This window comes from Zoogloea sp. (assembly GCF_041914405.1).
Lineage (GTDB): Bacteria > Pseudomonadota > Gammaproteobacteria > Burkholderiales > Rhodocyclaceae > Zoogloea.
Window position 1 is genome coordinate 1 of sequence record NZ_JAYSDK010000005.1, and the last position, 57,186, is coordinate 57,186.

General features: G+C 67.3%; 44 protein-coding genes (1 of these 44 only partly in view). 16 read left to right on the top strand and 28 right to left on the bottom strand.

The features are described 5' to 3' along the window. Positions 1-82: 82 nt before the first annotated feature. The 3 genes from ACE3RX_RS04305 to ACE3RX_RS04315 are packed head-to-tail and all read left to right on the top strand — an operon-like array spanning position 83 to position 1,051. On the top strand, positions 83-604 hold the full coding sequence (locus tag ACE3RX_RS04305) for a FixH family protein (protein ID WP_374480675.1): 522 nt from the start codon (positions 83-85) through the stop codon (positions 602-604). Between the two features lie 13 nt (positions 605-617). Beyond that, positions 618-758: a DUF3149 domain-containing protein gene (locus ACE3RX_RS04310; protein WP_374480677.1), complete on the top strand. Its 141-nt coding sequence runs from the start codon at positions 618-620 to the stop codon at positions 756-758. Positions 759-808: 50 nt separating this feature from the next. Continuing rightward, a complete protein-coding gene (locus ACE3RX_RS04315; protein WP_374480679.1) occupies positions 809-1,051 on the top strand; it encodes a hypothetical protein in 243 nt (80 codons plus the stop codon). 110 nt (positions 1,052-1,161) lie between these two features. Here ACE3RX_RS04315 and ACE3RX_RS04320 read toward each other — a convergent pair whose 3' ends face one another. After that, positions 1,162-1,605, bottom strand: coding sequence for a universal stress protein (locus ACE3RX_RS04320; RefSeq protein WP_374480681.1), 444 nt, complete (start codon positions 1,603-1,605; stop codon positions 1,162-1,164). Between the two features lie 278 nt (positions 1,606-1,883). Here ACE3RX_RS04320 and ACE3RX_RS04325 point away from each other — a divergent pair, with 278 nt between their 5' ends. Further along, entirely contained in the window at positions 1,884-3,521 is a 1,638-nt protein-coding gene (locus ACE3RX_RS04325) for a PHA/PHB synthase family protein (protein WP_374480970.1), read from the top strand. Here ACE3RX_RS04325 and ACE3RX_RS04330 read toward each other — a convergent pair. Then, positions 3,503-4,030: a DNA-deoxyinosine glycosylase gene (locus ACE3RX_RS04330; protein ID WP_374480683.1), complete on the bottom strand. Its 528-nt coding sequence runs from the start codon at positions 4,028-4,030 to the stop codon at positions 3,503-3,505. The genes ACE3RX_RS04325 and ACE3RX_RS04330 overlap by 19 nt on opposite strands. 105 nt (positions 4,031-4,135) lie before the next feature. On the opposite strand from ACE3RX_RS04330, the gene ACE3RX_RS04335 reads away from it, so the two are divergent. Beyond that, positions 4,136-5,293 carry an HD domain-containing phosphohydrolase gene (locus ACE3RX_RS04335; protein WP_374480685.1) on the top strand — a complete coding sequence of 386 codons (1,158 nt, stop codon included), beginning with the start codon at positions 4,136-4,138 and terminating at the stop codon, positions 5,291-5,293. A gap of 6 nt (positions 5,294-5,299) precedes the next feature. On the opposite strand, the gene ACE3RX_RS04340 is transcribed toward ACE3RX_RS04335, so the two are convergent. Next, on the bottom strand, positions 5,300-6,511 hold the full coding sequence (locus ACE3RX_RS04340; RefSeq protein ID WP_374480687.1) for an MFS transporter: 1,212 nt from the start codon (positions 6,509-6,511) through the stop codon (positions 5,300-5,302). Positions 6,512-6,519: 8 nt separating this feature from the next. Continuing rightward, positions 6,520-8,217 carry an ABC1 kinase family protein gene (locus ACE3RX_RS04345; RefSeq protein WP_374480689.1) on the bottom strand — a complete coding sequence of 566 codons (1,698 nt, stop codon included), beginning with the start codon at positions 8,215-8,217 and terminating at the stop codon, positions 6,520-6,522. A gap of 455 nt (positions 8,218-8,672) precedes the next feature. Between ACE3RX_RS04345 and ACE3RX_RS04350 the strand changes: the two genes are divergently transcribed. After that, positions 8,673-10,049 (top strand): bacteriohemerythrin, encoded by a 1,377-nt coding sequence (locus ACE3RX_RS04350; protein WP_374480691.1) that lies wholly within the window; start codon positions 8,673-8,675, stop codon positions 10,047-10,049. Positions 10,050-10,129: 80 nt separating this feature from the next. Here ACE3RX_RS04350 and ACE3RX_RS04355 read toward each other — a convergent pair whose 3' ends face one another. The 10 genes from ACE3RX_RS04355 to ACE3RX_RS04400 form a co-directional block, all read right to left on the bottom strand. After that, complete coding sequence (locus ACE3RX_RS04355) at positions 10,130-11,566, bottom strand: hypothetical protein (protein ID WP_374480693.1); 1,437 nt, start codon at positions 11,564-11,566, stop codon at positions 10,130-10,132. A 270-nt stretch (positions 11,567-11,836) separates the two neighbouring features. Beyond that, the gene (lepB, locus tag ACE3RX_RS04360) at positions 11,837-12,502 is read right to left on the bottom strand and encodes a signal peptidase I (protein WP_374480695.1); all 666 of its coding nucleotides are present in this window, start codon (positions 12,500-12,502) and stop codon (positions 11,837-11,839) included. Between the two features lie 56 nt (positions 12,503-12,558). Then, entirely contained in the window at positions 12,559-13,710 is a 1,152-nt protein-coding gene (locus tag ACE3RX_RS04365) for an acyl-CoA dehydrogenase family protein (protein WP_374480697.1), read from the bottom strand. Positions 13,711-13,736: 26 nt separating this feature from the next. After that, positions 13,737-14,606, bottom strand: a complete 870-nt coding sequence (locus ACE3RX_RS04370; protein WP_374480699.1) for an ABC transporter permease — start codon at positions 14,604-14,606, stop codon at positions 13,737-13,739. After that, the gene (locus tag ACE3RX_RS04375; protein ID WP_374480701.1) at positions 14,603-15,457 is read right to left on the bottom strand and encodes an ABC transporter ATP-binding protein; all 855 of its coding nucleotides are present in this window, start codon (positions 15,455-15,457) and stop codon (positions 14,603-14,605) included. The genes ACE3RX_RS04370 and ACE3RX_RS04375 overlap by 4 nt, the downstream gene beginning before the upstream one ends. Positions 15,458-15,465: 8 nt before the next feature. Next, positions 15,466-16,476 (bottom strand): ABC transporter substrate-binding protein, encoded by a 1,011-nt coding sequence (locus ACE3RX_RS04380; protein ID WP_374480703.1) that lies wholly within the window; start codon positions 16,474-16,476, stop codon positions 15,466-15,468. A gap of 24 nt (positions 16,477-16,500) precedes the next feature. Then, positions 16,501-17,394 (bottom strand): TauD/TfdA dioxygenase family protein, encoded by an 894-nt coding sequence (locus ACE3RX_RS04385; protein WP_374480705.1) that lies wholly within the window; start codon positions 17,392-17,394, stop codon positions 16,501-16,503. 189 nt (positions 17,395-17,583) lie between these two features. Further along, positions 17,584-17,946, bottom strand: coding sequence for a hypothetical protein (locus ACE3RX_RS04390; RefSeq protein WP_374480707.1), 363 nt, complete (start codon positions 17,944-17,946; stop codon positions 17,584-17,586). Between the two features lie 16 nt (positions 17,947-17,962). Beyond that, positions 17,963-19,234: an efflux RND transporter periplasmic adaptor subunit gene (locus tag ACE3RX_RS04395; protein ID WP_374480709.1), complete on the bottom strand. Its 1,272-nt coding sequence runs from the start codon at positions 19,232-19,234 to the stop codon at positions 17,963-17,965. 18 nt (positions 19,235-19,252) lie between these two features. Next, a complete protein-coding gene (locus ACE3RX_RS04400) occupies positions 19,253-22,426 on the bottom strand; it encodes an efflux RND transporter permease subunit (protein ID WP_374480711.1) in 3,174 nt (1,057 codons plus the stop codon). A 412-nt stretch (positions 22,427-22,838) separates the two neighbouring features. On the opposite strand from ACE3RX_RS04400, the gene ACE3RX_RS04405 reads away from it, so the two are divergent. The 8 genes from ACE3RX_RS04405 (at position 22,839) to ACE3RX_RS04440 (ending at position 36,419) form a co-directional block, all read left to right on the top strand. Beyond that, the gene (locus ACE3RX_RS04405; protein WP_374480713.1) at positions 22,839-25,184 is read left to right on the top strand and encodes an arylsulfatase; all 2,346 of its coding nucleotides are present in this window, start codon (positions 22,839-22,841) and stop codon (positions 25,182-25,184) included. 59 nt (positions 25,185-25,243) lie between these two features. Beyond that, positions 25,244-27,430, top strand: coding sequence for a multiheme c-type cytochrome (locus ACE3RX_RS04410; RefSeq protein WP_374480715.1), 2,187 nt, complete (start codon positions 25,244-25,246; stop codon positions 27,428-27,430). Positions 27,431-27,706: 276 nt separating this feature from the next. Then, on the top strand, positions 27,707-28,681 hold the full coding sequence (locus tag ACE3RX_RS04415) for an SMP-30/gluconolactonase/LRE family protein (RefSeq protein ID WP_374480717.1): 975 nt from the start codon (positions 27,707-27,709) through the stop codon (positions 28,679-28,681). 31 nt (positions 28,682-28,712) lie between these two features. Then, on the top strand, positions 28,713-29,603 hold the full coding sequence (locus tag ACE3RX_RS04420; RefSeq protein ID WP_374480719.1) for a dienelactone hydrolase family protein: 891 nt from the start codon (positions 28,713-28,715) through the stop codon (positions 29,601-29,603). 118 nt (positions 29,604-29,721) lie between these two features. Further along, a complete protein-coding gene (locus ACE3RX_RS04425) occupies positions 29,722-30,201 on the top strand; it encodes a cytochrome c (protein ID WP_374480721.1) in 480 nt (159 codons plus the stop codon). 458 nt (positions 30,202-30,659) lie between these two features. Further along, positions 30,660-34,010, top strand: a complete 3,351-nt coding sequence (locus ACE3RX_RS04430; RefSeq protein WP_374480723.1) for a PAS domain S-box protein — start codon at positions 30,660-30,662, stop codon at positions 34,008-34,010. A 77-nt stretch (positions 34,011-34,087) separates the two neighbouring features. Beyond that, the gene (locus ACE3RX_RS04435; RefSeq protein WP_374480725.1) at positions 34,088-35,299 is read left to right on the top strand and encodes an aminotransferase class I/II-fold pyridoxal phosphate-dependent enzyme; all 1,212 of its coding nucleotides are present in this window, start codon (positions 34,088-34,090) and stop codon (positions 35,297-35,299) included. Positions 35,300-35,420: 121 nt separating this feature from the next. Further along, positions 35,421-36,419, top strand: coding sequence for a glycosyltransferase family 2 protein (locus tag ACE3RX_RS04440; RefSeq protein WP_374480727.1), 999 nt, complete (start codon positions 35,421-35,423; stop codon positions 36,417-36,419). A gap of 4 nt (positions 36,420-36,423) precedes the next feature. On the opposite strand, the gene ACE3RX_RS04445 is transcribed toward ACE3RX_RS04440, so the two are convergent. From ACE3RX_RS04445 to ACE3RX_RS04475, 7 genes are all read right to left on the bottom strand, one after another. Next, on the bottom strand, positions 36,424-37,428 hold the full coding sequence (locus ACE3RX_RS04445; RefSeq protein WP_374480729.1) for an AI-2E family transporter: 1,005 nt from the start codon (positions 37,426-37,428) through the stop codon (positions 36,424-36,426). Positions 37,429-37,652: 224 nt separating this feature from the next. Next, positions 37,653-39,614 (bottom strand): carboxy terminal-processing peptidase, encoded by a 1,962-nt coding sequence (locus tag ACE3RX_RS04450; protein ID WP_374480731.1) that lies wholly within the window; start codon positions 39,612-39,614, stop codon positions 37,653-37,655. 88 nt (positions 39,615-39,702) lie between these two features. Continuing rightward, on the bottom strand, positions 39,703-40,179 hold the full coding sequence (locus ACE3RX_RS04455; protein ID WP_374480733.1) for a rhodanese-like domain-containing protein: 477 nt from the start codon (positions 40,177-40,179) through the stop codon (positions 39,703-39,705). A 249-nt stretch (positions 40,180-40,428) separates the two neighbouring features. Further along, complete coding sequence (locus tag ACE3RX_RS04460) at positions 40,429-41,403, bottom strand: hypothetical protein (RefSeq protein WP_374480736.1); 975 nt, start codon at positions 41,401-41,403, stop codon at positions 40,429-40,431. A gap of 11 nt (positions 41,404-41,414) precedes the next feature. After that, a complete protein-coding gene (locus tag ACE3RX_RS04465; RefSeq protein ID WP_374480738.1) occupies positions 41,415-42,218 on the bottom strand; it encodes a hypothetical protein in 804 nt (267 codons plus the stop codon). A gap of 62 nt (positions 42,219-42,280) precedes the next feature. Continuing rightward, a complete protein-coding gene (locus ACE3RX_RS04470; RefSeq protein ID WP_374480740.1) occupies positions 42,281-42,526 on the bottom strand; it encodes a hypothetical protein in 246 nt (81 codons plus the stop codon). Positions 42,527-42,550: 24 nt separating this feature from the next. Beyond that, positions 42,551-42,976, bottom strand: coding sequence for a DUF6152 family protein (locus tag ACE3RX_RS04475; RefSeq protein ID WP_374480742.1), 426 nt, complete (start codon positions 42,974-42,976; stop codon positions 42,551-42,553). A 377-nt stretch (positions 42,977-43,353) separates the two neighbouring features. Here ACE3RX_RS04475 and ACE3RX_RS04480 point away from each other — a divergent pair, with 377 nt between their 5' ends. Further along, entirely contained in the window at positions 43,354-43,839 is a 486-nt protein-coding gene (locus ACE3RX_RS04480; protein WP_374480744.1) for a nuclear transport factor 2 family protein, read from the top strand. A gap of 102 nt (positions 43,840-43,941) precedes the next feature. Next, positions 43,942-44,685 (top strand): hypothetical protein, encoded by a 744-nt coding sequence (locus ACE3RX_RS04485; RefSeq protein WP_374480746.1) that lies wholly within the window; start codon positions 43,942-43,944, stop codon positions 44,683-44,685. A gap of 58 nt (positions 44,686-44,743) precedes the next feature. Here the strand turns inward: ACE3RX_RS04485 and ACE3RX_RS04490 are convergent, their stop codons facing one another. The 7 genes from ACE3RX_RS04490 to ACE3RX_RS04520 all read right to left on the bottom strand — a co-directional run. Continuing rightward, complete coding sequence (locus ACE3RX_RS04490) at positions 44,744-46,852, bottom strand: carboxy terminal-processing peptidase (protein WP_374480748.1); 2,109 nt, start codon at positions 46,850-46,852, stop codon at positions 44,744-44,746. A gap of 7 nt (positions 46,853-46,859) precedes the next feature. After that, entirely contained in the window at positions 46,860-47,576 is a 717-nt protein-coding gene (locus ACE3RX_RS04495; RefSeq protein WP_374480750.1) for a cytochrome b/b6 domain-containing protein, read from the bottom strand. Between the two features lie 76 nt (positions 47,577-47,652). Continuing rightward, on the bottom strand, positions 47,653-49,047 hold the full coding sequence (locus ACE3RX_RS04500) for an efflux transporter outer membrane subunit (protein ID WP_374480752.1): 1,395 nt from the start codon (positions 49,045-49,047) through the stop codon (positions 47,653-47,655). Between the two features lie 30 nt (positions 49,048-49,077). Beyond that, a complete protein-coding gene (locus tag ACE3RX_RS04505) occupies positions 49,078-52,176 on the bottom strand; it encodes a multidrug efflux RND transporter permease subunit (protein ID WP_374480754.1) in 3,099 nt (1,032 codons plus the stop codon). A 241-nt stretch (positions 52,177-52,417) separates the two neighbouring features. Then, positions 52,418-55,483, bottom strand: a complete 3,066-nt coding sequence (locus ACE3RX_RS04510; protein ID WP_374480756.1) for an MdtB/MuxB family multidrug efflux RND transporter permease subunit — start codon at positions 55,481-55,483, stop codon at positions 52,418-52,420. Then, positions 55,480-56,790 (bottom strand): MdtA/MuxA family multidrug efflux RND transporter periplasmic adaptor subunit, encoded by a 1,311-nt coding sequence (locus tag ACE3RX_RS04515; protein ID WP_374480758.1) that lies wholly within the window; start codon positions 56,788-56,790, stop codon positions 55,480-55,482. Before ACE3RX_RS04515 ends, ACE3RX_RS04510 begins: the two co-directional genes overlap by 4 nt. Before the next feature lie 299 nt (positions 56,791-57,089). Then, positions 57,090-57,186 carry the 3' portion of a hypothetical protein gene (locus ACE3RX_RS04520; RefSeq protein ID WP_374480760.1) on the bottom strand. Its footprint extends 458 nt past the window's final position, so the window shows 97 of its 555 coding nt (coding positions 459-555); its start codon lies beyond the right edge, outside the window; it ends in the stop codon at positions 57,090-57,092.

The following is a 57,186-nucleotide window of genomic DNA, read 5'->3' on the forward strand; positions in this document are numbered from 1 at the left end:
GGACGATGAAACCGTGGCGGTACGGGAGAAGTCGGTGTTCCTGATACCGCAGTAGAGAAACGCACAGATGAATCAAAGAACGATGGCTCCGAACCAGCTTTCCTCCACGCCCTGGTACAAGGAGCGCTGGACCTGGTTGCTGATGCTGATGCCGGTGACGGCCATCATTGGTGGCAGCATCACCATGTGGCTGGCCGTGACGTCCTTCGACGGCATGGTTGCCGACGATTATTACAAGCAGGGGCTGGCGATCAACCAGACCCTTGCCCGCGCGACAGCTGCTGCCAGCCAGGGGTTGAAAGCCGAGGTCCGTTTCACGGCAGATGGCCTGTCTGTGACGCTGCAGGCGAAGTCGGGCGTGGAATTGCCGGCCCGTTTGCTGGTTACTCTGGCCCACCCGACCCGTGGTGGCCTGGATCAGCAGATCGTCCTGGAGCGCAGCGCCGGCGGCTACCAAGGGCGCATCCAGAGCGAGCTGGTGAGTGCCCACTGGAAGGTGTTAATAGAAGATGAGTCCCGCAGCTGGAGGCTGTCAGGGGCCGCATTCCTCCCCACAGAGACGGAGATCCGGATCGATTCAGCGGATCTGAAACCTGTTGATTGACATGGAGGAAGTCATGGCCTGGAAGGAATTGTTCGGTAGCGACATCGGCCTGCTGAGCTTGTTCACGATTGGGTTCGTCATTGTGATGGCTGGGTATCTGTATCGTTTTGCCAAGCGGCACATTGCGGAAGACGAACGACATTCTCATTCCTAGCTGACTGACGCGGGCCCTTTGGGGCCCGCATTTATTTGGGGAGCTTGAGCATGCTGAAACTGATCCAGGTTCTATGGCCTTCGTTCTTGGTGGCGGGCGTGGCCGAGATCATCTTTTTCACCGTCGTTAATCCACAGGAGCTATACCTGTTAGGCGAGCCGGTGCACTTTTCCCCGACAGCAACGTATTCGATCGGATTCTTCGGTTTCTGGCTTGTTTGTGCCGCTTCCAGTCTCACCACCCTGTTTTTCCAGCAGACGGCGGCCGAGATCAACAGCACTGAGACGGATTGATTCGGGATTTTCCCCGGGGCAGGGGGCGCCGACCCAAGTAAAAAAAGAGGCTGCGCAGTTTTGCGGGGCCTCTTTTTTGTTGGTGCAAAACTTCGCGTGGCGCCGGGATTTCAGCGATAGACCAGCACCGGGATCTTGCTGTGGGTCAGTACCTTCTGGGTCTCGCTGCCCAGTAGCAAGCCGCTCAGGCCGCGCCGGCCGTGGGACGCCATGAAGATCAGGTCGCAGGCGTTGCGCTCGGCTGCCTCGATGATTGCCTCGTAGGGAACCTCGCTGACGAGGGTATCCCCGCTTGATTCAACGCCGGCGGCTTCCGCACTGGAGCGGGCGCGGGACAGGATCGCCTCCGCTTCCGCAGCGGCAGCACGACTGAACTGTTCGGGGGTGGTCGGGTCTATCAGGGCGCCTTCGCCATAGATGGGCATCGGAAAGTCCGGCTGGGCATAGAAGAAGGTGATACGGGCACCAGCTTCCTTGGCGAAGCTCACGGCCCTGACCACGGTGGAGTCGGAGAGTTCGGAGCCATCGGTTGGTACCAAAATGTTCTTGAACATGGTGTCGATCCTGTCGGGAACTGGGTGTCCCATTATAAAACGCAGTCTGATCGGGGGCGGCTTGACGAATATCAACGGTCCCGTTCCCTCGCAGGATCACGATTCCTGCAAGCACAAGATTTCGCCGATCCGGTGCATGATGCCGGTGGCTAATTTATTTTGCATGAAAGGAGTCGTGAGTCATGCCCCGTCGCGAACCCGCAGCACCGCTCGATCTAGCCCGCAAGTCGCTGAGACAGTTGCACGACTCGGTCGAGTCCTCGATCGATCCCCTTGGCATGGCCGCACCGCTGGTTCATGCACAACTCGCTTGGTCTGCCCATCCCCAGGAACTGGCCGAGGCGATGACCCGCGTATCGGGCAGCCTGTGGGCGCTGCAATGGCATACATGGCGCCGTCTGCTCGGCCTGCCCAGCGAGGACCCCGTTCGTCCCCACGCGGACGACAACCGCTTTTCCGATCCGGCCTGGGCCGAGTCACCTAGCTGGGATCTGCTGAAGGAGTGGTACCTGGTCATGACCCACCATGTCCAGGACATGCTCTACGACACCCCGGGGCTGTCCCAGAAGGAGCGCCGCCGGGCTGCGTTCTGGTGGCGGAAATGGCTCAACGCGGTGGCGCCCTCGAACTTCTTCTGGATGAACCCGGTGGCAATGCGGCTGGCCGTGGAAACCAGGGGTGAGAGCGTCATGCGCGGATTCCGGAACTTCCTCGACGATCTAGAGGCTGGCAACATCCGGATGACCGATCCCGGCGATTTCACTGTTGGCCAGAACCTGGCCACTACGCCAGGCAAGGTTGTCTTCCGCAACCGTCTGTTGGAAGTCCTGCATTACACGCCGACCAAGCCACAGGTGTACCGGACGCCCATCGTGATCGTTACGCCGTGGATCAACAAGTTCTACATCCTGGACCTGAACCCCAAGAAAAGCATGATCCGCTACCTGCTGGATCAGGGCTTCGATGTCTTCATCACCAGCTGGAAGAACCCTGGGTCGGAAATGCGGGATGTCACTTTCGACGACTATCTGGTCGAAGGGGTGCAGGCCCTCGTCGATACCGCCCGCGGCATGACCGGTTCGCCGAAGGTGCATGCGGTCGGCTACTGTATCGGTGGGACGGCCTTGAGCACCTACATGGCCTGGGCAAACCGCCATTTCGCTGCCGAGGACGTGCCTGTGTCCCACTGGACGCTGTTCACGACCCTGGTCGATTTCCACAAGCCGGGCGATATCGAAGTCTTTGTGGACGAAGGCAGCATCCGCTTCATCACGCAGAACATGGAGCGCAAGGGCTACCTGGATGGCGCGGAGATGGCCTCCGCGTTCCGCTTGCTCCGCTCGAACAGCCTGATCTGGCACTACGTCGTGCATGGTTGGCTGTATGGGGAAACGCCGCCGCCGTTCGACGTGCTGTACTGGAACATGGACACCACACGCATGCCCTACGCGATGCACGCCTGGTATCTGCGCGAGCTGTACCTGCACAACCGCCTGATCGACAAGGACAGCCTCACTGTCGCGGGCGAACCCATCGACCTCGGCGCCATCACCCAGCCCGTCTATGCGGTGTCGGCCGAGGACGACCATATCGCTCCGTGGAAGCAGACCTTCCGCACCATGAACTACGTCGGGGGCACGAAACGTTTCGTGCTGTCCAGCTCCGGGCACATCCTCGGCATCGTCAATCCACCGGTCAAGCCGCCCAAGCGCAAGTTCTGGGTCGGGCAGGCCCGTCGCAGCGACACCGCGGAAGGCTGGTACGAAGGGGCCAAGGAGAATGCCGGCAGCTGGTGGGAAGACTGGATGGCCTGGCTCAAGCCCCAGTGCGGGGAATTGGTCGATGCGCCGCCGGTGGAGACCAAGGCCTATCCGGCGCTGGCCGATGCTCCCGGCACCTATGTGCTGGAGCACTGAGCCGGAGAGGCGTCTGACAGTATGCTTCGCCAGGCATCCAGGCGCCTGGCGAAGCTGATTGCGGCGTTGGCGGGGCTGGTGGACGGCAGGCGCTGGTAGGCCAGTGGGCGCGGCGCCAGCGATTTCAACACGTGGCGCCGGAAACTCGTCTCCGCCATCGCCCCATTGAAGAAGATCCGTGTAATGTGCGGGTGGGCTGCCAGAAAACCCGCGAAGTCGTTCGGTACGATAGTGCTGGCATCGATCCGGGTATCGAGACTGCCTTCCCGCTCACAGCACTGCAGGACATCCCACAGCGCGAAGCCGGCGGTCTCCAGGCAGCGCAGGCGCTCGGCATAGGGCAGGGTGGGATGGGCGCCGATCAGTTCTCCGAGGATGGGCCAGAACAGATTGCGCGGGTGGGCGTAGTATTGGCTGGCGCGCAGCGAGGCATCGCCCGGCATGCTGCCGAGGATCAGGGTGCGCGCCGAAGGCGCGGCAATCGGTGGAAAACTGTAAATCAGGGCCATGGTATTTCAGGCGACGCTTGCGGTGACACGCAACAGGTGCTGGAATGTTCGCCGAACAGACGTGGGTGAAAAGGCGGGTTGTCAGAAATGGTTCCAGAGTTTGCTATGAAACAGCGTGCCCATGTGCTGGTGGTGGACGACCAGGCTGACAATCTGCTGATTCTCGAGGATGTGCTGGCCGAGCATTATGAGGTCCACCCGGCCATGAGTGGCAGCGAAGCACTTGGCTTCCTGGAGGCAGGAGGGCGTGCCGACCTGATCCTGCTTGATGTGATGATGCCCGGCCTCGACGGTTTCGAGGTGTGCCGCCGGCTCAAGTCGTCAGAGACCACGCGCGGTATCCCGGTCATGTTCCTGACCGGCCTGGATCGTCCGGAAGACGAGGAGCAGGGCTTCTCCCTTGGCGCCGAGGACTTCATCCACAAGCCGATTTCTCCACCCGTCGTGCTGGCCCGGGTCCGCACCCACCTGGCCCTGTCCCGGGCCACCAAGGCACTGCAGCGCCGCAATGCGGATCTGGAGCTGCTGGTAGCGGAGCGCACCGCGGAAATCAGCGAACAGAGCCGGCGCCTGGTGGCTAGCAAGCAGGAAGTGATCGCTGCCCAGGCGGCCACTATCACCGCATTCTGTGCCCTTGCCGAAGCCCGGGACAACGAGACCGGTAACCATATCCGCCGCACCCAGCACTACGTCCGCATCCTCGCCGAGCAGTTGCAGACGCATCCCCGCTTCAGCGACAAGCTGGATGAGGAGGTGATCCAGCTGTTGTTCAAGTCGGCACCGCTGCACGATGTGGGCAAGGTGGCGACGCCCGACGCCATCCTGCTGAAGCGGGGCAAGCTGACCACCGACGAGTGGGTGATCATGAAGCAGCACTGCGAATACGGGCGCAACGCGATTCTGCAAGCTGAGCGGGCACTGGGGGGGGCGGCCGATGCATCCTTCCTGAGTTACGCCGCCGAGATCGCCTACGGACATCACGAACGCTGGGACGGCAGCGGCTATCCGCAGGGCCTCGCCGGCGACGCGATCCCGGTGTCGGCGCGCCTGATGGCGGTTGCCGACGTATACGACGCGTTGATTTCCCGGCGCGTATACAAACCCCCCTTTCCCCACGAGAAGGCTATCGAAATGATGGCGCTCGAACGGGGCAAGCACTTCGACCCGGACATCGTCGATGTGCTCCTGCGGGTGGACGGCGAGTTTGCTGCCATCGCCCGCAATTTCAGTGACGAGACGGAAGAGGACGGCCTGGCGCCGTGAGGGCGCTCAGCGTCGCTCGACACCCAGCGCGGTGAACACGGCTGCCGCCTGCAGAATGGCGATGCCGACCAGCACAGCGCCGAAATTGCCCTTGTCCATGAAGCCACCGAAGAGCAGCGGGGCGAGTGCCAGGCCTGTGTCCAGGCCAGAGTAAACAAAACCGTACACCCGCCCGAAGGCCGCCTGGCCGAAACGTGCCGTGGCTGCGCTGCGTACCAGCAAGTCCCGCGATGGTCCGGCCAGTCCCGTCAGGAAACCGATCGCCATCATCAGCGGCACGACCATGCCGATGGAGGGCCAGCCGCTGGCGAGCAGTACCGCGGCCAGTGCGGCGGCGCACAGCGCCCCGGCGATGATCCGCCCCTGACTGGCGTGGCGGGTCAGAAAACCGCCGGCCAGCACGCCCGCTGCGCCCGCCAGCAGATAGGCCGACAGGGTTCCGGCCGCTTGGCCGAGCGGCATCCCGTACATGCCCTGCATCAAGGGCGTGGCGAAGTTCTGGATCGCGCCGAAGGCCGTCGTGAGCAGCAGGAAGAAGGCGAAGCACAGCCACACGGGGCCGACTTTCAGAATCTCCAGCGTCGTCACCTTGCCGCCGGCGGTGTGTGTGACTGGCGTGCTGTCCGCGAAATGGCGTCGCCCGATGAGGAGCAGGGCGAGGGCCGGAATGGCCAGCAGGCCGGCGCCCAGCCCGGCGGCCCGCCAGCCGGCGATCGACGCGATGCCGGTCAGGAAGACCGGCGCCAGGGCCCAGCCCAGGTTGCCGGACAGGCCGTGCATGGAGAAGGCGTGGCCGAGGCGCGGTGGCGACACATTGCGGTTGAGGATGGTGAAATCGCAGGGGTGGAAGACACTGTTGCCCAGGCCGGCGATGGCCGCCACCGCGATCAGGTCGCCGAGGCCGCGGGCCTGGGACAGCCCGAGTCCGGCCAGGATGAAGCACGCGACGCCGGTGCACAGCACCCGCAGCGGGCCGAAGCGATCGACGGCGAGGCCGGCCAGGGCCTGGCCAATGCCGGAGATGACGAAAAAGACCGTCATCGTGCTGCCGATGCCTACGAAATCCAGGCCGAACTCCGGCATCAGCCACGGGAACAGCGGCGGCAGCAGGAGGTGGAAGAAGTGTGAAACGCCATGGGCGAAGCTGACCAGCGCGATGATCCGGATGTCCTGCCGGGGGGCGAGGTGGGGGGAGGCGATTGTCGTTGTGGTGTTCATGGGGGGCATTACCGGTCTGAGCCGCCGCTGCGCCAGATGGACACCAGCAGCCAGAGTCCGCCGATCAGGGCAGAAATGAAACCGAGCAGGCCGAAGGATGGCAGGCCGGGCAGGGAGGGGGCTTTGTCCACGGTCATGACGATGGCCGAGCCGACGATCAGCGCGGCGATCACGACCGCGAGCGCCAGCCGGCTGGCCGCCCGGTCGATCTGGCCACCGAAGCGTTGCAGCGGTAGCACTTCGACCTGGACCTGCAGCTTGCCGCGGCGGGCGGCGTGCAGGAACTGGCGCAGGTCCCGTGGCAGGCCAGCCAGTAGATCCACCGCATCCGCCACGGCGCGCCAGCCACGCCGGGCAAAGGCCGCCGGCGCGGCATGGGCCAGCAGCACGCGGCGCAGGAACGGGCTGGCCTCGGCGGCGATGTCGAAATCCGGATCGAGCTGCCGGCCCATGCCTTCGAGGGTGATGAAGGCCTTGATCATCAGGGCCAGATCGGCGGGCAGGGACAGGCCGTGCTCGCGCAGGATGGTGAGCAGGTCCGACAGCATCGCGCCGATGTCGAGCTGCTGCAGCGGTACGCCGTGGTACAGGTCTACGAAGGTGTCGATCTCGGCACGCAGCGTTGCGAGGCTGGCGTCCGGATCACGCTGATCGTCGTCGCTCCAGTCGAGCAGCACGTCGGCGACGAGGGCATTGTCCCGGCTGACCAGCCCGTGCAGCAGGCGCGCGACCTGACTGCGGCGTTCCTCGCTGAGGCGTCCGACCATGCCGAAGTCGATGAAGGCGATGCGGTTGCCGGTCAGGTAGAAGACGTTGCCGGGATGCGGATCGGCATGGAAGAAGCCGTCTTCCAGCAGCATCTTGAGCACTGCCTCGGCGCCGCGGCGGGCCAGCAGCCGGCGGTCAAGCCCGGCCGCATCGGCAGCTGCCAGGTCTCGCCCGGAAATGCCTTCCACGTAGTCCTGCACGTTCAGGCGCTCGCCGCACCATTCCCAATGCACACGGGGAATGGCGATCTCCGGGTGGTCGACGAACTGCCCGGCGATACGCTCGGCATTGCGGCACTCGGCGGCAAAGTCCAGCTCCCGGCGCAGGGACAGCGTGAACTGGCGGACGATGTCGCGGGGGCGATAGCGGCGCAGGTCGGCCGCCTCGGCTTCGATGATTTCTGCCAGGCGCTCCAGCAGGCGCAGGTCGGCCTCGATGACCGGGCGGATGCCGGGCCGGCGGATCTTGAGCACCACCATGCTGCCGTCGCCTAGGCGCGCCCGGTGGACTTGGGCTAGGGACGCGGCGGCAAGGGGCTCAGTGTCGAGTTCGGCGAACACCGATTCCGGCGCATCGCCGAGGTCGTCGGTGAGCTGGGCGCGCAACTCGGCAAAGGGGACGGCAGGCGCCGCGTCCTGCAGCTTGCTGAATTCGGCGATCCACTCCGGTGGGAACAGATCCACCCGCGTGGCCAGGATCTGACCCAGCTTGATGAAGCTCGGTCCGAGTTCCTCGAGGGCACGGCGGACCCGTGCCGCGGGCTCCAGGCGGGCGAGCTCCTCGGGCTCGCGCCAGTGCAGGGCCTTGCCGGCACGTTCAAGCGCGTGGGCCATGCCGATTCGCCGGACGACGTCGCCGAAACCGTAGCGGATCAGGACGCTCGCGATGTCATGGATGCGCTTCAGGTCGCGCACGGCGCCAATGGCCTGCCAAAGCATCAGTGGCACCCTTCGGGGCTGATCTGGACAGGAGCGGACTTGGGGCGGGGGCTCATGGGGCTTCGGGAAACGGATACTGCTGCAAGGCTGCCTTGCCCAGCGCCAAGAGGCAAGCCGCAATGCGCAAAAAGGCCTGCGCGGCGGGATCCCGGGGCGGGGGGGCTACCGTCCGTCGTGCAGGTGCGAGAACAATCAATAGCACTTCAAGGATTATGGTCTTTGCGTGCATTCTTCACTGACTTCCGATGACGAATGACGGATCATGCGCCGATGTCATTTCCCTTTCGTCATTGACGGGGGATGCTGACCGATCCTTGTCCTGCCGGACAGATGCCCGAGGGAACTGCCTTGCCACTCACGATTCCCTGTGCGCCATGCTCCTTGCGGTGGATTGCCGCGAGCGAGCGCCCCTGCGAGCACCTCCTGCGTCCTAATGACTTCCGACAGAGTCCCTGATGAATTTCCCGCTTGAAGCCCTCGACCTCCTTGATCAGGGGGTGGCCATCTTCGATGCCGAAAGCCGGCTGATCTACCAGAATTCCCCTTTCACCGCGCTTGTGGCTCCCGGGCGCAATCCTTTCAAGAATGGTTCCACACTCACGCTGATTCTCGACTGCATCGCGGCCCAGGGGGCCGGACAGGGCGGCGAGCTGAGGCGCCGGCTGGCGACCCTGCATGACGCGACCCACAGCGGTGGCGAACTGCAGGTGGAAATTGTCGGCGAGCGTGGCCGTCACCTGTTCGTGATTGCGCGCTCCACCAACAGTGGCACCCTGCTCCTGCAGGTGCGCGACATCACGCTGGAACGGCGTTCGACGGTCAAGCTGGAAAGCGTCATGAAGGTGGCGGTGTCCACGCTGGCCGATCTTGCCGAATACCGTGACACCGACACCAGCGAACACGTGCTGCGGGTTGCCCGCCTGGCCCACGAAATCGCTCGCGAACTGGCCGGCGTGGGCTATCCCGCGGAAGAACTGACGGCCGATTTCCTATCGCACCTGGGTACCGCCAGCATCCTGCACGACATTGGCAAGGTCGGTGTGCCGGACAGCATCCTGCTCAAGAAAGGCAGGCTCGATCCGGACGAGCGGGCACTGATAGAGCGCCATGCCGAGGACGGCGGCAGCATCCTGAAGAAGGCCAGCCGCCTGCTGCCGGAGAGCGTGCACTTCCGGCTGGCTTCGGAAATCGCCTATTCCCACCATGAGCGCTGGGATGGCACGGGCTACCCCTACAAGCTGGCCGCCGAGCAGATCCCGCTGTCAGCCCGCATCGCCTCGGTGGCGGACGTCTTCGACGCCCTGTCGTCCGAGCGCCCCTACAAGCAGGCCTGGCCGATTGACAAGGTCAAGGCCTACATGCGCGAATCGGCGGGCAGCCAGTTCGATCCGCGCGTCGTCGCGGCCCTCGAGAAAGTGCTGGAGATCCGCGAGCGGGCCAGCGACATCCAGTGGTCGGCGGTGATGAGCCTCAACGACCCCGTGGTCGATCACGACCACAGCGTGCTGCTGACCCTGATCAACCAGATCTCTCTCGACGCCAACTGCCACGACCAGAGCGCCGTGGAGTTCGTCGTGGACGAACTGGTCGGTTACACCCTCTCCCATTTCGGCCGGGAAGAGCGACTGCTCGAACGCAACGGCTACCCTCACTTGGAAGCCCACAAGGAAGTCCACCGGCGCATGGCGGAGGAGGTCATCATGCTGCGCGACAAGCTACGCAACAACTTCACGCCCAGCCTGGGCGAGGAAATCTCCCAGTATCTGCGCAACTGGCTCACCAGCCACATCCTCGTCGAAGACAAGAAGTTCGCCCAGTACCTACAGGGCTGAGTGCCGGACTACTTGGATTGGTCGGGGGCGCGGCGTCCCGTGAGGCGCCGCCGGAACGGGTCAGGCGAATGGTGACTGGATCATGTTACCTGCATTTTTTGTGCCTCAGGCTCGTCCACGCCTTCGACCCTGCGCAGAAGAGGCAGTGCCGTCAGCGGCAGTAGGCCGATCACGGTGACCGAGATCATCAGCAGGCCGAGGTTGGAATAATCCTGCTGGGTGATCTGGAAGGCGTCGTTGAGGTAGCCGGTGAACAACTGGCTGGCCGACAGGGCCAGGTTCATCAGCGAGGCCATCACCGCGAACATGGTTGCCTCGGCGCCCTTTGGCGCGGCGCGGGCGGTGAGGATCAGCATCGGGACCATCGTCAGCTGGCCCAGCGGCGCCGAGATCGTGGTGTCGATGAACGCGAAGGTCCGGGCCGACAGGCCCAGCCATTCGTGTACGCCATAGAAGAGCCCGATGTTCGGCAGGTAGAGGATGGTGCCGATGATCATCACCCAGCCCAGCGTGAAGCTGACCGGCATGCTGACGATGTACTTGCGGAAGGCGACCAGGCCGACGAGGCTCAGGATCGAACTGACCTGGGCCAGCACGCCAAGGAACTGCTGGTCGAAACCCAGCTTGTCGATGGCCCAGTAGCTGTAGCCCTGGCCCACGTCTGGCGTGGCGCGGAACAGGAAGATCACGATCGCGGCGACGGCGACCTCCCGGGAAATGCCGACCCGCCACAGCACGATGCTGATCAGCAGCAAGGAAACGAGCAGCACGATTTCCTGGGCGTAGGGCACGGCGAGCAGCTCCAGGCCGACGCCGATGGCCGCGTAGGCCAGACCAATCAGTACGACCAGCCGGGCATTGCCGCTGCCCAGAATGTCGTTGCCCGTTGGGGTGGCCGGCCGCGCCAGGGCGGGGGTGGGGGTATCCGCACTTCGGCGCACGCGCGAGAAGGGCAGGCTGGCGACCACCAGCAGCGGCAGCAGGGACGCCAGCGCGTAGACCTTGCGAGGGCCGATCACCCCCGCCAGCACGCCTGACAGATAGCCGACGCTGATGGCCCCGACCAGCAGCGCGGCCCGGCCGAGGGTCTGGATCTGGTTACGTTCCTCCTCGGTTTCCACCACCTCGACACTCAGCGCGTCGGCGATCACGTCCTGGACCATGAAACCGATGGCGGTCAGCAAGGAGGCCGCAAGATAGGCGGTCTTCGTCTCCACCACCGTGGCCAGGGCGACATAGCCGGCAAAGGTGAGCGCACATCCGGCCAGCAGCCAGGGTATGCGGCGGCTGCCGAAGATCGGGCGGATGTCGGCCGCGGCGCCGACCACCATTTTCATCGACCAGGGCAGGAGCAGCCAGAAGCTGATGGTGGTGACTTCAACAGGAGAGAGCTTGAGGGTCTCCTTCTGGAAGAAGACCTCGGCGATGCCGGTGATGGTGCTCGCGCCATAGCAGAAATAGACGAGCAGAACCGTCGTCCATTCGCGGCGGTAGCCGCCGATGAATTTGCGTAACACGCTTTCTCTAGTCATTTTCTTCTGTGCTGGGCCGTGCAAGAGTATGGAGTGATGCAGGATTCAGGCAAAGATTGCGCCAGTTGGATCGGTGGCCGGGGCAGGGAGTCTACGGTCCGAAATGGGGCGAGCCGGGAGGCCGAGAGGCAGCCCCGTCAGCGCAGGGTGTTGGAGGGCGCGCAGAAATTGCTGGAGTGGTGGTGGAATTCGATCAGTAGGGCTGAATGGCAGTGGGGCGAATGACTTCGCCCCCACTGCAGCCACAGGGGCTTTTTACAGAGCCTGCGCGAAGCGCTCAAGGCGGGGCAGCCAGTTGCCCAGGATGTCGGCCGAGACGAGGATGTGATGGGCCTTGCCGACCAGCAGGTGGCGGGGGACGAGGCCGATCACGCGGGAGTCGGCGCTGTTATCGCGGTTGTCACCGAGCATCAGGTACTGGCCGGGCGGGACGGTAACCGGGTTGAAGTCGCGCAGCATCTGCGCATTCGGCAGGTACTGGACGGTGCGCCGGGCGCTGGCCACCGTCTCGGTGGCGCGGATCGCATCGATCTCGCGGCCCTGGCCGATGGGTTCGCCGGCGACGCCGACGACGTCGTAGCGGGCGGCTTCACCGTTGATGGTCAACGCGCCGTCGCGCATCGCCACGGTGTCGCCGGGCAGGCCGATGACGCGCTTGATCAGCAGCGTGCCGTCCTTGGGCGATTTGAAGGTCACCACGTCGCCGCGGGCCGGGTCGCCCAGGTGGGCGACGGTGATGTCGGTGAGGGGCAGCTTGGCGTCGTAGGCCAGGCGGTTGACCAGCACCACGTCGCCTTCGAGCAGCGTCGGGTGCATGGAGCCGGACGGGATGGGGTTCCAGTCGGCGATCGCGGAGCGGAAGACGCCGAAGCAGATCAGGAAGAGCAGGAATCCGCGGTTGTTCTTGAGCAAATCTTTCATGCCATCCTCATGGGTTGTGATGTGCCCTATGGACCGGTCGGCCATGCATTGGTTCATCAGGTGTACATGTTCGGCGGGGGGTATTCCCCGTTGAGGGACCAGCGGCCGAGCATCGCCAGCTTGTAGTCGATGGGATCGTGGAGGGTGTGGGTGCGCACGTTGCGCCAGAAGCGGTCGTAGCCGAGGCTGGCGCGGGTGCCGCGGGCGCCGACCACCTCGAAGAGTTCCTGGCTGGCGAACAGGCCGGCCCGGTGGGCGATGACCTTGGCTTCGGCGATCGCCGCGGCGGTCTCGGCGCGCTCCCTTTCGGTCAATTCGGGGCCGCGTTCAAAGGAGGCCTGGATGGCCGTCGCGGCCCGCTCGGCCAGCGCGTCGGCGGCGGCGATCTGCACGTGGATCTCGCCGAAGCGGAGCAGCGTGTAGGGGTCTTCGGTGGCCTCCTGCACGCTGGCGGCGATCCACGGGCGGGCCCGCTGGCGGGCGAATTCCCGTGCCTCATCGCGGGCGCCGATGGCGATGCCCAGGTACAGGTTGGCGAGGGTCAGCTGGCCGAAGCAGTTGCGCAGGGTGTGGAAGGGGCTGAGGACGGCGCCGTGGGGACGCAGCACGTCCTCCCGGCGCAGCAGCACCTGGCGGAAGCTCACCGAGCCGCTGTCGGTCTGGCGCTGGCCGATCGGATCCCAGTCGTCGTTGACGACGATGCCCGCCTGGTCGGTATCGACGACGCCAATCACAAAGGCGCCGCCGGCCGGATGCTGGGCTGTGAGGGTCAGGTAACGCGAGCCGCGGGCGCCGGAGCAGAAGCCCTTGGTGCCGTCGAGCAGGTAGCCGTCCGGGTGATCGCTGGCGGTGAGTCCCGGGTCGAGCGGATTCATCGCGTTGCCCCACCAGCCGCCCTCGGCAATCGTGCGGCCGAGCCAGTGGCGCTGCTGGGCCTCGCTGCCGTAGATGCGCAGCGTGGCGACCTGCAGGTGGTGGAAGGCCAGCAGGTGGGCGAGGGCGCTATCCACCGTGGCGACGCGGCGCACCAGCGCGAAGATCTCCGGCCACGGACGTTCGTCGCCGCCGTCTACCTTCGGGATGGACAGGCGCAGCAGGCCGGCATTCTGTAGCAGGGCTTTCTCTTCGGCCGGGTGGCCGCCGCGTTTGTCCCGCTCGACGGCGGTGCGGCGGAGTTCGGCCAGCAGGGGGGCGAGATCGTCGGGCATGGGTATTCCGGAAGCGATCGACGCTTTCAGCGTAGCAGGCCCCAGCGCCGCACGGTGACACGCTCCAGGGTGTTGAAGCCGAGGTTTTCGACGATCAGGCCGATGATGACCACCAGCGCCAGCCCGGCGAAGACCCGGTCGGTGAACAGCTCGTTGCGGTTCTGGAAGATGTACCAGCCCAGCCCGCCCTTGCCGGACGAGGCGCCGAATACCAGCTCGGCGGCGATCAGTGTGCGCCACGCAAAGGCCCAGCCGATCTTGAGGCCGGACAGGATCGATGGCAGCGCCGCCGGCACCAGGATCTGCAGCACGTAGCGAACGCCGCGCAGGCCGTAGTTGCGGCCGGCCATCTGCAGGGTCTGCGGTACGCCCTGGAAGCCGGCGTAGGTGTTGAGGGCCAGCGGCCACAGCACCGAATGCAGCAGCACGAAGACCAGGCTGCCGTGGCCGATGCCGAACCACAGCAGCGCGATGGGCAGCAGCGCGATGGCCGGCAGCGGGTTGAACATGGTCGTCAGCGTGGACAGCAGGTCGCGCCCGAGGCGCGTGCTGACCGCCAGCGCGGTGAGCACGAAGGCCACCAGCACGCCGCCGATGTAGCCCTGCAGCAGCACTTCGAGGGACAGCGCGGTGCGTTCGAGCAGTTCGCCGGAGGCCAGGCCTTCCACCAGCGCGCTGGCGGTGGCGAGAAAGGTCGGCAGCAGCAGCTCGTTGTCCTGCTCGCGGGCGATGATCTCCCAGGCCAGCGCCAGCAGCGCGAGGAGCACGCTCTTGCGCAGCCAGGCCTGCTCCCACAGGCGCGTGGCGAGCGGCAGCCGGCGTTCCAGGCTGACGTGGGTGAGGGGTTCCAGCTGGCGTTCGTATTCCGGCCGGATCGGGGCGTGGAGGGCGGTCATGCGAATCTCTTCAGGTTATGGGGCGTCACGTCGGTGGTGATGCCGGTCGGTTCCTCGTCGAACAACAGGCGGTGGATGCGCTGGGCGCTGGCCTGGAAGTCGGCGCCGCCGAGGCTGTGCAGGCCGTAGTGATGGCTGTTGATCTCGGCGCGCATGCGGCCGGGGTGCGGCGACAGCAGGCCGATGCGGTTGCCGACCACCAGCGCCTCCTCGATGGAATGGGTAACGAACAACAGCGTGAAGCGGACTTCGTCCCACAGGGCCAGCAGTTCCTCCTGCATCTTGCGGCGGGTCAGCGCGTCGAGGGCGGCGAAGGGTTCGTCCATCAGCAGCACCCGCGGCTGCATGGCCAGCGCGCGGGCGATCGCCACGCGCTGCTTCATGCCGCCGGACAGCGTGTGCGGGTAGGCGTCGGCGAAGGCCGCCAGGCCGACCTTGTCCAGGTAGTGCAGGGCCCGCTCGGCGGCCTCTTTGCGGCCCAGGGTGCCGGTGGCGCGCAGCGGGAAGATCACGTTGTCCTTGACGGTCTTCCACGGTGGCAGCTGGTCGAATTCCTGGAAGACGACGATGCGGTCCGGGCCGGGGCCGCTGATCGGCCGCCCGTCGAGGCGGATCTCGCCGTCGCTGGGCGGCAGGAAGCCGGCCACCGCTTTGAGCAGGCTGGACTTGCCGCAGCCGGAGGCGCCGAGCAGCACGAAGCGGTCGCCGGCATGCACGTCGAAGCTGACTTCATGGGTGGCGCGCACCACACGGCCGGGCGTGCGGTATTCCAGGCTGAGCTTGTCCACCGCCAGCAGCGGTGTTGCGGGAGGCCCGGACGGGAAGGCGTTGAGAGGGGTGACGGTGGACATGGCGGACCTCAGCTGCCGGGCTGCGCGTAGGCTTCCGGGAAGAAGTAGTCCTTCCAGGAGGCTGCGCGGTTCTTCAGGACGCCCAGCTTGTAGAGCTCGTCGGCGTAGGCCTGGCTGCGCTGGGGCTGGATCGTGTAGCTGTTCTCCGGATCCTCGATGATCTTGCGCACCAGCTCCGGCGCCAGCTTGGATTTCTGCACGCGGATAAAGATCTCGGCGGCCTTGGCCTTGTCGGCCTTGATCAGCTTGGCGGCCTCATCGAGGGCGGCGTAGAAGGCCTTGTAGGTCTTGGGATTCTCGTCGTGGAACTTCTGCGTCGTGTAAAGCACGTTGAAGGTCGCCGGTCCGCCGAGCACGTCGTAGGAGCTGAGTACCTTGTGCACGTTCTTGTTGGCCTCCAAAGCTTGGTAATAGAACGGCGCGCTGGAGAAGTGGGCGTTGATCTCGGAGCCGCCGGCGACCAGCGCGGCGGTAGCGTCCGGGTGGGCCAGGCTCACCGATATGGTGTCGAAGCGCTTGTAGTTGTCCTTACCGAAGACCTTGGCGGTTTCGATCTGCAGCACGCGGGACTGGAAACTGGTGCCGGCGGCTGGCACGGCGATGCGGTCCTTGTCGCCGAAGTCCTTGATGGTCTTCACGTTCGGGTTGCTGCTCAGCAGGTAGTTGGGCAGGCTGCCCAGGGCGGCGACCGCCTTCACGTTCTGCTTGCCCTTGGTGCGATCCCACAGGGCGAGCATCGGCGGCACGCCAGCCGACACGATGTCCAGGCTGCCGGACAGCAGGGCTTCGTTCATCGCGGTGGCGCCGGAGATCTGGGTCCATTCCACCTTGATGTCGAGGCCATGGGCCTTGCCGTGCTTCTCGATCAGTTTCTGGTCATGGACCACGTCGAGGATCAGGTAGGAGATGCCGAACTGCTGGGCGACGCGGATCTGTCCTTCGGCGTGGGCGGTCCAGCTGGCCGTCAGCAGGCCGAGGCCGCCGAGCAGGGCGAAGGTCTTGCGGGTCAGGGTTTTCATGGTTTCTCTCTGTTTTTTTGGGATTCAGAACGGCGCGTCGCCTTCGATGGTCGTGCGGTACAGTTTGCGGCGCAGGTGGTCGGGGGTGCCGGCGGCGACGTGCATCACCGAGCGGTTGTCCCAGAAGACCATGTCATGGGGCTGCCAGGCGTGGCGATAGACATGCTCGGGGCGGGTGCTGAGCTCGAACAGCTCGGCGAGGATCTGGCGGCTCTCGTCCTCGGGCACATCCACGATGCGGGTCGTGAAGTGCTCGCTGACGAATAGCGCCTTGCGGCCGGTTTCCGGGTGCGTGCGCACCACCGGATGGACCACCGGCTTCACCTGGTCGATCTGCTCCTGGCTCAGCTTGGGGCGCCACGGGCTGCGGCTGCGCAACTCCTCGTACTTGGCCAGGTAGCTGTGCTCGGCGCGCAGCGGGGCGATGGCCTTGCGCAGCTCGGCGGGCAGCGCGTCGTAGGCACTGTGCTGGTTGGCGAACAGGGTGTCGCCGCCTTCGGCCGGCAACTCCTGGGCGTGCAGGAAGGAGCCGAGGCTGGGCTTGTCCACGTAGGAGATGTCCGAATGCCAGAAGTGGCCGGCGTCGCCGAGGCCGATGGGCTGGCCGTTTTCGCGGATGTTGGAGACGATCAGCACTTCCGGATGGTCGGGCAGCGCGAACTGGTGCAGCACGTGGATCTGCAGCGGGCCGAAGCGGCGGCTGAAGTCCACCTGCTGGGCCGGCGTGATGTGCTGGTCGCGGAAGACCAGCACATGATGTTCGAGATGGGCCTGGTGGATGCGGCGGAAATCCGCTTCGCCGACCGGCTGGGCGAGGTCGAGGCCGATGATTTCGGCTCCGACCGCGCCGTTGAAGGGGCGGATTTCAAAGGATTGGGCGCGTACGCCGGCGGCGGGGGTGCTCAGTACTGCTTCCATGATGTCTGGGGCCGGTCGGAACCGGCCTGTCCGATAAAGGAAAGCTGTACTGTAGAAAGCTCAGACGCGCGGCTGAACCATTATATTTTCCGATGCTTATGAGCTGAAATACGCCTGAGCTTATGCAGTTTTGAGATTAGTGCGGGTTTGCGCCGCTGCGAATAAAGCGCAATCCGGTGGCGTCACGTCCTACTTCCCGTTCCCGAACTTGGCCTCCGCCGCTTTCGCGTCGGCGGCGATCTTGTCGTTGGCCTGCTTGGCGGTCTGGGCTTCGGTGTTGATGAACTGGCTGATGATCTGGCTGGTGGCCTGGATGTCGGCGTTGCCTTCCTTCTGCAGGCAGTCGAGCCAGGCGCGCTGGGTCTGCCGGTAGGTGTTTACCGCGCCGACGCTCTTGTTGAAGGCGTCGGGGTTCTTCAGGTCGAGGCTGACCTCGGCCGGGCGCGGGCCGCAGGCGTGGGTCCAGCTGCCGTTGTCGATCTTGCCGGCCTGGGCGGGCAGGGTGGCGGCGAGGCCGGCAGTGGTGAGGATGAGGGCGAGCTGGCGGGTCATGGTGTTCTCCGGTGGGTCAGCCCTTGGAGGCGGGCCGGGGGGCTTGGGGTGAGTTGGGGGTGTCGGTGGCGGCGGTCTTCGCTGCGGCCGGTTTGTCGCCGGGGCCGCCCTTGCGGGCTTTTTCGGGCAGGGCCTTGGGGCGCACGGTCTCGCCGTCAGCGAGCAGGTCCGAGGGGCTGCTGACCAGCACCGTGCCGGCCGCGATGCCGTCGATGATCTCGATCTCCCGGCCGAGGTCGCGGCCGAGGGTCACCTTGCGGAAGCTGACCGTGTTGTCCGGGCCGACGCTCACCACGCGGGTGCCGTCCTGGCCGGTGACCAGCACGTTGGTCGGCACCAGCAGCGCCTTGACGCTGCTCGTCAGGCTGAACGTCACCTCGCCGTAGGTGCCGGGCAGCAGCTTGCCGTCGGGGTTGGGCAGCTCAAGCTCCACCTGGCGCGTGCGGGTCACCGGGTCGAGGGCGCCGGCGGCGTGGGCGACTTTGGCGGTGAATTTCTTGCCCGGACTCTCGGGGATGCGCAGCGTCACTTCCTGGCCGGGGGCGATTTCGCTGGCGTACACCTGCGGGATCCACAGGGTCAGGCGCAGCGGGTCGGTCTGGGCGAGAGCGAAAAGCTCCTTGCCGTTGGCGGCGATCAGGTCGCCGACTTCCACGCTGCGGCGGGTCACCACGCCGTCGAAGGGGGCGACGATGCGGCGGAATTGCTTGAGCTGCTCGAGCCGGCGCACGTTGGCTTCCACCGCGGCGAGGTCAGCGCGGGCCTGGGCGGCCGCGCTGCGCTTCTCGTCCAGATCCTGGCGGGCCACACTGTCGAGGCTGGCCAGGTGTTCCCAGCGTTTCAGCGTGTCGCGGGTCAGGTCCACGCGGGCCTTCACTTGTTCGCGGGCGGCGCGGGCCTGCTCCAGCTCCTGATCCTGTTCCGGGGCTTCGATGGTGGCCAGCAGCTCGCCCTTCTTCACGCGCTCGCCGATGGTCTTGTGCCAGGCCGCAAGGTAGCCGCCGCTGCGGGCGATCACGCTGATCTCGCTGCGCCCTTGCAGGGTGGCCGGCAGGGCGACGCTGCGCTTGCTGTCGCCGGGGCGGGCGACGATGGTGGAGACGGTGCGGAGCAGGTTGTCGGCGGTGCGCTGTTCGAGGGCGCGGGCCTGCTGGTGTTCAAAGGCGAAGCGCAGGGCGCCGCCGGCGAGCAGCAGGCCGACCAGGCCAAGGCCGGCGAAGCGTGCGTAGCGCAGGGTCTTGCCGCCGGTGTGGCTGGCGAGGGGAGGAGGCGAGTTGAGGTCTGACATGGGGCGATTCCGGTTCGGTCAGGCGGGGGCCAGCTGGTGGCGCGGCCCGCGGCGCTCCAGCCGCAGATGGACGGCGGCGAAGACGAGGGGAACGAAGAGCAGCGTGGAGGCGGTGGCGAAGGCCAGCCCGCCGATCACCGCGCGGCCCAGCGGGGCGTTCTGCTCGGCGCCTTCGCCGAGGCCTAGGGCCATCGGCAGCATGCCGACGATCATCGCGAAGGCGGTCATCAGCACCGGGCGCAGGCGGGTGGAGGCCGCTTCCAGCGCCGCGCCGACGGGCGGCACGCCTTCGGCGAGGCGCGTGCGGGCGAAGGACACCAGCAGGATCGAGTTGGCGGTGGCGACCCCCATCGTCATGATGGTGCCGGTCAGCGCCGGCACGCTGAGGGTGGTGCCGGACAGGAACAGCAGCCAGGCGATGCCGGCCAGCGCCGCTGGTAGCGCGCTGACGATGATCAGCGGGTCGATCCACGACTGGAAGTTCACCACCAGCAGCAGGTAGATCAGCACGATCGCCACCGCCAGGCCGGTGGCCAGGCCAATGAAGGCGTCATGCAGCGTTTCCACCTGGCCGCGCATGACCAGGTCCACGCCGCGCGGCAGCCGGCCGCGGATGTCGTCGAGGACCGCCGCGATGTCGCGGCTGACGCTGCCCAGGTCACGCCCTTCCACGTTGGCATAGACGTTGAAGATCGGGTTGGTGTTGTAGCTGGTGAGCATCGGCGCCAGTGCCTGGCGGGACAGGCCGACCACGTTGCCGAGCAGTTGGGCGCCGTCCTCGCGGGCGCCGACCGGGGTACGCAGCAGACTGTCGAGGCTGTCGAGGGCGGCTTCCGGCGTGCGCACGCCGATGGTGTACAGGTTGTTGTTGCTCGGGTTGAGCCAGTAGGCGGGGGCCGCCTGCATGCTGCCGGACAGGGACACCATCACGTTCTGGGCCACGTCCTTGGCGGCCAGGCCGAGCTGTTGCAAGCGCACGCGGTCCATGTCCAGGGCCAGCGCAGGCTTGCTCCAGCGCTGATAGACGTGGGCATCGACAATGCCGGGGATGGCGCGCAGGCGATTGTTGAGTTCCACTGCCAGCGGGATCACATCGGCCGGCTTGCCGCCGATGAACTGGATGTCGATCGGTGCCGGCGTGCCGAAGTTGAGGGTCTGGCTGACCTGGTCGGCGGGCTGGAAAAAGAACTCCACGCCCGGGAAGCGCTCCGGCAGCAGCGCGCGCAGGCGGGTAGCGTAGTCGCTGCTCGGGGCGTGGCCCGGTTTGAAGGACACCATGATCTCTGTATCGGCGGTCTCGGTGGTGCCGGAGTTGCCGAACAGCGTGTTGCGGGTGGAGTAGGGGCCGCCGACGATGTCCAGGATGTCGCCCAGTTCGTCGGCCGGGATGGTCTCGCGGATCGTCGCCTCGATCTTGTCTATCAGGTGGGGCATCTCCTCCAGGCGAGTGCCGGATGGGGCGCGGACGTGCAGGCGCAGCTGGCCGGTGTCTACCGACGGGAAGAGATCCTGCCCGAGCAGTGGCACCAGGCCCAGGGACAGCAGGCACAGGCCGGCGAAGGCGCTGCCGAAGCGGCGGCGCTGGCGCAGCAGGGCGGCCAGCAGCACCGTGTAGTGCTCGCGCAGGCGGCCAAAGCCGTTCTCGAAGCCGACGTGGATGCGGTGGCACAGGGCGGCGAAGCCGGCGGCCGGCGGTGGGCGATGGACGCCGTGCTGGCTGGCCATCAGGTACATCACCAGTGTCGGCACCAGCGTCCGCGACAGCAGGTAGGAGGCCAGCATCGCGAAGACGACCGCCTCGGCCAGCGGTACGAACAGCGAGCGGGCCACGCCGGTGAGGAAGAACATCGGCACGAAGACGATGCAGATGCACAGCGTGGATACGAAGGCCGGTACGGCGATCTCCTGCGCGCCGTCGAGAATGGCCTGGTGCGGATTCTTGCCGAGGCCCATCTGGCGCTCGATGTTCTCGATCTCGACGGTGGCGTCGTCCACCAGAATGCCCACCGCCAGCGCCAGGCCGCCGAGGGTCATCAGGTTGAGGCTCTCGCCGAGCAGGTACAGCACCACCAGCGAGCAGCAGATTGACAGCGGGATGGACACCGCGATGATGCAGGTGCTGCGCCAGTTGCCGAGGAATAGCAGGATCATCGCGGCGGTCAGCGAGGCGGCGATCAGCGCCTCGTGCAGCACATTGCCGATGGCTGCACGCACGAACAGGGACTGGTCGAACATCAGCGTCAGCTTCATGTCCTCGGGCAGCTTGTCGAGGATGCGCGGGATCTCGGCGCGAACCTGGTCCACCACCTCTAGCGTGGACACGCCGCCGACCTTGAATACCGAGGTCAGGATGCCGCGCTCGCCGTTGTGGCGCACGATGGTTTGCAGCGGACCGGCGCCGTCGCGCACGCTGGCTACGTCGCGCACATGGATGGTCTTGCCGGCGACGGTCTTGACCGGGATGTCGCCGATCTTGGCGAGCGTGGCCACCGAGCCGTTGAGGGCCACGTCGTATTCCCGCTCGCCGATCTTGATGGTGCCGGTGGGCAGCGTGAGGGTCTGGTTGCCGATGGCCTCGCTGACGTCGGCCGGGGTAAGGCCGCGGGCGAGCAGCGCGTTGGTATCGATGTCCACCGAGATCTGGCGGTTGCGGGCGCCGAAGGGGGCGGTCAGCTCGACGCCCTTCTTGGTGCGCAGGGTGTTGCGCACCACGTCGTTGGTGAGTTCGCCCACTTCCGTTTCCGGCACCGTGGCGCTGGATACGCCGACCTGCAGCAGCGGCAGATCGGTGGCCGAGTACTGCACCACCTGCGGCGGCGCGATGCCGACCGGCATCGACCGGTAGGCCGAGTTGGCGGCGGACTGGACCTGGGCCAGCGCGGTGCCGATGTCGGTGCCGGGCTGGAAGAACACCTTGATGATCGACGCGCCGGCCACCGACAGGGACTCGGTGTGCTCGATGTTGTCCACCGACTGGGTCATCGCCCGCTCGGCGTTACGGCTGATGCGGCTGTAGATCTCCGGTGCGGGCAGGCCGTTGTAGCTGTAAAGCATGGCCACGACCGGGATGTCGATGGCCGGGAAGATGTCCACGGACATCTTCTTCAGCACATAGGGCATGGACAGCAGGATGAGCAGCGCCATCACCAGGAAGGTGTAGGGGCGCCGCAGGGCGATATTGACGATCCACATCGGGAATTCTGGGGCCGGCTGCGCGGGGCAGGGTTGCGCAAGCGCGCCGGGGCCGGGCTGGAACAAACCCCGATACCGGGCAAATTCCGGGCCATGGAGCAAAACCCTGTGTCCGCGCGGGGAAATGCCCAATCTGGGGCTCGAGGTTTGCGCAGAAATCAGCAGCCAGCCAGCGGAGAAGTTGGGTTTTCAGCAGTGGATGGGGGCGGGCATTTGGGGGCGTGGACGGCATGCGCCAGCAGAGCCCCGGTATTCCGGCGGATGGCGTGCCCGTGCAGCTGTCCTGGCATGGGCCGTGCGTCGCAATCCGGTTCGTTTCCGGCCCGCGCCTCCCCGCGGCCGCTTGTGAGTGGGGCGATCCGTGGAGCCCGGCCGGGAGACATCTACAGAAGAAGACCGCACAGGAACAACAATGAAGAAACGCATCTACGTCTGGCTGGGCCGTTCGGCGGCGCTGGCCCTCGGCCTGGCCGCCGCGGGCAGCGCCGGTGCCCAGCAAGTCCTGCCCCGTCCGCCCGAGCCCTTCGCTGGCAAGATCGATCCTTCCCGCGACAAGTCGGTGCCGGCCTGGCCGAAGCAGGCGCAGGCGCCGAAGGGGGCGCCCAACGTGGTGGTCGTGCTGCTCGACGACGTCGGCTTCAGCGCCGCCTCCACCTTTGGCGGCGTGGCCGACACGCCGGCGCTGCAAGACCTGGCCCGCAACGGCCTCAGCTACAACCAGTTCCATGTGACCAGCCTGTGCTCGCCGACCCGCGCTGCGCTCCTCACCGGGCGCAACCACCACGAGGTTGGCTTCGGCACCGTGGCCAACTCTTCGTCCGGCTTCCCCGGCTACAACTCGGTGTGGGCCAAGGACACCGTTTCCCTCGCCGAGGTGCTGCGCCAGAACGGCTACAGCACCTCGGCCTACGGCAAGTGGCACAACACGCCGGAATGGGAGATCACGCCGGCCGGCCCCTTCGATCACTGGCCGACCAGCCTCGGCTTCGAGTACTTCTACGGTTTCCACGGCGGTGCCGACAACCAGTGGGAGCCGCGCCTTTATCGCAACACCACGCCGGTGGAGCCGAAGGCCACGCCGGAGCAGGGCTACCACCTGACCGCCGACCTGGCCGACGAGGCCACCCGCTGGTTGCGCACCCACGATGCGGTGTACCCCGAGAAGCCCTTCTTCGTGTGGTTCGCCCCTGGCGGCACCCACTGGCCGCACCACGTGCCGCAGGACTGGATCGCCAAGTACAAGGGCAAGTTTGATCAGGGCTGGGACAAACTGCGCGAGGAGACCTTTGCGCGTCAGAAGAAGCTTGGCGTGATCCCTGCCAATGCGGAGCTGACTCCGCGCCCGCCCGAACTGCCGGCCTGGGATTCCCTGCCCGCCGAGCAGCGCCGCCTGCTGGCGCGGGAGGCCGAGATCTCCGCCGCCTACCTGGCCTACACCGACTTCCAGATCGGCCGCCTGCTGGCCGAGATCCGTGCCCAGGGCAAGTCCGACAACACCGTGGTGTTCTACATCGTCGGTGACAACGGCGCCGAGGTCAGCTCGCCGCTGCTCGGCCGCGATGCCACCGGGCCTGACGGACAGGCGGCAAGCCTGGAGGAACGCCTGAAGAACATCGACGCGCTGGGCACGGCGCGTTTCGACAACCTCTATGGCTCCGCCTGGGGCTGGGCCGACAACACGCCCTTCCAGTACGGCAAGGGCATCCCGTCCTATCTGGGCGGCACCCGCAACCCGCTGGTGGTGTCGTGGCCCAAGGGCCTGCGTGACAAGGGGGTGGTGCGCAGCCAGTTCAGCCACGTCACCGACATCGCGCCAACGATCTACGAGCTGGCCGGTATCCAGTTTCCGGACAAGGTCGAGGGCATCCAGCAAGTTCCGCTGGAAGGGCGCAGCCTGGTGTACAGCTTCGACAATCCGGCGGCCAGCTCGCCGCGCACGCTGCAGTATTTTGAGATCGGCGGCACCCGCGGCATCTACAAGGACGGCTGGTGGGCCGGCAGCCGCAACGTGACGCCACGCGGCAACGTGGTACTCAACCAGGCGCCCTTCGGCCAGCGCCAGTGGCAGCTCTACAACCTGAATGCGGACTACAGCCAGGCCCATGATGTGGCTGCCGCCAACCCGGACAAGCTGGCCGAACTGGTCGCCACCTTCGACAAGGAAGCCTGGCGCAACGACGTCTATCCGCTGACGCCGGAGGTTGGTGTCGGCCGTCCCAACCCGGCCGCCGGGCGCACGCTGTTCACCTACCGGGCCGGCGTCACCCGCATCCCGTCGCGGGTTGGGCCGGACGTGACGCGGCGCGCCCACCGCATCACCGCCGACATCGAGCTGCCGGCCCGCGGCGGCGACGGTGTGCTGATCGCCGACGGTGGCCGCTGGGGCGGCTTCAGCCTGTTCGTGAAGGACGGCCGGCTGGTCTATGAGGCCAACGCCCACGGCCATCGCAGCGGCCACATCGTGTCGTCGCGCCCGCTGCCGAAGGGCAAGCTGCAGGTCGCCTTCAGCTTCACGCCGGACGGCGCCGCCTCCTCCGCGCCCGTCGTGCAGGGCCAGCCGCCGGTGGCGGTGCCTGGCGTCGGGCGCTTGTTCGTGAATGGCGAGCAGGTTGGCGAAGGGCGCATCGCGAAGATCGTCTATGGCCCCTACGAGTCCCTCGATATCGGCGCCGATCTTGGCTCGCCGGTGAGTCTGGACTACAAGGTGCCGTTCTCTTTCACCGGCATCCTCGGCAAAGTCGAGGTGGAGCTGCGCTGAAAGCTGCTGTCAGCCGCCATCTCCCATCCTTCGGTGGGTGGTGGCGCATCGTCTTCCTGATGTTCCTGCTCGCCGCTCCGGCCCTGGCGCCGGCCGGCGACGCAGCGCGCTACGTCGGTAGCGAAGCCTGTACCGGCTGCCATGCCGACGAGGCCCGGCGCTGGCAGGCGTCCCACCACGCCCAGTCGATGCAGCTCGCCAGCCCGGCCACGGTGCTCGGCGACTTCCGCGATGTGCGCGTCAGTCACCACGGCCAGACCACGCGCTTCTTCCGCAGGGGCGAGGCCTTCTACGTGCGCACTGCCGGGCCGGACGGGCGTGAGGCGGACTTCCAGGTCACCCACACCTTCGGCGTGCATCCGCTGCAGCAGTACCTCGTCGCGTTGCCCGGCGGGCGCCTGCAGGCCCTCGGCGTGGCGTGGGACGCACGGCGCCGGGAGGAGGGCGGCCAGCGCTGGTATCACCTCTACCCGGACGCGCCGCCCAAGCCTGGCGAGCCCGTGCACTGGAGCGGCCGCGAGCAGAATTGGAACTTCATGTGCGCGTCCTGCCACTCCACCGGGTTGGTGAAGAATTACGATCTCCAGTCCGACCGCTACCGCACGCGCTGGGCCGAGATGGCGGTCGGCTGCGAGGCCTGCCATGGGCCCGCTTCGGCGCACCTGCTCTGGGCGCGGGGCGGCAAGCCGGCGGTAGCGGCCGATGCGGGCCTGACGGTGGCGACGCGGCAGCTGCGCCGGCTGGTCTTCCGCTACGACGGCAACCAGCCCATCGCCCGCAGCGACGGCGATCCGAAGGCCGGCCAGCGGGCCGGCGAAACCTGCTTCGGCTGCCACTCCCGGCGCCAGCAACTCACGGCGGAACCCCGGCCCGGAGCGGCCTTCCTCGACGACTACCGGCCGGTGCTGATCGAGCCTGGCCTCTACCATTCGGACGGGCAGATCGACGACGAGGTCTTCGAGTACGGCTCCTTCGTGCAGAGCCGCATGCACCGGGCCGGCGTCACCTGCAGCCATTGTCACGATAGCCACAGCCTCAAGCTGCGCACCTACGGTAACGCCCTGTGCGGACAGTGCCACCTGCCGTCCCGCTACGACCGGCCGGAGCACCACGGCCACGGCGAGGGCTCGGCCGGCGCCCAGTGCGTTAGCTGCCACATGCCGACCAAGACCTACATGGGCGTGCACGTGCGTCGCGACCATCGCCTGGCCGTGCCGCGCCCGGCCCAGAGCGCCCGCCTGGGCACGCCAGACGCCTGCACGGCCTGCCACAAGGACAAGAGCCCGGCCTGGGCCGCCGCCGCCATCGAGCGCTGGACCGGACGGCCGGAAGCCGCCGTCACACCGCCGGTCGCTGTGCTGGCGGGGCGCCGCGCCGGCGTGCCGCTGGCCGAACTGCTGTCCGCCGAGTATCCGGCGATCCAGCAGGCTGGCGCGCTGCTGCGCCTGCCCGGCAGCCTTGGGGCGGCGGACGCGGTGGCCCGGGCGGCTCGTTCCGGTGAAGGTCTGCTGCGCCTCGGTGCCGCGCGGGCGCTGGCTGGCCTGGCGCTGCCCGAGGCCTGGCGCATCGGAGATAGTCTGCTCGACGACCCGCTGCGGGCGGTGCGCACCGAGGCGGCCCGCACGCTGGCAGCGGTGCCTGCCGAGCGCCTGCCGCCGGCACGCCGGGAACGGTTGAGTGCCGTGCTGGCGGAATTGATCGCCAGCGAGGAGCTGGCCGCGGATCGCCCCGAGAGCCACGTCAACCTTGCTCGTATCCACGCCGCCCGAGGCCAGTCCGAGGCGGCTGAGCAGGCCCTGCGCACCGCCTTGCGTCTGGATACCGCTTTCGTGCCGGCGCTGGTGAACCTGGCCGACCTGTACCGCGCCAGCGGCCGCGAGGCCGACGGCGAGGCCCAGCTGCGGCAGGCCGTCAGACTCGCCCCGGCGGCCGCCGAACCGGCCCATGCCCTCGGCCTGGCGCTGATCCGCCAGGGCCGTCGCGATGCGGCGCTGCCGGAGCTGGCGCGGGCGGCTGCGCTGGCGCCGGACAATGGCCGCTACGCACTGGTGCTGGCCGTCGCCCAGCTGGAAAGCGGGCTGGGCGAGGCCGCGCTGGCGACGCTGACTGCGGCCCGCGTCCGCCTGCCGGAGGATGTGGCGCTGCTGCGCACCCTCGTGCAGATCGAGCGCCGCCTCGGCCGGCCGGAGGCGGCGCATCAGGCCGAGTTGCTGCGTCTCGAACGGGGGGCGGCGGCGGCCCCTTGAGCGAGCCCCCGGCCGGGTATGGGGAGGTTGCGAAATCAGCAGGCCGGCAGCAGACGGTGGCGTGATCTGTGTGCAGCGCAACAGCCCGGCCAATCGGTGGGCATCGCGATGGTGGCCGCGCGCATCCTCCGGCGCGTGGATTTATTTCGATAAATCAAGCGCGTGGCGGCAGGGCCCGATGGTTCGGCAGGGGGGTGGCACGGCCCGTGCAGGGGAAGGGCCTGCCCCTGCGGCCGAGGCCGCTCACCTCATTGTCTGTTACCGATACCGACCGCCATGAAACTCAAAGCCTCCCTCCGCGCCCTGGCCGCCCTTGGCGGTGTGCTGCTGAGCCTGTCCGGAGCCCACGCCCAGGAAGCCGTGACCCCGGCCATCTCCGGCGTGGTCGCCGCCGGCACGAAAATCGAACTCATCAAGGACGGCTTCAAGGGCACTGAAGGCCCGATCGCCGCGCCGGACGGCGGCGTGCTGTTCACCGAGAACCAGAACGCCCGCGTGATCCGTATCGCGCCGGATGGCTCCACCTCGGTTTTCCTCGACAACACCAACGGTGTCAATGCGCTGGCCTTCGCGGCCAATGGCGACCTGGTGGCGGTGCAGACCCTGCAGCCGAAGGTCGGCGTGATCTTGCCCGCCGGCAACGCGCGTACGCTGGCCGAGAAGGTGGACGGCGGCCTGTCCTTCGGCCGCCCCAACGACCTGGTGGTGGACAAGGCCGGCAACGTGTATTTCACCGATTCCGGGGCCAACGCCAATGCCAATCCCAAGCCGGACCTGTCCAAGATATCGCCGCCGGCGGTGTACCGCATCACCCCCGAGTTCGCGATCGAGCGCCTCGCCAAGGACATCGAGCGCCCCAACGGCATCCAGTTGAGCCCGGACGAGAAGGTGCTGTACGTGGCCAACACGGCCGGCGAGTACGTGTTCGCCTATGACATCGGCGCCAACGGCAAGCTCGGCCCGAAGCGCCAGTTCGCCAAGCTCGAAGGCTTCCGCCAGACCGACAACGGTCCGTCCAGTGGCGCCGACGGCCTGGCGGTGGACAAGGATGGGCGCCTCTACGTGGCCAGCAGCGCCGGCGTGCAGGTGTTCAGCAACAAGGGCGAGCCCCTCGGCATCATCGCGTTGCCGAAGGCGCCGCAGAACCTGGCCTTCGCCGGCCCCGGCAAGCAACAGCTGTACGTGGTCGGCCGTGGTGCGGTCTACCGTATTCCGGTGCTGACCGCCGGCTACGCCGGGCGCGCCAAGTAAGCCCGATTTTTACCGATTGTTGGAGGTTTCCATGACCCGCAAGACTGCTGCCGATTTCGAGCCTGAAGTGCTCAAGCTGTTCGACAAGTACGTGCATGGCATCATCCCGCGCCGGGAGTTTCTGAAGAACGCCGCCAAGTTCGCGGTAGCCGGTGTGACCGCCGAAGGCCTGCTCGAAGCCCTCAACCCGAAGTTCGCCGAGGCCCAGGAAGTGCAGGGCAATGACCCGCGCATCAAGGCCCAGTACGTGGAATACCCGTCGCCGGCCGGCTACGGCACGCTGCGGGGCTACCTGGTGCAGCCGGCCAACGCCAGCGGCAAATTGCCGACGGTGCTGGTGGTGCATGAGAACCGCGGCCTCAACCCGCACATCGAGGACGTGACCCGCCGCCTGGCCCTCGACGGCTTCATCGCCTTCGCGCCGGATGCGCTGTTCCCCCTCGGCGGCTACCCCGGCGACGAGGACAAGGCCCGCGATTTGTTCACCAAGCTCGACCAGAACAAGACCCGCGAAGACTTCGTGGCCGCCGCAGCGATCCTGAAGAAGCTGCCCCAGGGCAATGGCAAGGTTGGCGTGACTGGTTTCTGCTATGGCGGCGGTATCTCCAACTTCCTCGCCACCCGCATCCCCGACCTGGCCGCCGCCGTACCTTTCTATGGCAACCAGCCGGCACCCGAGGAGGCCGCCAAGATCAAGGCCCCGCTGCTGATCCATTACGCGGAGAACGACGAGCGCATCAACGCCGGCTGGCCCAAGTACGAAACGGCCCTGAAGGCGGCCGGCGTGAAGTACGAGGCCTACATCTACCCGGGCACCCAGCACGGCTTCAACAACAACACCACGCCGCGCTTTGACGCCAACGCGTCCAAGCTGGCCTGGTCGCGCACCGTGGCCTTCTTCAAGCAGCACCTGAAGGCCTGATTTTGTGTTCCCGTGGGGGCGAATTCGTTCGCCCGCGGAGCCCGTTCCTGCCGACGGTGGGCGAATGAATTCGCCCCTACGGTTCAATCACTCATCACTGAGATCGTACGGAGAAACAATGAAGAAGTTCGTCAAACCCCTGCTTGCCGCCCTGCTCGTGACCACGACCGCCGCCGCGACCACCATGGCCTTCGCCCAGCAAGCGCCGAAGCCCGAGCAAGTCATCAAGTGGCGCCAGTCCGTCTATCAGGTGCTGGCCTGGAACAACGGCCGCATCAAGGCCAGCGTGGACGGCACCTACAACAAGGACGAAGTGATCCGCGCCGCCAACGCCATCGCCGCCATCGCCAATTCCGGCCTCGGCGCGCTGTACCCGGCCGGCACCGAAACCGGCAAGGGCTGGCGTGAAACCACCGTCAAGCCCGAGCTGTTCACCGAGCAGGCCAAGGCCGGCGAAGCCGCCAAGAAGTTCATCACCGAAGCCAACGAACTCGCCAAAGTCGCCGCTACCGGCGACGCCGGCGCGGTCAAGGTGGCCTTCGGCAAGCTCGGCCAGACCTGCAAGGGCTGCCACGACGACTTCCGCAAGAAGGACTGAGCAGTTTGCGGCGGTGTCCGGGCCGGCCTTTTTTGCCCGACCGGCGGCTGTGCTCCGGACATCCTGTGGCGGGGCAGCTTCGGCTGCCCCGTTTTTCGTTCCGCCGTGTGCGGGCACGGCTCCCGCTGCTATTTTGGGGCTGGCCTTCGACCCGGAGATCCCGATCCTTGACGGGGCCACCGCCAGCATCGACCCAGTCCCGGCCGGCCGGGATCATGAAGGGGGCGGACCTGCATCGTGATCGTCGGCCGTGGGCGCCTGCTCGAAATGGGTAGCCACGAAGCCTTGTTTGCCCGGAATGGGCTCTACAGAACGCTGCACGAGGCCCAGACGCTGGCCGGTTGGTCGCCATCGTTAAGGATTTGGCCGGCACTGCTCCAAAAATGCTGGGCCGGACGCACGGATCGCGGTAAGTTCAAGCGCGAATCCATGCCTGCCGATCTGTCGACCTCACATTCATGCGCCCCTTCAAGCTGCACTGGCTATTTCTGGCTGTCTTGCTGCCGGGCATCGTCGCGCTGGTCGTATTGCTGGTGGACTCCTACCGCCGTGAAGCGGACAAGCTGCAACAGAACGCGCTGCAGACGGCGCGGGCGCTACGCCAGGTGGTGGAAGAGCAGGTCATCGGCAAGCAGAAGGTGTTGCAGGGCTTCGCGATGGGGAGCTGCGCCCTGGACCGGGGCGACTACGCGGCGCTCGGCCAGCAGGCCATGGCGCTGCTGGCCGAGACGGATTTCGCCGATGCGCTGGTGCTCACCGATGCCAGCGGCCAGCAGTACCTCAACACCCTGATTCCCGCCGGGCAGCCGCTGCCCATGACGAAGAACATGGTCCGCGTGCGGCGGATCTTCGACTCCCGGCGTCCGTATATCTCGGAGGTGGTCGTCGGTACCGTGGCCAAGCGCCACCTGATCACCATCGATGTGCCGGTGATCCGTGACGGCCAGGTATTGTTCGACCTGAACCTGGTCCTCTTCCCGGAGCGTCTCGGGCGCATCCTCAATACCCAGCAGTTGCCGGAGGGCTGGCGGGCATCCATCTACGATGTCACCGGCCATGTTGCTGCCCGCAGCCTGAACGGGGCTGGAGTCGCCGGTCAGCCGGTGCCGCCGGCCCTGATGGAGCGCCTCGCCGGGGCGCCCGAGGGGCTGGTGCGGGGCATGAGCCAGGACGGGAGGGATGTTCTCGGGGCGTATAGCCGCTCGGACCTGACCGGCTACTCGGTCGCGGTCGCCGTGCCGGTCGACCTCCTGGAACGGGAGCTCGCCCGCAACTTGGCGCTCAGCGCACTGCTCGTGGCCGCCATGACACTGGCCAGCCTGCTGCTTGCCCGGCGTTTCGGCGGGCAACTGCAGGCGGCGCTGCGGGGACTGGTCACGGCGGTGGACTCCGCTGCTACCGGGCGTTCGGAGGGGATTGCGCCCTCTGAAGGGCCGGCGGAGGTGCGCCACCTGTCGGCACAGTTTGCGCGGATGCTGCAGGCCCGCAACGAGGCGGACCGCGTGGTCCGTTCCGAACGCCAGCGCCTCTACGACATCCTCGAGACGCTGCCGGCCTTCGTCGTGCTGCGCACGCCGGATTTCCGGGTGGTGTTCGCCAACGCCATCTACCGCCAGCGCTTCCAGGATGAGCACGGGGACAACTGTGCGGCCTTGTTCAGCAGCCATGCGGCGCGCCATCTGGGGGAGGTGGGCTGCGAATGGGAGTGGGTGGGCCCGGATCGGCGCGTCTATGCGATCCACGACCGCCCGATCGTCGGCTCCGACGGGGCGCCACTGGTCCTCAAGATGGGGATCGACATCACCGAGAGGCGGGCCGCCGAAGCCGCCCTGCGGGATAGCGAAGAGAGCCTGCGTATCGCGCTGACCTTCTCGCCGAACGCGATCGTGATGGCCGACCAGCAGGCCCGTTTCACCTTTGCCAACCGGCAGGCCGAGCTGTGTTTCGGCTACAGCCAGTCGGAATGGCTGGCGATGAACGTCGCGGATCTCTTCCCGTCCTTGGAGGTCGAGCGGGTGATGACCCATTACCGTCGTAATGCGGCGGGCAGCCACGAGTTCTTCGAGGCTGTTACCCGTCACAAGAGCGGGCGCCTGATCGATGTGGAGATCAATGGCGTGCTGCTGCCCGACGGCCGGGTGCTCGGCGAGATCATCGACATCTCGGTGCGCAAGGCGGCCGAAAAGCAGATCCGCCAGTTGTCGATGGCTGTCGAGCAGAGTATCGAGAGCGTCGTCATCACCGACCTGGACACCCGCATCGAATACGTGAACGAGGCCTTCGTGCGCAGCTCCGGCTACCGCCGCGAGGAGGTCCTCGGCCAGACCCCCGCACTGCTGAAGTCGGGCCAGACGCCGCGCGCGACCTACGACGCGCTGTGGGCGGCGCTCGACGCCGGGCAGCCGTGGCGCGGCGAGTTCATCAACCGGCGCAAGAGCGGTGAGGTCTACATCGAGAACACGACCATCGTGCCGATCCGCGAGCACGACGGGCAGATCACCCACTACCTGGCGGTCAAGGAGGACGTGAGCGAGCGGCGGCGCATTGAGGGGGAACTGGAGCGCTACCGCTACCACCTGGAGTCGCTCGTCGAGGAGCGCACTGCGGCGCTGTCCATCGCCAAGGAGGCGGCGGAGGCGGCCAACCGCGCCAAGAGCACCTTCCTGACGACGATGAGCCACGAGCTGCGCACGCCGATGAACGCCATCATGGGCATGACGGCGATGGCCCTGCAGCGGGCCACCGATCCGCGCCAGATCGAGCAGCTCAGCAAGGCACGCCAGGCGACCCAGCATCTGCTGGCCCTGATCAACGACATTCTCGACATTTCCCGGATCGAAGCCGATCGCCTGACCCTCGACCAGATCGATTTCCGCCTGGACAGCGTGCTCGAAAACCTGCGCACGCTGATGGGCGGGGCGGCCGAGCAGAAGGGCTTGCTCCTGCAGATCAACGTGACACCGGAACTGGCCCAGCTGCCCTTGCGCGGCGACCCGCTGCGCCTTGGGCAGATCCTGGTCAATCTGGTCGGCAATGCGCTCAAGTTCACCCCGGCCGGGCGGATCGAGGTCTCCGTGACGCTGGGCGAGGAGGTCCCTGGCATGGTGGGCCTGCGCTTCGAGGTGCACGACACCGGCATCGGCATCGCCGCCGAGGATCAGCTGCGTTTGTTCGCCACCTTCGAGCAGGTGGATGGCTCGATGACCCGCAAGTACGGCGGCTCTGGCCTGGGGTTGGCGATCAGCCGGCGCCTGGCCAGAATGATGGGCGGCGACATGGGGGTGACGAGCGAGATCGACGTGGGCAGCACCTTCTGGTTCACGGTGTGCCTGCCGAGGGGCGAGGCGTGCGCGGTCCGGCCGCCCGGCCGGAGCATCTCGAACGCGGAGCTCGGCCTGCGCAAGCGCTTTCCCGGCGTAAGGGTGCTGCTGGCCGAGGACGACCTGGTCAACCAGGAGGTGGTGAAGGCCCTCATCGAGGAGGCCGGCATCCGCGTCGATGTGGCCGGCAACGGCGCCGAGGCACTCGAGATGGCCCGGCGGACGCCTTATGCGCTGGTTTTGATGGACATGCAGATGCCGGTGATGAACGGCATCGAGGCGGCCGGCGAGTTGCGCCAGCTGGACGGCTACGTGGAGACGCCGATCCTGGCCCTGACCGCCAACGCCTTCGAGGATGACCGCCGGGCCTGTCTGGAGGCCGGAATGGATGATTTCATCACCAAGCCGGTGGAGCCCGCCCGCCTGCTCGAGAGCCTGTTGCAGTGGCTGGAGCGGGCCGCGGATGAGCGCAAGTTTGCCGACAGCTAACCGCCAGATCCGTGCCAGTCTGAATCGCTAGCCTTTGGGGTTCTGACACTCCGTCTTCACCGTGCAGGTCTGAACCCATGAAAGAATTCCAGGATATCGCCCGCTGGCTCGACCAGCGCGGCTCCGTGCATCTCATTCCCCGCGTCGAGTCGCTGCCGTCGCCGGCCTTCCGCATGGATGGCTGCGAGCATGTGTCCTTCAGTACCAACAACTACCTCGGGTTGGCCTCCCACCCGCGCATGATCGCCAAGGCGCGGGAAGGCCTGGAGCGTTACGGCGTAGGTAACTGCGAGTCGCGCCTGCTTGGCGGTGATCTGGAAATCTACGATCAGCTGGAACAGAAGCTGGCAGCCATGAAGGGAAAGGACACGGCACTGCTGTTCGCCACCGGCTACCTGACCAACCTCGGCGTGCTGTCCTCGCTGGTCAAGACGGCGCAGTTCGCGCGCATCTACGGCTACCGCAGCCGTGGCCGCCACAGCTACGCGTTCTTCTCGGACGAATACAACCACGTCAGCATCCGCGAGGGCATCCGCTTGTCCGGGGCCGACCGCCTGACCTTCCGCCACCTGGACCTGGATCATCTGGAGTCCCTGCTGAAGGCCTCCGAAGCGACGACCAAGATCATCGTTACCGACGGCGTCTTCAGCCAGGACGGCGACATTGCGCCGCTGCCCGAGCTGCTATCCATTGCCGACCGCTACGACGCGATGGTGTACGTGGACGATGCCCACGGCACCGGTGTGTTGGGTGAAAATGGTGGCGGCATCACCGAACACTTCGGCATCGACGATCCGCGCTTGATCTGCATGGGCACCCTCAGCAAGGCCTATGGCGCCATTGGCGGCTTCATCGCCACCGACAAATACATTGGCGAATTGCTGCGCCTGACCTGCTCGGCCTATGGTTTTACATCCACGCTGCCGCCGGACCAGGTGTTTGCGGTGAGCGAGGCCATCGACATTGTTACCGACGAGCCGGCGCGCCGTCAGCGCCTGTGGGACAACCAGCGCTATTTCGTCGAATCGATGAAGGGCTTGCCGTACCAGGTGGTGTCCACGGCGACACCGATCGTGCCGGTGCTGATCGGCGACGAGGTGGAGACGGACCGTCTGTCCTTGCTGCTGCGCAGCGTCGGGCTGCATGTGGACAGCGTCAAGTTCCCCGCCGTGCCGAAAAACCAGGGGCGTTTGCGGGTGATCCTGAATGCCGGCCACTCCCGCGAGCAGATCGACCTGCTGGTGTCGGTCTTCCGTAATCATCAGGCGGTATTGCCGAAGGCGGCCTGAAGGCCCTCAATGTCGGCCGCCGCAGGCCGTAGACCGACGGGATTGCGCGCCGTGCCCGTCACGGGTGGCGGCGCTCGTATGCCTTTTGTCGCCGGGCCCGGGCCCGGCCAGCGGTGCGCCCATGAGTTCTTCGTCGTCTTCCAGTCGGCCTGTGGCCAGGCTGCTCTCCGTCGTCCTGCCGGCCTACCGGGAGGAGGCGGGGATCGCCCGCGTGCTGACCGAGCTGGAGCAGGTGCTGGCGACCCTTGATATGTCGTTTGAGGTGATCGTCGTCGATGATGGCAGCCCTGATCGCACCTTCCAGCAGGTGTCCGAGCTGTGCGCGGCGCGGCCATGGCTGCGCGGATTGCGCCTGAGCCGCAATTTCGGCAAGGAGAGCGCGCTGCTGGCGGGCCTGCAGGCGGCCCGCGGCGATGCGGTCATCACCCTGGATGCGGACCTGCAGCATCCGCCGGCGCTGATCCCCGAGCTGGTCGCCGCCTGGCGGCAGGGGGCGATGGTGGTCAATGGGGTGAAGGCGGATCGCAGCGTCGAAAACCAGGGCTACGCCTCGCTGGCAACGCTGATCACCGAGGGCCTGGGCCGCCTGACCGGGATCTCCCTGCGCGATGCGTCCGATTACAAGCTGCTCGACCGCCAGGTGGTGGACATCCTGACCTACAGCCTGGCCGAGCGGCAACGCTTCTTCCGTGGGCTTAGCCAGTGGGTGGGTTTCCGCCAGGTGGATGTGCCCTTCAAGGTTGCGCCAAGCACCCGCCGGACGCGCAACTGGAGCTTCGGCAGCCTGCTGCGCCTGACCGGCACGGCGCTGGTGTCCTTCACCAGCGCGCCGCTGCAGGTGATCACCGTGCTCGGTGTGCTGACCCTGCTGATGGCCGTGCTGGTGGGCGGCGAGGCGCTGGTGTCGCGCATGGCGGGCCGGGCAGTGTCCGGTTTCACCACGCTGATTCTGACCCTGCTGATCATCGGCAGCTTCATCATGATCAGCCTCGGCATCCTCGGTGCCTATGTCGCCAAGATCTATGAGGAGATCAAGGGGCGGCCTTCCTATCTGGTGGCGGAGCGCTGCGGCGCCACCGGGCCCGGTGGCGGCCATCGCTACCGCCGGGTGCGCCGCTGAGGGTTCAGATCAGCCGGGCGGCCTTCAGCTCGGCCTTGATGTAGGCGTACACCACTGGCGCCAGCGCCACGCCGCCGAAGCCGAAGAGGGCTTCCATGAGGACCATCGCGACCAGGATCTCCCAGGCCTTGGCGTCGATCTCGCCGCCGACGATGCGGGCGTTGAGGAAGTATTCGGCCTTGTGCAGCACGATCAGGAACAGCAGGGACAGCAGCGCCGCATAGGGCGACACCGAGAAGCTGATCATCACGATGATGGAGTTGGAGATCAGGTTGCCGACCACCGGTAGCAGGCCGACGATGGCGGTGATCAGCACCATCGTCTTGCCGAAGGGCAGGTGGATGCCCAGCGCCGGCAGCACGGCCAGCAGGTAGAGGCCGGTGAAGAAGGCGTTGAGCGCGGCGATCTTGCCCTGGGCCACGAAGACCCGGCGGAAGGCCTTGTAGAAGGTGCCGACCCGCTCGTGCAGCGCGGCAGCGAGGGGGCGTCGCTCGCTACGCGACGACACCTCGTGGACCGCGACCATTGCACCGATGACCATGCCGATCAGGATGTGGGCGGCGGCGAGACCGGCCTCCTTGCCGAGCAGGCGGAGTTCCGGTGCGTGTTCGCGCAGCCAGTGCACCGCTTCGGCCTTCAGCTCGGGGCCGCTGCTCGGCAGGCTGCCGAGCAGCCACGGTGGCAGCACGTCGTTGGCGCTGTCGAGGGTCTCGGCCATCTTGCTCCAGATCGCATCGAGGCCGGCGCCGCCGTGCAACATCGAGGCGATCCACAGGCCCAGTCCGACCATACCGGCGATGATCAGGATCGCCAGGATCGCCGTTGCCACCAGCTTGCCGCGCGACCCGGCGACCACCCGGCCAACCAGCGGCTGGGCCAGCTGCACCAGCAGGAACACCAGCATGCCGGCGAACAGGGCCTGCAGCAGGTGCAGGCCGAGCACCGCCAGGATGCCGCCGGCGGCCAAAAGGTAGGAGCTGCTCTTTACCCAGTTGTACTGTCTTTCCATCGGTCGATGAAGCCCTGTGCGAGTCAGGGCGCCATTCTACGCCTGTGGCAGTGACAACTCGGGGCAGGGATGAGTCCGGCCGGGTGCCTGTCGGGGGGCGCTTGGGGGCATCTGTGAGGAGATATTTGTAGGGGCGAATTCATTCGCCCTCCGCGCGTCATTCGACTTCCTTGGGCGAATGAATTCGCCCCCACAGGAGCGGAGCTTGCAGCGTGGGGGCGCTCTCAGCGGGACAGTTCGATGCGGTCGCTGAGGACCCGGGCGGCCTCGCGTTGCAGCAGGTCGGGTCCGGCCGGCCGGGCCGGTGTGAGCGCCTCGGCGGCCTGCTCGGTGCGCCGCACGGCTTCCTTGAGGGACACCTCGACGCGCGCCTGGCGTGCCTCGAAGGTGCTCAGTGCGGCCTGCTGGGCCTGCAGTTCGGGGCTGGCGGCGACCCGCGCCGCGTGGCGCTGCTGCAGGGTACTGGCGCTGTCGTCGAGGGGGGCGAGGGTGTCGTAGTTGGCGGCGCGGATGCGCAGGAAGGGCAGCGCGTTGTCGTAGCTGGCTTCGCCCGGCTGGGCGTGGGCGGGCAGCACCGGCAGTACGACGTCGGGCTTCACGCCGCGCAGCTGGGTCGTGCTGCCGTTGATGCGGAAGAACTGCTGGATGGTGAATTTGAGTTCGCCGAGGCCGCTGGCGCCGTTGGGGCTGCCGTTGGCCATGCGGTCCAGGTTCACCAGCGTTTGTACCGAGCCCTTGCCGTAGCTGGTCTCACCGAGGATGACGCCGCGCCGGTAGTCCTGGATCGCGGCGGCGAAGATCTCCGACGCGGAGGCCGAGTTGCGGTCGATCAGCACCGCCAGTGGGCCACTCCAGGCCACGGCCGGGTTGTTGTCGCCGCTGACCTGGTTGCGCCCATGGGCGTCGCGCTGCTGCACCACCGGGCCGGTCTCGATGAATAGGCCGGTGAGTTCGACGGCCTCGTCGAGGGAGCCGCCGCCGTTGTCGCGCAGATCCACCACCAGGCCGTCGACCTTGTCGGCGCGCAGCTCGGCGAGCAGGCGGGCGACGTCGCGGGTGGCGCTGCGGAAACCCGCTTCGCCACGATTGCGGGCCTCGAAATCCTGGTAGAAGGCGGGCAGGGTGATGATGCCGATGCGCCGCTGCCGGCCGCCTTCGGCGGTGTCGACGATGGCCTTGCTGGCGGCCTGGTCGTCGAGGCTGATCTTCTTGCGCACCAGCGCGACGGACTGCAGCGGGCCACCTTGCGTGCCGCCGGGCAGGATGTCGAGTCGCACCACGGTGTCGGCCTTGCCGCGCACCTTGGCGGCGATGTCGTCGAGGCGCCAGCTCAGCACGTCCTCGACCTGGCCCTGGTCGCCCTCGCCGACACCGACGATGCGGTCGCCCACGTGCAGCCGTCCGGACGCCGCGGCCGGCCCGCCGGGGGTGAGTTCGCGGATCGTCGCGTAGTCGTCCTTATCCTCCAGCACCGCGCCGATGCCGACCAGGGACAGGCTCATGGAGATGTCCAGGTCGCCGGCCGCGCGGGCGCCAAGGTAGGCCGTGTGGGGGTCAATGCTGCTGGTGTAGGCGCCCATGAAGAGCTGGAAGGCGTCTTCGCTGCGAGCCTGTTCGAGGCGGCGCTGGAGGCCGGTGTAGCGGCGCTCCAGGCTGCGGCGGATGGTGTCATCGTCCTGGCCGGCGAGGCGCAGCTGCAGCCAGTCGTTTTTGACGCGCTTGCGCCACAGTTCGTCCAGCTCGGCGCTGCTGCGGGCCCACTCCGCCTTGTCCCGGCGCAGCGGGTAGGTCTCGTCGACGCTGAAATCGAAGCCGGCCGCCAGCAGCTTGCGGGCCTGGGCGAAGCGTTCGTCGGCGCGCCGGGCGTAGCGGTTGTAGATGGCGAAGGGGACGCGCAAGTCCTTGGCGAGGATGGCGTCGTCCAGCTGGAGGCGGGCGCCCTGCCAGCTGTCGATATCGGATTGCAGCAGGTAAAGCCGGTCCGGGTCGAGTGCCTTGAGGTAGCGCGTGAAGATGCGCTCCGACTGGATATCGTCGAGGGCGACCGGCGTGTAGTGGTAGTGGCCGACCAGCTGGGAGGCGAGGTTGGCGGCCTGGCCCTGCCAGGGCTGTGGGCCGAGCTCCGGCGGCGTGGCGTGGGCGGCGCTGGCGACGATGCCCGTCAGGCACCAGAGGAGCGGTTTCATGGAATCTCCGGGTGCGCGGGCTGGCCCCGCTTGCCGCCGGGACGTCCCGAATGGACGGCAGCAGGCGGGGCCGGCTTCATCGGGGGACTTACTTGGCAGCCGCTGCGGTGGCTGCGCGGGGCGGCGGCGGGGTGATGTGGGCCACCTTGCCGCCCTGGTCTTCATAGTCCAGGGTGCCGGCGGCGCCGGCGATCTTGAAGCCGCGGGCGGTCAGCTTGTCACCCACGTCGCCGGCCCGGTGGGCGCGGTTGGAGACGGTGATGATGGTACGGTCCTTGGGAATGTAGTCGGCGTACTTCTCGACGTCGGCGGTCTGGATGTTCAGAAAGACCGGGAAGCTGCCCTTGGAGATCAGCTCGTCCGGGCGGCGCACGTCGAGGACCAGCACCTGGCCGGGCTTGGCCAGCAGCGCGTCGATCTCGGTGCGGTTGAGCTGTTTGGTCTTGTAGGTCCAGGGCGGGGCCACATAGGGTTGCTGGGCGCCCGCGGCGGGGGCGGCCTGCTGGGCGATGGCGAGGGTGGAGCCGGCGGCGATCAGCGCGGCGAGCAGGAGCTTGGCTTTCATCATGGTCCTTGGTTTTGGGTGTGGGTCGAATCCGCGCGGGGCGGTGTCCTGCCTTCGTTTTGCAACAATCGCGCCGGCCCGCGCGCTAGCCTGCCCGGGATGGGCAAGCCCCTGAAAATTGGCACTTTTGTCCGCTGACTGGCGCGGCGCGGCGGCCGGCCGCAACGGTGCACTGGTTGCCCGGCTGTTGGCGGCGCACCAGCCGGGCGGTCAGCGCTGTTGCTGCATGGGCAGCAGGGGCCTGCTGCTTCAGCGTGCCGGGGTACCGGCGGCCACGTTGCCGAAGCCGCCGTTGTTCTCCACGCAGATGCGCTCGTCCCGCTCGACGATGACCTCGCCCTTCGGGTGGTTGGCCAGCGTGGTTTCGAAGTGCCAGCCGTCCGGCGCGTCCTTGGCGGTGTAGCGCACCGCCGGGATGGTGGCGGTCCACGGTCGGGTGTAGACGGTGGGGTCGGTGATCCGGGCCACGTAGTTGTAGCGCGTGCCGTCGGCCGAGAAGATATAGCGTTCCTCGATGTGGGCGTTCTCGCTGGCGAACTCGCCGGTGCGGCCGAACAAGGCCTTGCCGTTGTTGTTGGTGACGTCCACTACCAGCGTGTTGCCTTCCCAATGGCCGCGGGAGTCGGCGTTCCACAGCTTGATGGCGGCTGGCAGGTGGGGCTTGCCGTCCAGGTGGATGACGCGGGTGCCGGAGTTGAACAGGAACACCACGTAGCCCGGGAACTGGCGGATCTCATAGCCGTGCCAGATGAAGGACTTGGGCACGCCGCCGGGGGCGCAGCGGGCCAGCGGCTCGATGTACTTCGGCTCGGTGGGGTTGAAGAAGTGGGCCAGGAAGTCTTCCTGGGCGGCCTTCGCCCACGGCTGGAAGGGCACCTGCCCGTCGGCGGGATCACTGACGCGGCTCGGTGCGCGTTCGGCCCGCGGGCCGAGCTTGCGGTTGCGGGTCTGCGGATCGCCGGGGATGCCGCCTTGCGGGTCGGTCCAGTTGTTGTGGTTGCCTACGGTGTTGGACCAGTGGCCCTGCACGTCGGGCTGGCCGTCGGCCAGGCGCGGGCCGCTCCATTTGCCTGACTCGATGGCGGGAAAGGACTTTTCGATGAAGATGCCACGGGTCGGTGGCGTCCGCGGCGCGGCCTGCTGGGCAGCAGCAAGGACAGGCAGGATTGCCAGAAGGCCGGCAGCAAGGGCTGTGGGGCGGCGGCGGTGGTTTTCATGCTTCATGGACTCCTCCCTCACGGCTTGGGCGGGTAGTGCTGGTCATAGTCGAGGGTGTAGCAGTAGTTCTCGATGAGCTGGAAGTTCTTCTCCCGGTGGCGGTGCAGCAGCACGCCGAGGGTCCACGGGCGGCTGTAGACCTGCGGGTCGTCGAGGGTGGCCTTGTATTCGATGGTGTTGGCGTCCAGGTAGCGCCAGCGCTCCACCACGTGGAGGGCGTCGCTGTGGAAGTTGCCGGCGCGGTCGAGCCAGGTCTCATCGTTGAAGTGCTTCGCGTCCACTACCAGGGTGTCGCCTTCCCAGCGCGCGCGGGAGTCGCCGAGCCACCAGTCGTTGGGCACCTTGGGGTGGTCGGTGCCGTTGGTGTGGATGGTGCGCACCGAGTGGCCGAACTGGAACAGCAGGGTCAGGTCGCGCTCGCGCTGGAAGATCTGGAAGGGTTCGGGGTAGTAGATGCCGCGCGGCACCCCGAGGGTGAAGCACTTCAGGCGCGGGTCGGCGCTGTTGCGGGCCTCGAAGTTCTTGCGGCGCTGCTCCAGGGCTTTTGGCAGGTAGGGGATGGCGTCACCCTCGACGATGCCGGGGCCGGGCGGCGCGTCCTTGCGCGTAGCGTGGGGCTCCAGGTCGTAGTCGGCGGCGCTGGTGGTCTGCCAGATGCCGGAGAAGTCGGGCTTGCCGTTGGCGAGGCGCGGAATGCGTTCCGTGCGGGGCGCCTTGGCGGCCGTGTTGCCGGCGGCGCCGGCCAGCGGCGGCAGGGCCGTGGCCAGCGTGGCGCACAGGAGGGCGAGGCCGAAGGCCCGCCGGGTGTTGGTTGTGGTCATCAGCTCGGACTGGGGCGTTGAGGTGTGAGGATGGCTCGGGGAGTCGGTTGGCCTGTGCCTACTCAGGGTTTGCGACGGCCGCTGCGCTGGCGCCGCAGCAGCACGCCGAGGCCCAGGAACACGCCTGCCAGTACCACCAGCGCTGGTCGCAGCAGGCTGCCGGTGTCGGGGTCCAGGCTGCGGGTCCATTCGAGCAGGAGGGCGCCGGCGGTCGACGCGACGGACAGGGTGCCGGCCCCCAGCAGGGTGGCGAGGGCGAAGGCGAGCAGGTTCCGGCTGCCGATGCGGGGGAAGGCGCCGCGGGGCATGGGCGATGGGGGCGGTGAGCGGCCTCAGCGGGTGGCGGTGGGTACGTCCTGCGCGCCGCCGGTCTGGAAGCTCCGCCCGTCGGCCAGCGCGACCGACACCGAGTAGCCGAAGGGGCCGCCGTTCTTGGCCTTGTAGCCCTTCACGCGGACTTCGGTGCCGGGCGGAAGCTCGGCCTTGGTCAGCCCCTTCTGGGCCAGAGTGAAGGGCGCGCCGAACTCGACGCCCCAGTTGGTCACGGTGCCGTCCGGATTCTTGACGTCGAAATACAGCCAGCTGTGGGGATTGACCCACTTGGCCTTGGTGACGGTGCCCTTCAGTTCCAGCGGCTGGTCAGCGTCGAATTCGGCGGCGAAGGCGTGGTGGGCATGGGCCGGTAAGCTGTTGCCGGCCAGCAGGGCGATCAGCGCGAGGGCCGGCAAGCGGCTGGCGCGGCAGATGGGATGGGACATGGCGGTTCTCCTGTTCGCGGTTGCGCACCTCCAGCAATTCCGGGGCCATCGTCGATGCCGATAGCTAAGCCTCTTTGTTGCATCGCCATAAATGCCTTGAGAAACAAGTGCGCGCCGCCCATGCCCGGCAAGGTCGTGGAAACGTGGTGGGAAGGTCTGCCCGGTGCCTGGGCCCCACCGGCTGTTGCCAGCGGGACAGCCGGGCAACCGGGTTTCGCGGATTTCAACAGCTGCGGAGGATGCGTCGCCGCAGGCGGGGCCTGAATTGGCAGGCGCGGAAGTTGCTGCACAAACGGCCCGGCCACACGGCCGCCGCCGCATTGCGATGCAAGTTGGGTTGTATGGCGCTTGATGATCTTCCGTAAAATGACGAACAAATGAAAAACAATCTCCTTGCCCTGGCACTGATGGGCCTGCTCAGCGTCGGCCAGGTGGCTGCCTCGGAGCCGGTCACCGGTAATCCTGACCATGACGCGCTGCTGGCCAGCGCCGACCCGCGCCAGGCCGCCAACAAGCGCCTGGTCTACGATTTCTGGCGCGAGGTGTTCGAGGGCGGACATCTGGAACTGGCCGACAAATACCTGGCGGAGTCCTATGTCCAGCACAACCCGCGGGTGCCTACCGGGCGGGCCGGCTTCGTCGAGTTCTTCGGCAAGGTGGCCAAGCCGAAACCGATCGAGGCCCGTGTGCGCACGCCCATCGTCAGCATCGTCGCCGAGGGCGAACTGGTGCTGCTGAGCTTCGTGCGCGAATACCCGGACCCCCGCGAGGCCGGCAAAACCTACACGTCCACCTGGTTCGACCTGTTCCGCGTCCGGGATGGGCGCATCGTCGAGCACTGGGATGCGGCGACTCGCCATTAACGTCATGACCGTCGGCGTGCATGTCCGGCAGGGACGGGTCTCGGACGTGGATGCCGTGGCCCGCCGGCTGGCATAGCCTGGGCACGCGGCGTGATCCGCAGGTTGCCTATGTGCTTGACCCGCAGGGTGCCGCCAGCAGGCGTCTCGCGAACTGAACCGCTAGACCTTGTTGGTGCCTTGCCGCGGCACGGTACCGATGGCGCTGCGTTGAGGCACCTGGCGCCCTATCTGCTGCTGGCGGTGGTGCTGCATGGGTTGCTCGGCCTCGCGCTGACGCTGCCGGCGCCGGCCTCGCGGCTAGAGCTGCCTCCGTTGCGCGTGAGCTGGCGCGTGCCAGCACCAGCTACGGTCGCGCAGTCTGCGCGGCCGCCCGAGTCGCCTCAGTCGCAGTTCGCTCCGGAGCGCGGGCCGCTGTCCCGCAGCCCGCGTGGTGCCCAGGCGGCCGTGCCCGCGCCGCCGATGGCCATGCCGGTACCGTCTGCGCCGCTTGCCCCGCCCACATCGGCGCCTGCGGCGTCTGTTACCGAGTCGTCACGGGCGCCGGTCAGCGCGGACCTTCTCGACAGTGCCCGCCGCATGGCGCGGGATATCGGCCGCGAGGCCGCGAGGGACGGTGCGGAGGGGGGATTGAGGGGCGCCGGCGGACGTGCGGCTGCGGCTGATCGAGCCGTGCTGCCCGAACTCGACCGGGCCCTGCGCAAGCGGCCGGCAGGGGAGGAGCAACTCGGTGGCGGCATCCTGCGGATCACCACCGAGTCGGGGCGTGTCTATTGCCTTAAACCACCGCCGGATTTCGCCCGGGATGGCCCGGCCGAGGCGCTGGCAGTGCCGACGAATTGCCCTTGAAGACGGGAAAGCCAACCGTAGGGGCGAATGAATTCGCCCCTACGGTGAGTGTCTGGCCTCAGCGCCGGACCGGCGCGTCGTTGCCCTGGGCCATGCGGCGCCGGGGAGCGAGGAGTTCGATCTCGTCGCCGACGATGCGGGTGGCCTCCTGCAGCAGGACGTCCTTGCGGCCCTTGAGGGCCTTTTCGGAGTCGAGCTCGGCACGCAGGCTCCGCTCGCCGCCCTGCAGGCCGTCATCGCCCAGGTGGGCGGCGGCTTCGGCGCCGGCGCGCTGGCGCAAGCGTGCCTCGCGGGTTTCCTTTTCCCGTTTGCGTTCCTCTTCCTGCAGGGAGAGCTCCTGCTTGTCGCGCAGCTTGAGGGCCTCGGCCACGTCCTCGGCCAGTTCGCGCAGCGCCTTGTCCTTGCTGGCGCGGGCCTCGTGGCGCCGTTGCAGGTCGGGCAGGATGGCCTGCAGGTCGGAGGCGGGCTTGTAGCTGGCGGGCGGGATCTGGATCGCCGGCAGCGCGTTGTCGAAGCCGGTCTCGCCGAACTCCTTGGCCTCGAAGGCGGACGGGAAGCGGATGTCGGGCGTCACGCCGTTGAGCTGGGTGGTGCCGCCATTGATGCGGAAGAACTGGGCGATGGTCATCTTCAGTTCGCCGAGCTGGGGCTTCTTGCTCTTGGCGACTTCGTCCAGGTCGATGAGGGTCTGCACGGTGCCCTTGCCAAAGCTCGGCTCGCCGATCAGCAGCGCGCGGCCGTAGTCCTGCAGCGCAGCAGCGAGGATTTCCGATGCGGAGGCCGAACCGCGGTTGATCATCACCGCCAGCGGGCCGTCCCACGCGGCGCCGGCGCGCTCGTCGCTTTCCACCTCGATCTGGCCTTCCGAATTGCGTTGCTGGACGACCGGGCCGGTGTCGATGAACAGGCCGGTCAGTTCGACGGCTTCGCGCAGGGAGCCGCCGCCGTTGTCGCGGAGGTCGAGGATCAGGCCGTCCACGCGCTCCTTCTTCAGCTCGCCGATCAGGCGGGCCACGTCGCGGCTGGCGCTGCGGTAGTCCTTGTCGCCACGGCGGCGGCCTTCAAAGTCCTCGTAGAAGGCGGGCAGGGTGATGACGCCGACGCGCAGGTTCTTGCCGTTCAGGTCGACGCGGGAGATGGATTTCTTGGCGGCCTGCTCCTCCAGCTTGATCTTGTCGCGGACCAGCACGATGGTCTTGTGGCGGCCGTCCGGTCCGCTGTTGGCAGGTAGGATGTCGAGGACCACGCGGGTGTCCTTGGTGCCGCGGATCAGCTTGACCGCCTCGTCCACACGGGCACCGACCAGATCGGCCATCGGTGCGCCTTCGCCTTGGGCTACGCCGACGATGCGGTCGCCGACCGCCAGCTTGCCGGAGCGCGCGGCCGGCCCACCGGGGGTCAGTTCGCGGATCGTGATGTAGTCGTCGCGCTCCTGCAGTACCGCGCCGATGCCCACCAGGGACAGGCGCATGGCGATGTCGAAGGAGTCCGCCGAGCCGCGCCCGAGATAGCTGGTATGCGGCTCGATGGCGCCGGCATAGGCGTTCATGAAGATCTGGAAGACGTCGTCACTCTTGTTCTTGGCGCTCCGGGCGATGAAGTTGTCGTAGCGCTTCTCGAGGGTTTCGCGGATCGCCTTGTCTTCCTTGCCGGCCAGGCGCAGGCGCAGCCAGTCGTTCTTGACGCGCTTGCGCCACAGGTCCTGGGCCTCGGCGTCGTCCTTCGGCCAGGGCGCCTTGCTGCGGTCGAGGGGATAGCTCTCGTCCACGCTGAAGTCGAAGCCCTCAGCGAGCTGCTTGCGGGCGTAGGCGAGGCGCTCGGCGGAGCGCGCCTGGTAGCGGCGGAAGATCGTGAAGGGGCCTTCCAGGTCGCCCTGCAGGATGGCGTCGTCGAGCTGGGTGCGAAGGTCGGCGAAGCCGTCGATGTCGACCTGGGTGAAGAACACGCGTTCCGGGTCGAGGGACTTCAGGTAGGCGTCGAAGATCTTCTCCGACAGCGCATCGTCGAGGGGCTTGGCCGCATAGTGGTAGCGGCTCAGGAACATCGAGCTGAGGTACGCCGCTTGCGCCTGCTCGGAGGTCGGCGTGAGGCTCGGTTGCGGGGCGTCGGCGAGTGCCGTGCCGCAGAAGGCCAGGGCCAGCAGGGTTCCGATCAGGCGCTTTTTCATGGGGCGATTACCAGGCGGGAGTAGTGGAGGTGGCGGCCGGTTGGGCCGGGGCTGCTGCGGGGGTCGGCAGCAGTCCGCCGGCCACCGCGTAGGTGGCGCCGCCAGCGATCAGCAGCGAGAGGATGAAGGCTACCAGACCGCCGCCACGCTTGGCATGGTGGGCGTGGACCGGAGTGTGGGCGTCCACGTCCTTCCAGCCGGTGATCATCGGCTTGACCAGGTTTTCGCCCTTGACCCGCAGGTAGAAGGCGATGGCGCCCACGTGCAGGACGATCAGCGCGAGGAGGCCGTTCTGCAGCCAGGCGTGCCAGGAGTGGAAGCTGTCGGAGGCGTCCTTGCCGACCAGGTCGGCAAAGGGGCCCTGGAAGGCGATGTCGTCGTTGGTGAACAGGCCGGTGGCGGCCTGGGCCCCGACCAGGGCCAGCAGGCCCAGCACCGACAGGGCGCCGATCGGGTTGTGACCGATACCGCGCCATTCGCCGCGCAGGTAGGCGCGGATTGCGCCGGGGCCGCGTACAAAGTTGCTGAAGCGGGCTGTGGCGGAGCCCACGAAGCCCCAGACGATGCGGAAGATCACCAGGCCGACGATCAGGTAGCCGGCACGGCCGTGCCATTCGATGAGGTTGCCGCCGATCTTGCCGGACACGTAGGCGAAGGCGACGCTGGCCACCAGCGACCAGTGGAAGAGACGGGTGGGGAGATCCCAGATGCGTTGACGGTTCATGTTTGCTCCTGGATGTGGGGAAGAAATCCGGTTTTTCAAGTCGGGCCGGCGCCCGGGCTACAGGACGGCTGCGCAATCACAGGGTGCCTCCGCCGACGGCCTTGAAGAGGGCCACGCTGCCGCTCAGGCGGCGCACCATGATGTCGAGGCGGGCGCGCTCGGCATTGAGGGCGACAGTCTGGGCGTTGGTCACGTTGAGGTAGCTGACGGTGCCGGCCAGGTACTGGTTGTTCACCAGTTCGAGGGTTTCGGTCGCGGCGGCCAGGGCCTCGGCCTGGGCTGCCGCCTCGGCTTCGAGGGTTTGCAGCGCGGCGAGGTTGTCTTCCACCTCCTGGAAGGCGGTCTGCACGGTCAGGCGGTAATTGGCGACGGTTTCGTCCCAGGCGGCGACAGCCTGGGCCTTCTTGGCGTTGCGGGCGCCGGCATCGAACAAGGTCAGGGCCAGGTTGGGGCCGAGGGACCAGAAATGGTTGGGCAGCGAGAACACCCGCTGCAGCGCGCTGCTCTGGGTGCCGCCGCTGGCGCCGAGGGTCAGGGTCGGGAAGAAGGCTGCCTGGGCGACACCGATCTGCGCGTTGGCGGCGGCGACGCGCCGTTCGGCGGCGGCGATGTCGGGGCGTCGTTCGAGCAGCGCGGACGGCAGTACGCCGGGTACTGCGGGAAGTGGAGGAATGGCGGTGGCCGGGGCCAGCACCAGTTCGCCGGGTGCGCGTCCGGTCAATACCGCGAGGGCGTGTTCGAGCTGCTTGCGCTGCACGTCCAGGTCGATCAGCTGGGCCTCGGCGGTCTTCAGCTGGGCCTGGGCCTGGGTGACGTCGGCGCGGGCGGCAACGCCTGCATCGAAGCGGTTGCGGGTGATCTCGGCGGAGCGCTTGTAGGCCGCCACGGTACGTACCAGCAGGGCGTGCTGGGCGTCGTTGATGCGCAGTTGCAGGTAGGCCTGTACGACGGCGGCCTGGGCGCTCAGTCGCGCGCCGGCCAGATCGGCGGCCACAGCCGCGGCACTGGCCGCGCTGGCCTCGTTGGTCCGCGCGATGCGGCCCCACAGGTCGGCCTCCCAGCTGGCGGTGAGGGACAGCCTGCTGGTGTTGCGGGCCGGAATGTTGGCGGTGCTGCCGGTGCTGGTGGTGGCGCCCTGGCTGCGAGTCACCGCCAGGTTGCTGCCGAGGGTCGGGAAATACTGGGCCTGGGCGGCGTCGAGCAGGGCGCTGGCCTGGCGGTAGCGCGCCTCGGCGATGCGGATGTTCTGGTTGGCGCGGCCGGCTTCGTCCACCAGCGCGTCGAGCTGGGCGTCGCCGAAGCGTTTCCACCATTCGCCGGCCTGCGGGCCGTTGCCGGGGTCGGCCAGCTTCCAGCCGGCGGCTTCGCGGAACTGGGCCGGTACGGCGGCCTCCGGGCGGTGGTGGTCAGGGCCGACGGCGCAGCCGGCGAGGGCGAGCAGGTTGAGGGAGACGAGGAGGCTGTGCTTCATGGAGAAAGGCATGGCAGAAATGGGGGAGGCTCAGGGCCGGGCGATGGCCAGTCGGGCCGAGCGCCAGCGGCCGGCGGCGCGGCGCAGGCGGTCGAGCTGCAGGAACACGACAGGAGTGGTGTACAGGGTCAGCAACTGGCTGAGGATCAGCCCGCCGACGATGGTGATGCCCAGCGGCTGGCGCATCTCGGCGCCGTCGCCGACGCCGAAGGCCAGCGGCAGCGCGCCGAACAGGGCCGCCAGGGTGGTCATCATGATCGGCCGGAAGCGCAGCTGGCAGGCCTCGAAGATGGCCTCCCGCGGCGCCAGGCCGCGGCTGCGCTCGGCGTCGATGGCGAAGTCCACCATCATGATGGCGTTCTTCTTGACGATGCCGATCAGCAGGATCACGCCGATCAGCGCAATGATGCCGAACTCGGTCTTGAACAGCAGCAGCGCCAGGATCGCCCCGACCCCGGCCGACGGCAGCGTGGACAGGATGGTGAGCGGGTGGATTAGGCTCTCATAGAGGATGCCGAGGATCAGGTACACCGCCACGATGGCCGCCAGGATCAGCAGCGGCTGGCTTTGCAGCGAGGCCTGGAAGGCCTTGGCGTTGCCCTGGAAGCTTCCGTGCACTGAGGTCGGCACGCCGATGCGGGCCATCTCCTGGCGCACCGCGTCGGTAGCCTCCGACAGCGATGTGCCGAGGGGCAGGTTGAAGGAGATCGTCGTCGCCACGCTGCCGCCCTGATGGTTGACCGCCAGCGGGGTGGGGCCGGCCTCCCAGCGGGCGAAGGCGGCCAGCGGCACGCGGGCGCCGGCCGGGCTGACGAAGAACAGGTCGTTGAGCACCTCGGGCCCCTGCAGATAGGCGGGCGGCGCCTCCAGCACCACCCGGTACTGGTTGAGCGGGCCGTAGATGGTGGACACCAGACGCTGGCCGAACAGATCGTTGAGGGTTGCATTGACCAGGCGCTGGTTGAGGCCGAGGCGGGCCAGCGCGTCCCGGTCGATACTCAGGAAGGTCTGCTCGCCCTTGTCCTGGCGGTCGGAATTGACGTCCTCCAGCTGGGGCAGTTTGCGCATCGCGTCGCGGATGCGCGGCTCCCAGGTCTTCAGATCCTTCAGCGAGTCGGCCTGCAGCGTGAACTCGTACTGGGCGTTGGACATCCGCCCGCCCATCCGGATGTCCTGCGCGGCCACGAGGAACAGGCTGGCGCCGGGCACATGGCCGAGCTTGCCGCGCAGGCGAGCGATCACCTCGTCGGCGCTGGCGTCGCGTTCGGCCAGCGGCTTGAGGGTGACGAACATCATGCCGCCACCGCCGCGCGGGCCGCCGCTGCCGCCGGCGTAGCCGACCACGTTGGCGACCGCCGGATCGCGCCCGACGATGGCTGCAAAATGCTCCAGCTTGCCGCGCATGGACTGGAAGGACGTGCGCTGGTCGGCGTCGATGAAGCCCATGATGCGGCCGGTGTCCTGCTGCGGGAAGAAGCCCTTCGGCACCACGCCGTAGAGGTACACATTGAAGGCCATGGTGCCGAGCAGTACGCCGAGGGTGAGCCATGGGTGGTCGAGGACCACCCGCAGGCTGCGCCCGTAGCCGCGCAGCACGCCATCCATCAGGCGGCTGCCGAAGCCGGGGCGGGCGTCCGGCGCGGGCTTGGGATGGGCGCGCAGCAGGCGTGCGCACATCATCGGGGTAAGGGTCAGGGACACCACCAGCGACACCAGGATGGCCGCCGACAGGGTCACCGCAAACTCCCGGAAGAAGCGTCCGATGATGCCGCCCATCAGCAGGATCGGCAGGAACACCGCGATCAGCGACAGGCTCATGGACAGCACCGTGAAGCCCACTTCGCGGGCGCCCTTGAGGGCCGCGTCGAAGGGCTTCATGCCGGCCTCGATGTGGCGGCTGACGTTCTCCAGCACCACCACCGCGTCATCGACGACGAAGCCGGTGACGATCACCAGCGCCATCAGCGAGATGTTGTTGAGCGAAAAGCCGGCCAGGTACATCACTGCGAAGGTGCCGAGCAGGGACACCGGCACTGCGACGCTGGGGATGATCGCCGCGCGCACGTTACGCAGGAAAAGGAAGACCACCATGATCACCAGCGCCACCGACAGCAGCAGCGTGTGCTGCACCTCGCGCAGGGAGGCGCGGATGGTGACGGTGCGGTCGGCCACCACGTCGAGCTTCACGCCGGGGGGCAGCTCCTCGCGCAGCATCGGCAGCACTTCCATCGCCCGCTCGACGGTCTCGATCACGTTGGCGTCCGGCTGGCGGTTGATCAGCAGGATCACCGCCGGCTTGCCGTCGGCGATGCCGGTGTTGCGGGTGTCCTGCTCGGCGTCGCTGACGCGGGCCACATCCTGCAGACGCACCGCGGCGCCGTTCTTCCACGACACGATGGTCGGGATGTAATCGGCGGCCTTGCTGGCCTGGTCGCTGGCGCCGAGTTGCCAGTGGCGCTGGCCGCCTTCCAGGCTGCCCTTGGGGCGATTGACGTTGGCGTTGTCGATGGCCTGGCGGACGCTCTCCACGCCGATGCCGGCGGAGGCGAGGGTGGCAGGATCGACCTCCACGCGTACCGCCGGCAGCGAGCCGCCGCCCAGGTTGACCTGGCCGACGCCCTTCACCTGGGACAGGCGCTGGGCCAGCACTGTGGAGGCGAAGTCGTACATCGCCGCCCGCGAGACTGAGTCGGAGGTCATTGCCAGGATCAGCACCGGCGCGTCGGCCGGGTTGATCTTGCGGTAACTGGGGTTGCCGGCCATGCCGCTGGGTAGTTGCGGGCGGGTCGCGTTGATGGCGGCCTGCACGCTCTTGGCGGCGGTTTCCACGTCCTGGTCCAGGTCCATCTGGACGGTGATGCGGGTGCTGCCGAGGGTGCTGGTGGAGGTCAGCTCGGTAACCCCGGCGATGGTGCCGAAGGCCCGCTCCAGTGGCGTCGCGACGGTGGCAGCCATGGTTTCCGGGCTGGCGCCGGGCAGGTTGGCCGACACCGAGATGGTCGGGTAATCCACCTGCGGCAGGGCGGCCACCGGCAGCAGCTTGTAGGCCACCAGCCCGACCAGCGCGATGGCCAGGCCGAGCAGGGAAGTGGCGACCGGGCGCCGGATGAAGATCGAGGCGATGCTCATTGGCGATCCTCCCACCCGGTGGGGGCAAATTCATTCACCCTTGGTGAGTTCGACGGCGTCCGCGGGCGAATGAATTCGCCCCCACGGGACATTTCCATGGGGGGGGCGTCGCAAACCGCATGGGCGAATTCACTCGCCCCTGGTGGGTTCGATGGTGTCCGTGGGGGAATGAATTCGCCCCCACGGGGGAGGGGCGCGCAAATTGTAGGGGCGAATTCATTCGCCCTCGGCGCGTGCCTGCTCATGCCCAGGCTTCCTTCCAGCGCCGGGCGCTGCGGTCGAAGGCCAGGTAGATCACCGGGGTGGTGAAGATCGTCAGCACCTGGCTGACCAGCAGGCCGCCGACCATCGTGATGCCCAGCGGCTGGCGCAGCTCGGAGCCGACACCGTTGCCGAGCATCAGCGGCAGCGCGCTGAGCAGCGCGGCGAGAGTGGTCATCAGGATCGGCCGGAAGCGCAGCAGGCAGGCCTCGTAGATCGCCTCGCGGGGCGACAGGCCGCGCTCCCGCTCGGCCTCCAGCGCGAAGTCGATCATCATGATGGCGTTCTTTTTGACGATGCCGATCAGCAGAATGATCCCGATGATGCCGATCATCCCTAGCTCGTGGCCGGACACCAGCAGGGCCAGCAGCGCGCCGACGCCGGCCGACGGCAGCGTGGACAGGATGGTGATCGGGTGGATGTAGCTCTCGTAGAGCACGCCGAGCACGATGTACATCGTCACCACCGCGGCCAGGATCAGCAGCAAGGTGTTGTCCAGCGAGGCCTGGAAGGCCAGCGCAGCGCCCTGGAAGCTGCTGCGGATGTTGCGCGGCAGGCCCAGCTCGGCCTCGGCGGCGTGGATTGCCTTGACCGCGTCGCCCAGCGCCACGCCCGGGGCGAGGTTGAAGGACAGGGTCACCGCCGGGAACTGACCGACGTGATTCACCGCCAGCACCGTCTTGCGCTCGCTGATCCGCGCCACCGATGACAGCGGCACGGTGCGGCCGTTGGCGGCCGGCACGTAGATGTGTTCGAGGGCCGCCGGGCTGCGCTGGAAGTCCGGCGCCACCTCCAGCACCACCCGGTAGAGCGCCGACTGGGTGAAGATGTTGGACACTTGGCGCTGGCCGAAGGCGCTGTACAGCGCGTTGTCGATGGCCGCCGGAGTGATGCCGAGGCGGCCGGCGCTGTCCCGGTCGATATCCACGAAGGCCTGGGTGCCCTGGTCCTGCAGGTCGCTGGCCACGTCGGCCAGTTCGGGCAGGCCGCGCAGCTTGTCCAGCAGGCGTCCGGACCACTGGGCGAGCTGGGCCTCGTTGGTGCTTTCCAGGCTGAACTGGTACTGGGTGCGCGACAGGCGGTCCTCGATGGAGAGGTCCTGCACCGGCTGCATGTACAGCTTGGTGTCGGGGCGGCGCACCTGCAGGCGTTCCTGCAGGCGGTGGATCACCTCGCCGACGTCGGCATTGCGTTCGTCCTTGGGCTTCAGCTTGATCAGCATGCGCCCGCTGTTGAGGGTGGTGTTGGTGCCATCCACGCCGATGAAGGACGACAGGTTGTCCACCGCCGGGTCTTCCAGCACGATGTCCGCCAAGGCGTGCTGGCGCTCGGCCATCGCGCTGAAGGAGATGTCCTGCGGGGCGTCGGAAATGGCCTGGATCAGCCCGGTGTCCTGGGCCGGGAAGAAGCCCTTGGGAATGAAGACATACAGAAGCGCCGTCAGCGTGAGGGTGCCGACGGCCACCAGCAGGGTGAGGCCCTGGCGGTCGAGCACCCAGGTGAGCATGCGTGCGTAGCGGTCCACGATGGCCTGGAAGACGGCGCCGTTGTCGTCGGGGCGGTGGCCGAGGGGCTTGAGCAGGCGCGCCGACATCATCGGCGTGAGGGTCAGCGACACCACCGCGGAGATCAGGATCGACACCGCCAGGGTGATGGCGAACTCGCGGAACAGGCGCCCGACCACGTCGGCCATGAAGATCAGCGGGATCAGCACGGCGATCAGCGAAACGGTGAGCGAGATGATCGTGAAGCCGATCTGCTTCGCGCCCTTCAGGGCCGCTTCCAGCGGCGTCTCGCCTTCTTCCACGTGGCGGCTGATGTTCTCGATCATCACGATGGCGTCGTCCACGACGAAGCCGGTAGCGATGGTCAGCGCCATCAGGGTCAGGTTGTTGATGCTGAAGCCCGCCAGATACATCACCGCGAAGGTGCCGACCAGCGACAGCGGCACGGCGACGGCCGGGATCACGGTGGCCGGCAGGCTGCGCAGGAACAGGTAGATCACGCCGACCACCAGCGCCACGGCCAGGGCGAGTTCGAACTGCACGTCGTGCACCGAGGCGCGGATCGAGGTTGTGCGGTCGGTGAGCAGGCGCAGATCCACGGAGGTGGGCAGGTCGGCTTCCAGTTGTGGCAAGAGCGCACGCACGCGCTCGGCGGTCTCGATGACGTTGGCGCCGGGCTGGCGCTGGATGTTGATGATCACCGCCGGATTGCGGTCGGCCCAGGCGGCGAGGCGGGTGTTCTCGGCGCCCTCGACGGCTTCGGCCACGTCGGACAGGCGGATCGGCGCGCCGTTCTTCCAGGCGATGGTCAGGTTGCGGTAGTCGTCGGCGGACTTGAGCTGGTCGTTGGAGTCCAGCGTGGTGGCGCGCACCGGGCCGTCGAAGCTGCCCTTGGCCATGTTCACGTTGGCGTTGGCGATGGCGCTGCGTACGTCCTCCAGGCTGAGGCCGGCCGAGGCCAGGGCCTGGGGATTGACCTGCACACGCACCGCAGGGCGCAGCCCGCCGCCGATGGTGACGAGGCCGATGCCCGGCAGCTGGGAGATCTTCATTGCCACGCGGGTATCCACCAGGTCGGCCAGCTTGGCCAGCGGCAGGCTGGACGAGCTGACGGCGAGGGTCAGGATGGGTGCGTCGGCTGGATTGACCTTGCTGTACACCGGCGGCATCGGCAGGTCTTGCGGCAGGAAGCTGTTGGCGTTGGCGATGGAGGCCTGCACCTGTTGCTCCGCCACGTCCATCGCCAGGGACAGGTCGAACTGCAGCGTGATGACCGAGATGCCTTCGCCGCTGGTGGACGACATGCGCTTGAGGCCCGGCATCTGGCCGAACTGGCGTTCCAGCGGCGCGGTGATCGCCGAGGTGGTGACCTCCGGGCTGGCGCCCGGGTAGCGGGTGACGATCTGGATCGTCGGGTATTCCACCTCGGGCAGCGCCGACACCGGCAGAATCTTGTAGGCGATCAGGCCGACCAGCAGGATCGCCACCATCAGCAGCGAGGTGGCGACCGGGCGGAGGATGAAGGTGCGCGACGGGTTCATGCCGGCTTCTTGCGTTCGTTGCGACGCTCGCCGTCGCCGCCGTGATCGGTGCCCTGCTTGGCCTCGTTGCGGGCGCCTTCGCCACGATGGCGGCCGCCGCCCTGGCGCCCCTCGGGCGAGGAGAGTTCCACCGGGGCGCCGTCGCGCAGGCGGTCCACGCCGTCCACGACGATCTTCTCGCCGACCGACAGGCCCGACTCGATGGCGACGGTGTCGGCGGTGCCGGGGCCGGTAACCACCGGGCGCATGCTCGCGGTCTTGTCCTGCTCGTTGATCACGTAAACGAAGCTGCCCTGGTTGCCCTTCAGGATGGCCGCCGAGGGCACCAGCACCGCGTCGTGGCGGGTATCCACGCGCAGGCGGGCGCTGACGAACTGGTTGGGGAAGAGGGCACCGTCCTTGTTGTCGAACTGGGCCTTCAGCTTGACCGTGCCGGTGCTGGTGTCGATCAGGTTGTCGGTGCTGACCAGGTGGCCACCTGCCAGCTTGGTGCGGCCGTCCCGGTCCCAGGCTTCCACGCTGAGCCCCTTGCCCTTCTTGAGTTGGGCCTGCACGGCCGGCAGATTGGTGGAGGGAATGGAAAACAGCACGGTGATCGGCTGGGTCTGGGTGAGGACCACCAGGCCGCTGGCGTCGGCGGCGCGGACCATGTTGCCGGCGTCTACCTGGCGCAGGCCGAGGGTGCCAGCCACCGGCGCGGTGACTTTGGTGAAGCCGAGGTTGAGGCGCGCGGTGTCCACCAGCGCCCGGTCGGCCAGCACGGTGCCTTCCAGCTGGCGTACCTGAGCCTCCTGGGCATCCACCTGCTGGCGGGCGATGGAGTCCTTGGCGAGCAGGCCGCGGTAGCGCTCCAGGTCGAGGCGGGCGTTGGCGAGCAGGGCCTCGTCGCGCTGCAACTGGCCGCTAGCCTGGTCGAAGGCGGCTTTGAAGGGGCGTGGGTCGATTTCCGCAAGCAGGTCGCCGGCCTTGACCTGCTGGCCGTCGCCGAAGGCGATCTTTTGCAACTGTCCATCCACGCGGGGCTTGATCGTCACGGTGTTGAGGGCGGTGACGGTGCCGATGGCGTTCACATTCACGTCGATATCGCCGGCGCGGGACGCGGCGGTCTGGACGGGAACCGGGCGGTTGCCGAAGTCCCGGTTGCGCCCGCCCTTGCCCCGCGGTCCTTCGCCACGGGGGCCGTCGCCACGCGGGCCGGCTTCGGCCTTTTTGGTTTCGGCGGCCTCACCGGAACGGTAATAGGTGGCTGTCCCTGCTGTGGCGGCGAGCAGGACAGCGATCGAGGTCCAGATGACTTTCTTTTTCATGGCGGGTATCGGATGTCGGTGCGTAATCGAGCGCACCGGAGCAATTCGCAGGGCCGGAGGGCAATTCGTTTGCTGGCGGTATTGCAGGTTTCGTGCCGCTCTTTTTTCTCTTTTCGAGAAAAACTATTCCAGATTCGATTTGGCCGCGCCGACGCCGGGAATCCTGTGCTCGCCGGTGTTTTTTCGTCGTCATGTGACTGGATTGGCAGGAAATTGACGCAGGGTTCAGTGCTGGCCGAAATGGGTTGATTTGCCAGCATGGCTGTTGTGGGGCTGTTGGCTGCCCAGCAGGCACGGGCTTATTCGTCCGGACGGAAACTCCATTTCGGGCTGAGCAAAAGGGCCGTCAGGGACAGCAGGCTGATCAGGACCGCCGAGCCGAGCAGCGGAACATTC

Excerpts from the sequence above, each read along its gene's own strand:
- ACE3RX_RS04305 (WP_374480675.1), top strand. The coding sequence starts at position 83 with ATGGCTCCGAACCAGCTTTCCTCCACGCCCTGGTACAAGGAGCGCTGG.
- ACE3RX_RS04310 (WP_374480677.1), top strand. The coding sequence starts at position 618 with ATGGCCTGGAAGGAATTGTTCGGTAGCGACATCGGCCTGCTGAGCTTG.
- ACE3RX_RS04315 (WP_374480679.1), top strand. The coding sequence starts at position 809 with ATGCTGAAACTGATCCAGGTTCTATGGCCTTCGTTCTTGGTGGCGGGC.
- ACE3RX_RS04320 (WP_374480681.1), bottom strand. The coding sequence starts at position 1,605 with ATGTTCAAGAACATTTTGGTACCAACCGATGGCTCCGAACTCTCCGAC.
- ACE3RX_RS04325 (WP_374480970.1), top strand. The coding sequence starts at position 1,884 with ATGGCCGCACCGCTGGTTCATGCACAACTCGCTTGGTCTGCCCATCCC.
- ACE3RX_RS04330 (WP_374480683.1), bottom strand. The coding sequence starts at position 4,030 with ATGGCCCTGATTTACAGTTTTCCACCGATTGCCGCGCCTTCGGCGCGC.
- ACE3RX_RS04335 (WP_374480685.1), top strand. The coding sequence starts at position 4,136 with ATGAAACAGCGTGCCCATGTGCTGGTGGTGGACGACCAGGCTGACAAT.
- ACE3RX_RS04340 (WP_374480687.1), bottom strand. The coding sequence starts at position 6,511 with ATGAACACCACAACGACAATCGCCTCCCCCCACCTCGCCCCCCGGCAG.
- ACE3RX_RS04345 (WP_374480689.1), bottom strand. The coding sequence starts at position 8,217 with ATGCTTTGGCAGGCCATTGGCGCCGTGCGCGACCTGAAGCGCATCCAT.
- ACE3RX_RS04350 (WP_374480691.1), top strand. The coding sequence starts at position 8,673 with ATGAATTTCCCGCTTGAAGCCCTCGACCTCCTTGATCAGGGGGTGGCC.
- lepB (WP_374480695.1), bottom strand. The coding sequence starts at position 12,502 with ATGAAAGATTTGCTCAAGAACAACCGCGGATTCCTGCTCTTCCTGATC.
- ACE3RX_RS04365 (WP_374480697.1), bottom strand. The coding sequence starts at position 13,710 with ATGCCCGACGATCTCGCCCCCCTGCTGGCCGAACTCCGCCGCACCGCC.
- ACE3RX_RS04370 (WP_374480699.1), bottom strand. The coding sequence starts at position 14,606 with ATGACCGCCCTCCACGCCCCGATCCGGCCGGAATACGAACGCCAGCTG.
- ACE3RX_RS04375 (WP_374480701.1), bottom strand. The coding sequence starts at position 15,457 with ATGTCCACCGTCACCCCTCTCAACGCCTTCCCGTCCGGGCCTCCCGCA.
- ACE3RX_RS04380 (WP_374480703.1), bottom strand. The coding sequence starts at position 16,476 with ATGAAAACCCTGACCCGCAAGACCTTCGCCCTGCTCGGCGGCCTCGGC.
- ACE3RX_RS04385 (WP_374480705.1), bottom strand. The coding sequence starts at position 17,394 with ATGGAAGCAGTACTGAGCACCCCCGCCGCCGGCGTACGCGCCCAATCC.
- ACE3RX_RS04390 (WP_374480707.1), bottom strand. The coding sequence starts at position 17,946 with ATGACCCGCCAGCTCGCCCTCATCCTCACCACTGCCGGCCTCGCCGCC.
- ACE3RX_RS04395 (WP_374480709.1), bottom strand. The coding sequence starts at position 19,234 with ATGTCAGACCTCAACTCGCCTCCTCCCCTCGCCAGCCACACCGGCGGC.
- ACE3RX_RS04400 (WP_374480711.1), bottom strand. The coding sequence starts at position 22,426 with ATGTGGATCGTCAATATCGCCCTGCGGCGCCCCTACACCTTCCTGGTG.
- ACE3RX_RS04405 (WP_374480713.1), top strand. The coding sequence starts at position 22,839 with ATGAAGAAACGCATCTACGTCTGGCTGGGCCGTTCGGCGGCGCTGGCC.
- ACE3RX_RS04410 (WP_374480715.1), top strand. The coding sequence starts at position 25,244 with ATGTTCCTGCTCGCCGCTCCGGCCCTGGCGCCGGCCGGCGACGCAGCG.
- ACE3RX_RS04415 (WP_374480717.1), top strand. The coding sequence starts at position 27,707 with ATGAAACTCAAAGCCTCCCTCCGCGCCCTGGCCGCCCTTGGCGGTGTG.
- ACE3RX_RS04420 (WP_374480719.1), top strand. The coding sequence starts at position 28,713 with ATGACCCGCAAGACTGCTGCCGATTTCGAGCCTGAAGTGCTCAAGCTG.
- ACE3RX_RS04425 (WP_374480721.1), top strand. The coding sequence starts at position 29,722 with ATGAAGAAGTTCGTCAAACCCCTGCTTGCCGCCCTGCTCGTGACCACG.
- ACE3RX_RS04430 (WP_374480723.1), top strand. The coding sequence starts at position 30,660 with ATGCGCCCCTTCAAGCTGCACTGGCTATTTCTGGCTGTCTTGCTGCCG.
- ACE3RX_RS04435 (WP_374480725.1), top strand. The coding sequence starts at position 34,088 with ATGAAAGAATTCCAGGATATCGCCCGCTGGCTCGACCAGCGCGGCTCC.
- ACE3RX_RS04440 (WP_374480727.1), top strand. The coding sequence starts at position 35,421 with ATGAGTTCTTCGTCGTCTTCCAGTCGGCCTGTGGCCAGGCTGCTCTCC.
- ACE3RX_RS04445 (WP_374480729.1), bottom strand. The coding sequence starts at position 37,428 with ATGGAAAGACAGTACAACTGGGTAAAGAGCAGCTCCTACCTTTTGGCC.
- ACE3RX_RS04450 (WP_374480731.1), bottom strand. The coding sequence starts at position 39,614 with ATGAAACCGCTCCTCTGGTGCCTGACGGGCATCGTCGCCAGCGCCGCC.
- ACE3RX_RS04455 (WP_374480733.1), bottom strand. The coding sequence starts at position 40,179 with ATGAAAGCCAAGCTCCTGCTCGCCGCGCTGATCGCCGCCGGCTCCACC.
- ACE3RX_RS04460 (WP_374480736.1), bottom strand. The coding sequence starts at position 41,403 with ATGAAGCATGAAAACCACCGCCGCCGCCCCACAGCCCTTGCTGCCGGC.
- ACE3RX_RS04465 (WP_374480738.1), bottom strand. The coding sequence starts at position 42,218 with ATGACCACAACCAACACCCGGCGGGCCTTCGGCCTCGCCCTCCTGTGC.
- ACE3RX_RS04470 (WP_374480740.1), bottom strand. The coding sequence starts at position 42,526 with ATGCCCCGCGGCGCCTTCCCCCGCATCGGCAGCCGGAACCTGCTCGCC.
- ACE3RX_RS04475 (WP_374480742.1), bottom strand. The coding sequence starts at position 42,976 with ATGTCCCATCCCATCTGCCGCGCCAGCCGCTTGCCGGCCCTCGCGCTG.
- ACE3RX_RS04480 (WP_374480744.1), top strand. The coding sequence starts at position 43,354 with ATGAAAAACAATCTCCTTGCCCTGGCACTGATGGGCCTGCTCAGCGTC.
- ACE3RX_RS04490 (WP_374480748.1), bottom strand. The coding sequence starts at position 46,852 with ATGAAAAAGCGCCTGATCGGAACCCTGCTGGCCCTGGCCTTCTGCGGC.
- ACE3RX_RS04495 (WP_374480750.1), bottom strand. The coding sequence starts at position 47,576 with ATGAACCGTCAACGCATCTGGGATCTCCCCACCCGTCTCTTCCACTGG.
- ACE3RX_RS04500 (WP_374480752.1), bottom strand. The coding sequence starts at position 49,047 with ATGAAGCACAGCCTCCTCGTCTCCCTCAACCTGCTCGCCCTCGCCGGC.
- ACE3RX_RS04505 (WP_374480754.1), bottom strand. The coding sequence starts at position 52,176 with ATGAGCATCGCCTCGATCTTCATCCGGCGCCCGGTCGCCACTTCCCTG.
- ACE3RX_RS04510 (WP_374480756.1), bottom strand. The coding sequence starts at position 55,483 with ATGAACCCGTCGCGCACCTTCATCCTCCGCCCGGTCGCCACCTCGCTG.
- ACE3RX_RS04515 (WP_374480758.1), bottom strand. The coding sequence starts at position 56,790 with ATGAAAAAGAAAGTCATCTGGACCTCGATCGCTGTCCTGCTCGCCGCC.